The 57,363-nt window shown below is 74.4% G+C and carries 51 protein-coding genes (2 of these 51 cut by a window edge); 32 read left to right on the forward strand and 19 right to left on the reverse strand.

The features are described from left to right. Nucleotides 1-767: the 3' portion of a MarP family serine protease gene (locus AB0H57_RS02430; RefSeq protein ID WP_357501838.1), read on the forward strand. The gene continues 412 nt to the left of window position 1, outside the view; only the last 767 of its 1,179 coding nucleotides appear in the window; the start codon falls outside the window, past its left edge; its stop codon occupies nt 765-767. Nucleotides 768-804: 37 nt separating this feature from the next. Here the strand turns inward: AB0H57_RS02430 and AB0H57_RS02435 are convergent, their stop codons facing one another. From AB0H57_RS02435 to eccCa, 4 genes are all read right to left on the reverse strand, one after another. Further along, nucleotides 805-1,527 (reverse strand): phosphatase PAP2 family protein, encoded by a 723-nt coding sequence (locus AB0H57_RS02435; RefSeq protein ID WP_357501840.1) that lies wholly within the window; start codon nt 1,525-1,527, stop codon nt 805-807. A gap of 30 nt (nt 1,528-1,557) precedes the next feature. Further along, nucleotides 1,558-2,364, reverse strand: a complete 807-nt coding sequence (locus tag AB0H57_RS02440) for a phosphatase PAP2 family protein (RefSeq protein WP_357501842.1) — start codon at nt 2,362-2,364, stop codon at nt 1,558-1,560. 91 nt (nt 2,365-2,455) lie between these two features. Next, nucleotides 2,456-3,835: a type VII secretion-associated serine protease mycosin gene (mycP, locus tag AB0H57_RS02445; RefSeq protein WP_357501844.1), complete on the reverse strand. Its 1,380-nt coding sequence runs from the start codon at nt 3,833-3,835 to the stop codon at nt 2,456-2,458. Nucleotides 3,836-3,911: 76 nt separating this feature from the next. Continuing rightward, a complete protein-coding gene (eccCa, locus tag AB0H57_RS02450) occupies nt 3,912-7,853 on the reverse strand; it encodes a type VII secretion protein EccCa (protein ID WP_357501846.1) in 3,942 nt (1,313 codons plus the stop codon). 100 nt (nt 7,854-7,953) lie between these two features. Between eccCa and eccD the strand changes: the two genes are divergently transcribed. Further along, nucleotides 7,954-9,354 carry a type VII secretion integral membrane protein EccD gene (gene eccD / locus AB0H57_RS02455; RefSeq protein ID WP_357501848.1) on the forward strand — a complete coding sequence of 467 codons (1,401 nt, stop codon included), beginning with the start codon at nt 7,954-7,956 and terminating at the stop codon, nt 9,352-9,354. A gap of 58 nt (nt 9,355-9,412) precedes the next feature. On the opposite strand, the gene AB0H57_RS02460 is transcribed toward eccD, so the two are convergent. Next, a complete protein-coding gene (locus AB0H57_RS02460) occupies nt 9,413-9,919 on the reverse strand; it encodes an inorganic diphosphatase (protein WP_357501850.1) in 507 nt (168 codons plus the stop codon). Between the two features lie 795 nt (nt 9,920-10,714). On the opposite strand from AB0H57_RS02460, the gene dacB reads away from it, so the two are divergent. The 4 genes from dacB to AB0H57_RS02480 all read left to right on the forward strand — a co-directional run bounded on the left by dacB (nt 10,715) and on the right by AB0H57_RS02480 (nt 16,034). Continuing rightward, nucleotides 10,715-12,199, forward strand: coding sequence for a D-alanyl-D-alanine carboxypeptidase/D-alanyl-D-alanine-endopeptidase (gene dacB / locus AB0H57_RS02465; RefSeq protein ID WP_357502297.1), 1,485 nt, complete (start codon nt 10,715-10,717; stop codon nt 12,197-12,199). Between the two features lie 90 nt (nt 12,200-12,289). Next, nucleotides 12,290-13,357 (forward strand): zinc-dependent metalloprotease, encoded by a 1,068-nt coding sequence (locus AB0H57_RS02470; RefSeq protein WP_357501852.1) that lies wholly within the window; start codon nt 12,290-12,292, stop codon nt 13,355-13,357. A gap of 10 nt (nt 13,358-13,367) precedes the next feature. After that, nucleotides 13,368-14,354: a tRNA lysidine(34) synthetase TilS gene (tilS, locus tag AB0H57_RS02475; RefSeq protein ID WP_357501854.1), complete on the forward strand. Its 987-nt coding sequence runs from the start codon at nt 13,368-13,370 to the stop codon at nt 14,352-14,354. 51 nt (nt 14,355-14,405) lie between these two features. Beyond that, the gene (locus AB0H57_RS02480) at nt 14,406-16,034 is read left to right on the forward strand and encodes a gamma-glutamyltransferase family protein (protein WP_357501856.1); all 1,629 of its coding nucleotides are present in this window, start codon (nt 14,406-14,408) and stop codon (nt 16,032-16,034) included. Between the two features lie 25 nt (nt 16,035-16,059). On the opposite strand, the gene AB0H57_RS02485 is transcribed toward AB0H57_RS02480, so the two are convergent. Beyond that, nucleotides 16,060-17,022, reverse strand: coding sequence for a helix-turn-helix domain-containing protein (locus tag AB0H57_RS02485; protein WP_357501858.1), 963 nt, complete (start codon nt 17,020-17,022; stop codon nt 16,060-16,062). Nucleotides 17,023-17,154: 132 nt separating this feature from the next. Between AB0H57_RS02485 and AB0H57_RS02490 the strand changes: the two genes are divergently transcribed. The 4 genes from AB0H57_RS02490 (at nt 17,155) to folE (ending at nt 21,170) form a co-directional block, all read left to right on the forward strand. Beyond that, nucleotides 17,155-17,310, forward strand: a complete 156-nt coding sequence (locus AB0H57_RS02490) for a hypothetical protein (RefSeq protein ID WP_357502320.1) — start codon at nt 17,155-17,157, stop codon at nt 17,308-17,310. Between the two features lie 98 nt (nt 17,311-17,408). Then, nucleotides 17,409-17,981 carry a hypoxanthine phosphoribosyltransferase gene (hpt, locus tag AB0H57_RS02495; protein ID WP_357501860.1) on the forward strand — a complete coding sequence of 191 codons (573 nt, stop codon included), beginning with the start codon at nt 17,409-17,411 and terminating at the stop codon, nt 17,979-17,981. Nucleotides 17,982-18,468: 487 nt separating this feature from the next. Next, entirely contained in the window at nt 18,469-20,472 is a 2,004-nt protein-coding gene (gene ftsH / locus AB0H57_RS02500) for an ATP-dependent zinc metalloprotease FtsH (RefSeq protein WP_357501862.1), read from the forward strand. 35 nt (nt 20,473-20,507) lie between these two features. Beyond that, complete coding sequence (folE, locus tag AB0H57_RS02505; RefSeq protein WP_357502299.1) at nt 20,508-21,170, forward strand: GTP cyclohydrolase I FolE; 663 nt, start codon at nt 20,508-20,510, stop codon at nt 21,168-21,170. 15 nt (nt 21,171-21,185) lie between these two features. On the opposite strand, the gene AB0H57_RS02510 is transcribed toward folE, so the two are convergent. Together AB0H57_RS02510 and AB0H57_RS02515 are read right to left on the reverse strand one after the other, a co-directional pair. Then, entirely contained in the window at nt 21,186-21,929 is a 744-nt protein-coding gene (locus tag AB0H57_RS02510; protein WP_357501864.1) for a hypothetical protein, read from the reverse strand. Further along, entirely contained in the window at nt 21,926-24,616 is a 2,691-nt protein-coding gene (locus tag AB0H57_RS02515) for a cell division protein FtsK (RefSeq protein WP_357501866.1), read from the reverse strand. The genes AB0H57_RS02510 and AB0H57_RS02515 overlap by 4 nt, the downstream gene beginning before the upstream one ends. Nucleotides 24,617-24,829: 213 nt before the next feature. Here AB0H57_RS02515 and AB0H57_RS02520 point away from each other — a divergent pair, with 213 nt between their 5' ends. Beyond that, nucleotides 24,830-25,387, forward strand: a complete 558-nt coding sequence (locus AB0H57_RS02520) for a hypothetical protein (protein ID WP_357502300.1) — start codon at nt 24,830-24,832, stop codon at nt 25,385-25,387. A 6-nt stretch (nt 25,388-25,393) separates the two neighbouring features. Here the strand turns inward: AB0H57_RS02520 and AB0H57_RS02525 are convergent, their stop codons facing one another. Genes AB0H57_RS02525 through AB0H57_RS02555 form a run of 7 tightly spaced genes read right to left on the reverse strand, consistent with a single transcriptional unit; the run spans nt 25,394 to nt 33,664 of the window. Next, nucleotides 25,394-25,996, reverse strand: a complete 603-nt coding sequence (locus AB0H57_RS02525; protein ID WP_357501867.1) for a hypothetical protein — start codon at nt 25,994-25,996, stop codon at nt 25,394-25,396. A 13-nt stretch (nt 25,997-26,009) separates the two neighbouring features. Beyond that, nucleotides 26,010-27,152, reverse strand: coding sequence for a M23 family metallopeptidase (locus AB0H57_RS02530; RefSeq protein WP_357502302.1), 1,143 nt, complete (start codon nt 27,150-27,152; stop codon nt 26,010-26,012). A gap of 5 nt (nt 27,153-27,157) precedes the next feature. Beyond that, nucleotides 27,158-27,712, reverse strand: a complete 555-nt coding sequence (locus AB0H57_RS02535; protein ID WP_357501869.1) for a hypothetical protein — start codon at nt 27,710-27,712, stop codon at nt 27,158-27,160. Then, the gene (locus tag AB0H57_RS02540; RefSeq protein ID WP_357501871.1) at nt 27,709-29,658 is read right to left on the reverse strand and encodes an MFS transporter; all 1,950 of its coding nucleotides are present in this window, start codon (nt 29,656-29,658) and stop codon (nt 27,709-27,711) included. Before AB0H57_RS02540 ends, AB0H57_RS02535 begins: the two co-directional genes overlap by 4 nt. Before the next feature lies 1 nt (nt 29,659). Further along, a complete protein-coding gene (locus tag AB0H57_RS02545; RefSeq protein ID WP_357501873.1) occupies nt 29,660-32,923 on the reverse strand; it encodes an ATP-binding protein in 3,264 nt (1,087 codons plus the stop codon). 49 nt (nt 32,924-32,972) lie between these two features. Continuing rightward, complete coding sequence (locus AB0H57_RS02550) at nt 32,973-33,335, reverse strand: hypothetical protein (protein ID WP_357501875.1); 363 nt, start codon at nt 33,333-33,335, stop codon at nt 32,973-32,975. A gap of 14 nt (nt 33,336-33,349) precedes the next feature. Further along, nucleotides 33,350-33,664 carry a hypothetical protein gene (locus tag AB0H57_RS02555; RefSeq protein ID WP_357501876.1) on the reverse strand — a complete coding sequence of 105 codons (315 nt, stop codon included), beginning with the start codon at nt 33,662-33,664 and terminating at the stop codon, nt 33,350-33,352. 359 nt (nt 33,665-34,023) lie between these two features. On the opposite strand from AB0H57_RS02555, the gene folP reads away from it, so the two are divergent. The 7 genes from folP (at nt 34,024) to AB0H57_RS02590 (ending at nt 38,600) form a co-directional block, all read left to right on the forward strand. Beyond that, complete coding sequence (folP, locus tag AB0H57_RS02560; protein WP_357501878.1) at nt 34,024-34,902, forward strand: dihydropteroate synthase; 879 nt, start codon at nt 34,024-34,026, stop codon at nt 34,900-34,902. Continuing rightward, the gene (gene folB / locus AB0H57_RS02565) at nt 34,899-35,258 is read left to right on the forward strand and encodes a dihydroneopterin aldolase (protein WP_357501880.1); all 360 of its coding nucleotides are present in this window, start codon (nt 34,899-34,901) and stop codon (nt 35,256-35,258) included. The genes folP and folB overlap by 4 nt, the downstream gene beginning before the upstream one ends. After that, entirely contained in the window at nt 35,255-35,782 is a 528-nt protein-coding gene (folK, locus tag AB0H57_RS02570; RefSeq protein WP_357501882.1) for a 2-amino-4-hydroxy-6-hydroxymethyldihydropteridine diphosphokinase, read from the forward strand. The genes folB and folK overlap by 4 nt, the downstream gene beginning before the upstream one ends. Nucleotides 35,783-35,801: 19 nt before the next feature. Further along, nucleotides 35,802-36,338: a DUF3180 domain-containing protein gene (locus AB0H57_RS02575; RefSeq protein ID WP_357501884.1), complete on the forward strand. Its 537-nt coding sequence runs from the start codon at nt 35,802-35,804 to the stop codon at nt 36,336-36,338. Nucleotides 36,339-36,457: 119 nt separating this feature from the next. After that, the gene (locus AB0H57_RS02580; protein WP_357501886.1) at nt 36,458-37,669 is read left to right on the forward strand and encodes an ABC transporter permease; all 1,212 of its coding nucleotides are present in this window, start codon (nt 36,458-36,460) and stop codon (nt 37,667-37,669) included. Between the two features lie 59 nt (nt 37,670-37,728). Further along, nucleotides 37,729-38,037: a hypothetical protein gene (locus AB0H57_RS02585; RefSeq protein ID WP_357501888.1), complete on the forward strand. Its 309-nt coding sequence runs from the start codon at nt 37,729-37,731 to the stop codon at nt 38,035-38,037. A 62-nt stretch (nt 38,038-38,099) separates the two neighbouring features. After that, on the forward strand, nt 38,100-38,600 hold the full coding sequence (locus AB0H57_RS02590; RefSeq protein ID WP_357501890.1) for a hypothetical protein: 501 nt from the start codon (nt 38,100-38,102) through the stop codon (nt 38,598-38,600). 20 nt (nt 38,601-38,620) lie between these two features. On the opposite strand, the gene AB0H57_RS02595 is transcribed toward AB0H57_RS02590, so the two are convergent. Further along, nucleotides 38,621-39,619, reverse strand: coding sequence for an ATP-binding cassette domain-containing protein (locus AB0H57_RS02595; protein WP_357501892.1), 999 nt, complete (start codon nt 39,617-39,619; stop codon nt 38,621-38,623). Nucleotides 39,620-39,621: 2 nt separating this feature from the next. Between AB0H57_RS02595 and AB0H57_RS02600 the strand changes: the two genes are divergently transcribed. From AB0H57_RS02600 to AB0H57_RS02615, 4 genes are all read left to right on the forward strand, one after another. Beyond that, nucleotides 39,622-40,311 carry an ABC transporter permease gene (locus AB0H57_RS02600; RefSeq protein ID WP_357501894.1) on the forward strand — a complete coding sequence of 230 codons (690 nt, stop codon included), beginning with the start codon at nt 39,622-39,624 and terminating at the stop codon, nt 40,309-40,311. A 173-nt stretch (nt 40,312-40,484) separates the two neighbouring features. After that, the gene (locus tag AB0H57_RS02605) at nt 40,485-41,207 is read left to right on the forward strand and encodes an ABC transporter permease (protein WP_357501896.1); all 723 of its coding nucleotides are present in this window, start codon (nt 40,485-40,487) and stop codon (nt 41,205-41,207) included. A 175-nt stretch (nt 41,208-41,382) separates the two neighbouring features. Next, on the forward strand, nt 41,383-42,384 hold the full coding sequence (locus AB0H57_RS02610; protein WP_357501898.1) for a glycine betaine ABC transporter substrate-binding protein: 1,002 nt from the start codon (nt 41,383-41,385) through the stop codon (nt 42,382-42,384). Nucleotides 42,385-42,586: 202 nt separating this feature from the next. Next, the gene (locus AB0H57_RS02615; RefSeq protein ID WP_357501900.1) at nt 42,587-44,305 is read left to right on the forward strand and encodes a hypothetical protein; all 1,719 of its coding nucleotides are present in this window, start codon (nt 42,587-42,589) and stop codon (nt 44,303-44,305) included. 97 nt (nt 44,306-44,402) lie between these two features. Here the strand turns inward: AB0H57_RS02615 and AB0H57_RS02620 are convergent, their stop codons facing one another. Together AB0H57_RS02620 and AB0H57_RS02625 are read right to left on the reverse strand one after the other, a co-directional pair. After that, nucleotides 44,403-45,572, reverse strand: a complete 1,170-nt coding sequence (locus AB0H57_RS02620; RefSeq protein ID WP_357501902.1) for an NADH-quinone oxidoreductase subunit D — start codon at nt 45,570-45,572, stop codon at nt 44,403-44,405. Then, a complete protein-coding gene (locus tag AB0H57_RS02625; protein WP_357502304.1) occupies nt 45,569-46,651 on the reverse strand; it encodes an SAM-dependent methyltransferase in 1,083 nt (360 codons plus the stop codon). The genes AB0H57_RS02620 and AB0H57_RS02625 overlap by 4 nt, the downstream gene beginning before the upstream one ends. Nucleotides 46,652-46,856: 205 nt before the next feature. Between AB0H57_RS02625 and AB0H57_RS02630 the strand changes: the two genes are divergently transcribed. The 7 genes from AB0H57_RS02630 (at nt 46,857) to AB0H57_RS02660 (ending at nt 53,633) form a co-directional block, all read left to right on the forward strand. Then, a complete protein-coding gene (locus AB0H57_RS02630; protein WP_357501904.1) occupies nt 46,857-47,849 on the forward strand; it encodes a Rossmann-like and DUF2520 domain-containing protein in 993 nt (330 codons plus the stop codon). Beyond that, nucleotides 47,824-48,672, forward strand: coding sequence for a pantoate--beta-alanine ligase (panC, locus tag AB0H57_RS02635; RefSeq protein ID WP_357501906.1), 849 nt, complete (start codon nt 47,824-47,826; stop codon nt 48,670-48,672). Before AB0H57_RS02630 ends, panC begins: the two co-directional genes overlap by 26 nt. Nucleotides 48,673-48,702: 30 nt before the next feature. Further along, nucleotides 48,703-49,122 carry an aspartate 1-decarboxylase gene (gene panD / locus AB0H57_RS02640; protein WP_357501908.1) on the forward strand — a complete coding sequence of 140 codons (420 nt, stop codon included), beginning with the start codon at nt 48,703-48,705 and terminating at the stop codon, nt 49,120-49,122. Between the two features lie 155 nt (nt 49,123-49,277). Continuing rightward, on the forward strand, nt 49,278-50,171 hold the full coding sequence (locus AB0H57_RS02645; RefSeq protein WP_357501910.1) for a septum formation family protein: 894 nt from the start codon (nt 49,278-49,280) through the stop codon (nt 50,169-50,171). A 62-nt stretch (nt 50,172-50,233) separates the two neighbouring features. After that, a complete protein-coding gene (locus AB0H57_RS02650) occupies nt 50,234-51,925 on the forward strand; it encodes an L-aspartate oxidase (protein ID WP_357501912.1) in 1,692 nt (563 codons plus the stop codon). Nucleotides 51,926-51,959: 34 nt separating this feature from the next. Next, on the forward strand, nt 51,960-52,865 hold the full coding sequence (gene nadC / locus AB0H57_RS02655; protein WP_357501914.1) for a carboxylating nicotinate-nucleotide diphosphorylase: 906 nt from the start codon (nt 51,960-51,962) through the stop codon (nt 52,863-52,865). A 9-nt stretch (nt 52,866-52,874) separates the two neighbouring features. After that, nucleotides 52,875-53,633, forward strand: a complete 759-nt coding sequence (locus AB0H57_RS02660) for a type III pantothenate kinase (protein ID WP_357501916.1) — start codon at nt 52,875-52,877, stop codon at nt 53,631-53,633. Nucleotides 53,634-53,638: 5 nt separating this feature from the next. Here AB0H57_RS02660 and AB0H57_RS02665 read toward each other — a convergent pair whose 3' ends face one another. After that, nucleotides 53,639-53,788 carry a hypothetical protein gene (locus AB0H57_RS02665; protein ID WP_357501918.1) on the reverse strand — a complete coding sequence of 50 codons (150 nt, stop codon included), beginning with the start codon at nt 53,786-53,788 and terminating at the stop codon, nt 53,639-53,641. Nucleotides 53,789-53,880: 92 nt separating this feature from the next. On the opposite strand from AB0H57_RS02665, the gene lysS reads away from it, so the two are divergent. The 3 genes from lysS to AB0H57_RS02680 form a co-directional block, all read left to right on the forward strand. After that, complete coding sequence (lysS, locus tag AB0H57_RS02670) at nt 53,881-55,389, forward strand: lysine--tRNA ligase (protein WP_357501920.1); 1,509 nt, start codon at nt 53,881-53,883, stop codon at nt 55,387-55,389. A gap of 110 nt (nt 55,390-55,499) precedes the next feature. Then, complete coding sequence (locus AB0H57_RS02675) at nt 55,500-55,850, forward strand: Lsr2 family protein (protein WP_308042562.1); 351 nt, start codon at nt 55,500-55,502, stop codon at nt 55,848-55,850. Nucleotides 55,851-56,396: 546 nt separating this feature from the next. Further along, a protein-coding gene (locus AB0H57_RS02680) for an ATP-dependent Clp protease ATP-binding subunit (RefSeq protein ID WP_357501922.1) crosses the window boundary here: on the forward strand, nt 56,397-57,363 show its 5' end (the start). 1,568 nt of this gene lie beyond the right edge of the window; 967 of the gene's 2,535 nt are visible here — the first part of the coding sequence; it begins with the start codon at nt 56,397-56,399; its stop codon lies beyond the right edge, outside the window.

Raw genomic sequence — 57,363 nt, forward strand, 5'->3', positions numbered from 1 at the left:
TCAACGTGGTCGACCGGGTGCTGCCCGACCAGGTGCAGCAGCTCTCCACCGCGCTGCGCGACACCGTCGACACCAACGGCTTCCCGGAGGTCTTCAAGGGCCTCGGCCGCACCCAGGCCCGGCAGGTCTCCCCGCCGGACCCGACGCTGGCCGGTTCGGAGGTGGTGGCGAACAGCCAGCGCGCGGTGGTCAAGGTGCTCGGCTCCGCGCCCAGTTGCTCACGCCGGATCGAGGGGTCCGGTTTCGTGTACGCCGACGACCGGGTGATGACCAACGCGCACGTGGTGGCGGGCACCCGATCGGTCGCGGTGGAGCTGCGCGGCGAGCGGTACGACGGCGAGGTGGTCGTCTACGACCCGAACCGTGACCTGGCCGTACTGCGCGTGCCGGGGCTGCCCGGGCCGTCGCTGCGGTTCGCCGCCGGCCAGGCCGGCGTCGGGGCGGACGCCATCGTGCTCGGGTTTCCGCTCGACGGCCCGTACGACGCCCGGCCGGCCCGGATCCGGGACGTGGACCGGATCACCGGCCCGGACATCTACGCCTCGGGGGACGTCACGAGGGAGATCTACACCATCCGGGCGCTGGTGCGCAGCGGCAACTCCGGCGGCCCGCTGGTCGCCTCCAACGGGCTGGTGCTCGGGGTGATCTTCGCGGCGGCCGCGGACGACCCGAACACCGGCTTCGCGGTGACCGCCGCCGAGGCCCGCCCGGTGGCGCTGGCCGGCGCGGAGCGTACCCGGGCGGTGGCGACCGGCGACTGCACCTGACCGGCGGGATCCGGGCGAGGGCGCCTGACCGGCGGGATCAGCCGGTGGTGGCGGGGGCCTCGGCCACGTCGCCGTCCGGCCGCCGGATCGTGGGCAGCCGCTCCCGGCCCCACCGCACGCTCCGGTCGAGCACCGCGCGGGCCATGATCGCCACGCAGGTGCCCCCGTTGAGGAACGAGGCGACCACATCGCTGGGGTGATGCATGCCGCGGTACATCCGGGTCAGCGCCACCCCGATCGGCACCAGCAGCAGCGACCAGCAGGCCACCTTTAGCGCGGTGCTTTTCGCCCGCAGCGCCAGCAGCAGCGCGATGCCGACGTAGAGGGCGACCGCGGCCGAGGTGTGCCCGGACGGGAAGCTGGAGGTCGGCGGGGACACGTCCATGTGCGCGACGGCCGGCCGCTTCCGGTCGATGGCGATGGTGGTCAGCAGGAACACCAGCGCCTGGGCGCTGACCGCGGCACACAGGAAGAGCGGCTCCCGCCAGCGGTGCAACACCAGCCGCAGCACCAGCGCCACCAGCACGGTGACCACCACGATCAGCTGGGTGCTGGCCAGCGTGCTGAACACCAGCGACACGTCGTTCCAGCCGCCGGTCCGGTCGCCGGCCAGCTCCCGGTTCACCGCGTCCTCGACGGTGAACGGCCAGCTCCGGGCGAGGACCTTGGCGACCAGCAGCCCCAGCCCCACCATCGTGGACAGCAGCAGGGCCATCGGCAGCAGCACGCGCCGGGCGACGTGGACCGCGACATCGGACATGAGCCGCCCTTTACCCCGTGGGGTGGGCAACTACGCCACGTCCCGGTTGCCGGTGGCGTCCGGAGCGTCGGCAAGTTCCGGTTCGACGCCCTCCCGGGTGGTCCGTACCGGCCGCCGGCCGACCCGCTGCCGCCAGGTGGTGAAGGCCGACGCCGTCGCCACGATCACCGCCACCCCGAGCAGCCAGCCGCCGAGCACGTCGCTGGCCCAGTGCACCCCGAGGGCGATCCGGCTGAAGCCGGTGACCACGGCGATCAGCAGGGCCGCCGTCCAGAGCGCCAGCCTCGCCCCCCACCGGTCGCGGGTGTACGGCAGGAGGACCAGCAGCAGCACCCCGGCGAACAGGGTGGCGTTGAGCGCGTGCCCGGAGGGGAACGACCATCCGGCGGCCCGGGCCACCGGGTCGAGCAGTTCCGGGCGATGCCGGCCGACCAGGAGCTTCAGCACGGCCCCGAGCAGCGCGCCGACGGTCATCGTGGTGACCACCCAGAGGGCGAGCCGGTGGGCGCGCCGCCACAGCAGCCAGAGCACCCCGGCCAGCGCGACGAGCCGCAGCGGCGTCGGCCCGAACACCTCCGTCCACCAGCTCATCGCCCGCACCCAACCGGGGTGGGTCAGGGCGTAGCCGTGCAGGGTGTTGGTGACCGAGCGGTCCAGATCGTGCAGGGGCGGCCAGGCGGTCAGCACCAGCAGCATCAACAGGGCGAACGGCACCAGGACCAGGAACGCGGCGGTCGCGGCCAGAGTGAGGCGCAGGCCGAGCGAGTGCTGCCGGTCGAGCCGGCGGCGCCGCCACGACGGGGCCGGTGCGGTGGTGTGGGTACGGGGCGCGGACATGCCGGAGGTGCTACCCAGCCGAGCGCCGGCTAAGGCCTGCCGCGGCCCGGTGCCGGTCGGCCGGTAACGGCCGGCGGCCGGGTCGGGTCGGTCACCGGCCCCACTGGCGGAACCGACGCACGATCAGCGCGGACCCGGTGACCAGGGCGACGAAGAGGGCCAGGCCGGTCCAGAGCCGCTCCGGATCGGCGCCGTTTCCTCCGCCGCCCGCGTGGACCGTCCATTCGGCCCGCTGTCGCGGCGCGGCGAAGCCGAGCGGGTCGGACCCGGAGCCGGCGGCCCGCACGTCCTGCGCGGAGCCGGGTGCCGCGCCGAAGCCGACCACCGCTGGGGTCTCGTTGTTGTCGAGCGGGTTGCGGCCGATCCTCGGGACCTCGGTGGTCAGCGCCGCGACCGGGTCCACCAGGCCATAGCCGAACCGGTCGTCGCGACCGACCGGCCCGAGGTCCCGGGCGGTGTGCAGCAGCTGGTTGACCACGTCACCGGCGGACATCTCCGGGTAGCGCGCGCGGACCAGGGCGGCGGTGGCGGCCACCAGCGGCGCGGCGAAGCTGGTGCCCTGCACCCGCCAGTAACCGTCTGGGGGCCGCGCGCCGACCAGTTGGGTCGCGGGCGCGGCCAGCACCGTCTCCTGGCCGGTGATCGACCCGGACCAGAGGTTCTCGCTGTCCCGTTCCAGACCGGCCACGGCCAGCACGCCCGGCTCGCGAGCCGGGTACCAGACGTCGGGGGAGGTGGAGGTGGCGACGTTGCCGGTGCAGGCGACCACCACGACGTCCCGGGCGAAGGCGTAGTCGATCGCCGCGGCGAGGGCCGGACTGTTCCCGCTGCCGCCCAGGGACAGGTTGATCACCCGAGCGCCGTTGTCGACCGCCCAGCGGACCCCCTTCGCCACGATCATCGCGTCGTCGTAGCGGTTCTCCTCGTCCAGCACCCGTACCGGGAGGATCTTGGCGTCCGGGGCGAGGCCGACCACACCGCGTTCGTCGTCGCGGCGGCCGGCGATCAGCCCGGCCACGGTGGTGCCGTGGCCGACCGGGTCCGGCTCGGCGCCGCCCGGGGCGACCAGATCGATGCCGGGCAGCACCTGGCCGGCGAGGTCCGGGTGCGATCCGTCCACCCCGGAGTCGACGACGGCGACCGTGACGCCCCTGCCGGTCGAGGTGCGCCAGGCCGTCTGCGCCCGGAGCTCGTCGAGCTGCCACTGCTCGTCGCGGATCTGGTCGAGCCGGCGCGGGTTGTCCACCGGGGCGACTGCGAACGGCGCCGTGACGTCCTGCCGGGGCGCCGTCGCCGCGACCGGCGCGGCCACCCGCCACCCCTCGGGAGCGGACCGGTGCGGCGCCGCCTGCGCCGCGGTGGGCGTGCCGGCCAGCGAGACCACGGCCAGCGCGCCGAGCAGCGTCCGCGCGACGGCACGCCGGGGCGCCGTCTGGCGGCGGTGCCGAAGACTGGTCACATTCTCAGCCATTCATCGCGACGGACACATGCTGCTGGGAGAGATTACCGGGTTTCCCGCCCGGCACGGGGTAATCCCGGGACACCGGTCATCCGGGCGGCAGGTGTGCCAGTTGCACCAGCCGTACGCCGTCGCGGCGGGTGACCAGCCGACCCCGACCGGGCGGCAGCGGCCCGGGGCGGACCGAACCGACCAGCTGGCCCTCCTCGGGGCTGCCGTCCATCACCAGCCCGGCGGTGGCCAGTTCCCGCAGCCGCTGCACGATCGGCTCGTACTGGGCGCGGCCCGCGCCGCCGGCCCGGCGGGCGAGCACCAGGTGCAGGCCGACGTCCCGGGCCTGGGGGAGGTATTCCTCCAGCGCCCGCAGCGGGTTGGCCGGGCCACTGGCGACCAGGTCGTAGTCGTCGACCAGCACGAACAGCTCCGGCCCCGACCACCAGGACCGGTCCCGTAGCTGCGCCGGGGTCACCTCCGGCCCGGCGATCCGGCGCTGGAGGTAACCGGCCGCCGACTCGATCAGGTCGGTGGTGTACGCCGCCGCGCTCCCGTAGCCGATCACGTGCGGCAGCTCCTGCAACTCCATCAGGGCGCGCCGGTAGTCGACCAGGATCACCCGAGCCTGTTCCGGGGTGAACCGGGTGACGATCGAGGTGGCCAGGGCGCGCAGGAAGGAGGACTTGCCGCACTCCGCGTCGCCGAAGACGAGGAAGTGCGGCTCGGCGGCGAAGTCCAGCTCCACCGGGAGTAGGTCCGCCTCCGCGATGCCGACCGGCAGCCGGAGCCCGGCCGACGCCGACAGGTCCAACTCGGCGTAGGGCAGCACCGGCGGCAGCAGCCGCACCGGCGGTGCCACCGGCCCGGACCAGGCGGCGGCCACCGCGTCGACCAGGGCCGCCGTCTGCCTACCGAGCCCGGTCACGCGGGGCAGCGCGGTCAGGAAGTGCAGCTTCTCCGCGGTGACCCCGCGCCCCGACTCGTCCGGGACGTTCGCCGCCGCCTGCCGGTTGGCGACCTGCGAGTCCGACGGGTCGCCGAGGCGCAGCTCGACCCGGGAGCCGAACAGGTCCCGGATGGCCGGCCGGAAATCCGTCCAGCGCACCGCGCTCGCCACCACGTGCACCCCGTACGACAGGCCACGGGTGGCCAGGTCGGTGATCAGCGGCTCCAGGTCGTCGTACTCGCCGCGCAGCGTGCTCCAGCCGTCGACCACGAGGAAGACGTCGCCGTACGGGTCGGCCGCGCCCGGCGCCGCCCGCCGCCGTCGCCAGGCCGCCATCGACTCCACGCCCAGCTCGGCGAAGCGGCGTTCCCGCTCGGTGAGCACGGCCACGACCTCGCCGACCGTCCGGCGCACCGTGGTCGGGTCGCGCCGGCCAGCCACCCCGCCCACATGCGGCAGGCCGCGCAGGGTGCCCAGCCCGCCGCCGCCGAAGTCGAGGCAGTAGACCTGCGCCTCGGCCGGGGTGTGGGTGAGCGCCAGCGCGCAGACCAGCGTGCGCAGCAGGGTGGACTTTCCGCGCTGCGGCGCGCCGACCACGGCCACGTGCCCGGCGGCACCCTCCAGCGCCAGCCAGAACAGGTCCCGTCGCTGTTCGAGCGGCCGGTCCACCAGGGCCACCGGCACCTGGAGGGCGCCGTGCAGCTCAGGGTTGCCCACGGTGAGCCCGCGGACCGGGTCGGCCGCCACCGGGCCGAGCAGGTCGTCCAGGGCAGGTGCCAGGCCCAGCGGGGGCAGCCAGACCTGGTGCGCGGGTGGGCCCTGCCCGGCCAGCCGGTCGACCAGCGTGTCGAGCAGGGTCGCCCCGTCCGCCGGACCGGTGGTGAGCTCGGCCGGGCCGACCGGCTCGGGTGGCGGGACGAAATGGGTGGTGAAGGCGAGCAGTCGGGGCGTACCGGCCGGCCCGGCGCCGCCCCCGACCGGGCGGCGGACCGGCCCGGAGACGTACGCGGCCTTGAACCGGACCAGCGGGTCGGTGCCGAAACGCAGGTAGCCGTGCCCGGGTGAGCGGGGAAGCTCGTGCGCGTCCGGCACGCCGAGCACCGTGCGGGACTCCAGGGCGGAGAACGTCCGCAGGCCGATCCGGTATGACAGATGGGTGTCCAGCCCGCGCAGCCGGCCCTCCTCCAGCCGCTGCGAGGCCAGCAGCAGGTGCATGCCGAGCGACCGGCCAACCCGTCCGATCTGGACGAACAGCTCGATGAAGTCCGGCTTGGCGGCGAGCAGCTCGGAAAACTCGTCACAGATCAGCAGCAGGGACGGCAGCGGGGCGAGCGGGATCCCGGCGGCCCGGGCCCGCTCGTAGTCCCGCAGGCTGGCGTAGTTTCCGGCCCGGCGCAGCAGCTCCTGCCGGCGCAGCACCTCACCGTTGATCGCGTCGACCATCCGGTCCACCAGCGGCAGCGCGTCGGCCAGGTTGGTGATCACCGCGGCGGTGTGCGGCAGCCGGTCGAAGCTGGCGAAGGTGGCGCCGCCCTTGAAGTCGACCAGGACGAAGTTGAGCTGCTCGGAGCTGTGCGTGGCGGCCAGCCCGAGCACCAGCGCGCGCAGCAGCTCCGACTTGCCGGAGCCGGTCGCGCCGATCAGCAGCCCGTGCGGGCCCATCCCGTCCTGGGCGGACTCCTTCAGGTCCAGCTCGACGGCGCCGCCGTCGGCGCCCACCCCGATCGGCACCCGCAGCCGGTCCCGCCCGGACCGGGGGCGCCAGCCCTGCTCGGCGGTGAACCCCTCCGGGTCGCCGAGACCGAGCAGCTCCGGCAGGCCCGGCTCGGCGCCGGGCGGGCCGTCCGCGCCGCGGGCCGCGGCGGCCAGCCGCAGCGGCGCCAGCCGGCGGGCCAACGCCTCCGCCTCGACCAGGTCCAGCCGGTCGGCGACGCCCACCTCGGCGTGGCCGTCCGCGGAGTACGAGTGCAGCCGCCCGCCGCGCAACTCGAGCAGGAGCGCGTACCGGTCGAGCAGCCGGGGCGGCGGGGTGTCCAGGTCGACGACCGTGACGGCGTCGATGCCCCCGTCCCCGCTCAGCTCGGTCGCCCCGGTCAGGTCGCCGCCGTCGAGCACCACCACCACGTGCGGGCCGTCGGTGGCCGGGCCGGCCGGACTGAACCGGGACCGGCTGGCCAGCACGTCGTCGAGCAGCCGCTCCAGCTCGGCGGCGGAGCTGGTGACCAGGCGTACCGGGCCGAGGGCGTCGGTGCGGGTGGGATGGTGGGCGTGCGGCAGCCACTTCACCCACTCCCACCGGGCGCGCCGCTCCGGACCGGCGCAGACCGCGACGAGCAACTCGTCCGGGGCGTGGAAGACGGCGAGCTGGGTGAGCATCGCCCGGGCCAACCCGGGGGCGGACGCGGCGCCGTCGGGCCCGGGCCGGACGGCGCCGTCGCGGACGAAGACCCGGGCGAAGCTGCGCAGCGACAGCGCGACCGGCAGCTCCGGCACCACCGAGTATGCGTCGAGGAACCGGCGCAGCGCGCCCGCGGTCATCGGTTCCAGCTCCTCCAGCGGCCGGGTGACCGGCGGGACCAGCGGGGTGGCCAGGGTCTGCGGACCGACCCCCACCCGGACCACCGCGAAGTCGGGGTCGTCCGGGCGGCGTTCCCACACCCGGTGGCTGTGCACGGTGGACCACAGCCGACCCGGGTCGGGGTGCCGGTAGTAGAGCCCGGCGCGCTGCCGACCGGCGGTCTGCCGGACCCGGCGACGCAGCGCGGTGAGGTGTCGCAGGTATTCCCGGCGGGCGGCCATCATCTCCGACCGGCGCGGCGTGCCGGAGGCGCTGCCCCACGAGGTAACCAGCATCGCCAGCGAGGAGAGGCCGAACATCCCGCCCACCACGTACGAGTAGGCGCCGCCGCCCCGGCCGAACATCATCGCCATGGCCACCGTCCCGCCCAGCATGGGCAGCACCATCAGCGCCTGCTGCCACCGCCCGCCGGCCACCGAGGGGATCTCCGGCGGCGCCTCGACGGGCAGCTCGCCGGCCGGGATCTCCGGCGCCGGCCGACGGGGCGGCCGCTTGATGACGACGGTGGACACCCGACCTCCTGGGTAGCTCTCGGTAACCCGAGCCTGGCTCATGGTAGGTAAAGTTCTGTCGTCCGCGCAGCCACCGTTACCGCGATATGGAGAGAACTGGATGACAACCGGGTTGGCCCGGGTCACCATCAGCGCGCCCCAGCGGCGGGTGGACGTGGCCCTGCCGGAGCAGACACCCCTGGTCGAACTGCTGCCGGAGGTGCTGCGGCACGCCGGTGAGGGGCTCGCCGACGACGGTGAACGGCACGGCGGCTGGGTGCTGCGCCGGGCCGACGGCGCGGTGCTGGCCGGCGCGCAGGCGCTGCTGCCGCAGGGGGTACGCGACGGCGAGGTGCTGCACCTGGTGCCGGCCCGCGCGCAGTGGCCCGAACTGGAGTACGACGACGTGGCCGAGGCGATCGCCGACGGCGCCCGCCGCCGGGGCAGCGCATGGTCGGCCCCGGCCACCCGGGCCGCCACCCTGGTCGGGGCGGCCGTACCGCTCGCCGTCGGGCTGCTCGCCGTGCTCGCCGCCGGGCCGCGGCAGCCCGCCGGGGCGCCCGTCGCGGCGGCGGTGGCGGTGCTGCTCACCCTCGCCGGCACGGCCGCCTCCCGGGCGTACGCGGACGGGCCGGCCGGCGCCACCCTCGGCGGCTACGCGCTGCCGTGGGCGGCGGCGGCCGGCGCCCTCGCGGTCGGCTCCGGCGACCGGGTCGGCCCGTTCGGGCCGCTGCCCTGGCTCGGCGCTCCCGAGCTGCTCGCCGGCTCGGTGACGCTGCTGCTGGTCGCGGTGCTCGGGCTGGTCGGGGTGGCCAGCCGGCTGCGGGTCTTCGTGGCCGGCGCGGCGGTCGGCCTGGTGGGCGCGTTCGCCGGGGCCGGTGGGCTGGCCCTCGACGCGGCCGGCACGGCGGCCGTGCTGCTCTGCCTGCTGGTCTTCGCGCTCGGGGCGATGCCGCTGCTGGCCATCCGGCTGGGCAAGGTGCCGCTGCCGCCGGTCACCCTGCCGTCCGGCGAGCCGGACGACTCGGCCGGGGCGCGGGACCTGCCGGACCGGGGGCGGGTGCACGCGGCGGTGGCCCGGACCGAGGAGATGCTGACCGGGATGCTGCTCGGGCACGCCGTGCTCGCGGTCGCCGCCGTGGCGGTGCTGGCCAGCGCGGGCGGCCCGGCCGGCCGGCTGCTGGCCGGGGTGGTGGCGGCGGTGCTGCTGCTGCGCTCGCGGCTCTTCGTCGCGGTACGGCACCGGGTGCCGCCGGTGACCGCCGGCCTGGCCGGGTTCGCCGTCCTCGGCGGGGCGCTCACGGTCGGGGCCGACCCCACCGGGCGGCTCGTCCTGGCTGTCGGCGGGCTGGCGCTGGCGCTGGCCACGGTGGCGGCCGGCACCACGTACGCCCGACGGCCGGTGTCGCCGTACGTCGGTCGGGTGGCCGACCTGGCCGACACCGCGCTGGTGGTCTCCGTGGTGCCGGTGGCCTGCGCGGTGCTGGACCTCTACGACCGGGCCCGCGGCCTGCTCGGGTGACCACACGGACGACCGGGCCCGGGTCGGCGTGCGACCCGGGCCCGGTGACGTGCGTGACTCAGTGCGTGGTCTCGCCGCGCTCCTCGGCCTCCCGGGCCCGCCGGTACGACGCGACGATCTCGGCCTCGGCCTCGACCCGACCGACCCAGGTGGCGCCCTCGACCGACTTGCCCGGCTCCAGGTCCTTGTACACCTCGAAGAAGTGCTGGATCTCCAGCCGGTCGAACTCGCCGAGGTGGTGGATGTCGCGCAGGTGCTCCTGGCGGGGGTCCTCGTAGGGAACGCAGAGGACCTTGTCGTCGCCGCCCTTCTCGTCCGTCATCCGGAACATGCCGATGGTGCGGCAGCGGATCAGGCAGCCGGGGAAGGTCGGCTCGGGAACCAGCACCAGGGCGTCCAGCGGGTCGCCGTCCTCGCCCAGGGTGCCCTCGATGAAGCCGTAGTCGGCCGGGTACTGCGTGGACGTGAAGAGGGTGCGGTCCAGCCGGATCCGGCCGGTCGCGTGGTCCACCTCGTACTTGTTGCGGTGACCCTTCGGGATCTCAACCGTGACGTCGAAATCCATCTTCCACGCTCCCTCGTTGCCCACGCTGGCTAACGGAAACCAGTGGCGCCGCTCCCGGACGGGTGAATGTGGTCCCGCCGGCTCCGGCCGCCGCATAGTGTTCGGACCGAAGTAGTGTCACCCAAGGCGCTTTCGAGCGGGGAGGAGGGGGTCGTGGGGAGGGAAGATTCACACTACCGCCCGGAGGGGGTTGACGGTCGGCGGTTCGACGGATCCGCGTCCGGCGACCGCGATGTCCGTTTCCCGGACCCGGACGCGCCGCCCCCGGCCGGCCCCCGGCCGGCTCCCGGCGGTCCCGCCCGTGGCGCCGGCACCGTGTACGGCGGTGCTCCGGCCGCCGGTGCGGGCAGCTACGGCCCACCGCCCGGCGGCAGCTACGGCTCGCCTGCCGGTGGCGCCTACGGCGCGCCTACGGCCGGCACCCACGGTTCTTCCCCGGGCGGCACCCACGGCTCCCCGGCCGGCGGCACCCACGGCTCCCCGGCCGGCGGCGCCTACGGCTCCCCGCCTCGCGGCACCTATGGTTCCCCGCCTCGCGGCACCTATGGTTCCCCGCCTCGCGGCACCTATGGTTCCCCGCCCGGCGGCACCTACGGCTCTCCCTCCGGTGGCACCTACGGGCGGTCGGGGGGCGGCTCCGGTGCCACCCCGGTCAGCCCCGCCCCGACCGGCGCGGCGCCGGTCAGCCCCGCTCCGGCCGGCCCGGTCAACGCCGGTCGTCGATCCGACGACCGCTTCCCGCGCCTGGACCCGCCGCTGCCGACGGCGGGCGGTACCCCGGCGGCCGGGACCGCGGTGGTCGCGCCGCCCGGCGCCGCGCCGCCGCCGGCCCGCCGGCGGCGGGCGCTGCCGCTTGTCGTGCTCGCCACCGTGCTGCTGCTCGTCCTCGCCGGGGCGGGTCTCTTCGTGGCCCGTCCCGGCCCGGTCGCCGGCTGGCTGGGCGAGGGCACCCCGGAGCCGACGGCGAGCCCGGCGCCGCCCGAACCGGACCCGCAGGCGGTGCTCGCCGCGTTCGACCCGAACGCCCCGGCGCCGACCCCGGACGGGGTACGCGCCGCGCTCGCCCCGCTGGTCGGCCAGCCCGCGCTCGGCAGCCGGGTGAACGTGTCGGTGGCCGACGTGGCGACCGGCAAGTCGCTCTTCGCCAAGGGGGAGGACGCCCCCACCGTGCCCGCGTCGGTGACCAAGCTGGTGACCGCGGTGACCGTGCTGGAGGCGCGCGGGCCGGCGTACCGGATCCCGACCCGGGCGGTGGCCGGGGCGGCACCGGGCGAGGTGGTGCTCGTCGGCGGCGGCGACCCGACGCTGGCCGTGGACGGCGACGGCTTCTATCCGGGCGCGGCCCGCCTGGACAACCTCGCCAAGCAGGTACGGGAGGCGCTGGGTGGCGCCGCCCCGACGAAGGTCACCGTCGACTCGACGCTCTACCCCGGGCCGGTGCTCGCGGCGGGCTGGGACGACGACATCCCCGTCGAGGGGTTCGGCGCGCGGATCACCGCGCTGATGACCGACGGCGCCCGGGTCGACCCGGTCTACGCCCGCAAGCACCACGAGGAGACCAACCACGCCGCGGAGCGCTCGTCCGAGCCGGACCTGCTCGCCGGCCGGGCCTTCGCCAAGCTGCTCGGGGTGCCCGCGGGAAAGGTCGCCAAGGGCAAGGCGCCGGCCGCCCCGGCCAGCCCCGCCGCCACCGGCACCCCGGCACCCGGCTCGGAGCTGGGCAAGGTCGAGTCACTGCCGGTCATCCGGCTGGTCGACATCATGATCAGCGACAGTGACAACGTGATCGCCGAGGCGCTGGCCCGCCAGGTCGCGCTGGCCCAGGGCAAGCCGGCCTCCTTCGCCGGCGCCGGGGCGGCGATGGACGCGGTGGCCGGCGAGCTGGGCCTGCCCGCCGACGAGCTGGACCTCTCGGACGGCAGCGGCCTGTCCCGGAAGAACCGGATCAGCCCGTCGCTCCTGACCGACCTGCTCGCCCTGGCCGGCAACGGCCGGAACCCGGAGCTGGGCGCGATCTTCGGCGGCCTGCCGGTCGCCGCGTGGTCGGGCACCCTGGACGAGCGGTACCAGGCGGCGGCCACCAGCGCCGGCGCCGGCGTGGTCCGGGCGAAGACCGGCACGCTGACCGGGGTGCACGCGATCGCCGGCCTGGTCACCACGGCCGACGGCCGGCTGCTCACCTTCGCCGTGCTCACCGACCAGACGGTCGGTTCCCTCGACGACTCCCGCCAGGCCCTGGACCGCATCACCTCCACCCTGGCCACCTGCGGCTGCCGCTGACCCGCCCCCGGCCGCCCGGTTTCCCCTGACCGGGCGGAGCTGGGGCGACGGAGGGCGGGTGGGGTGTCGGCGCGCGGGTACCGTGGGGTCATGGCGCAGTTCGTGGACTGGGATCTGGCGGCCGCGACGGCGGGGGCCCTGAGCAAGTCGGGCCCCCGGGTCTCGTACGCCGAGGCCACCGAGGTGGTCGCCGACCTGCGGCGGCTGACCGATGAGGCGGCGGGGCACGTGGCCGACTACACGGGGCTGCGCTCGCAGGTGGCGCATCCACCGGTCCGGGTGGTCGACCGGCGGGACTGGGCGGCGGCCAACATCGCCGGGCTGCGTGAGGTGATCACCCCGCTGGTCAGCCGGCTGTCGAAGGACAAGCTGCCGGGCCCGGTGACCGAGGCGATCGGCTCCCGGCTGACCGGGGTGCAGGCCGGCACCGTGCTGGCGTACCTCTCCGGCCGGGTACTCGGCCAGTACGAGGTCTTCTCCGGCGACCCCGGCCAGTTGCTGCTCGTCGCGCCGAACATCGTCGAGGTGGAGCGGAAGCTCGGCGCCGACCCCCGGGACTTCCGGCTCTGGGTCTGCCTGCACGAGGTCACCCACCGGACCCAGTTCACCTCGGTGCCCTGGATGCGGGCGTACTTCCTGGGCGAGGTGCAGGCCTTCGTCGACGCCTCGCAGAGCAGTGAGCACCTGCTGGAGCGGCTGCGCCGCGGCGTGGCCACCCTCTCCGACGCGGTGAAGGATCCGGAGAGCCGCACCAGCGTGCTGGACATCGTGCAGACCCCGGCGCAGCGGGCCGTGCTGGACCGGCTCACCGCGTTGATGACGCTGCTGGAGGGGCACGCCGAGTTCGTGATGGACGGCGTCGGCCCGCAGGTGATCCCGAGCGTCGAGTCGATCCGGGCGGCGTTCAACCGCCGCCGGGAGTCGGGCAACCCGCTGGAGAAGGCGATCCGCCGGCTGCTCGGCATCGAGGTCAAGATGCGCCAGTACGCCGAGGGCCGCAAGTTCGTGCACGGGGTGGTGGACCGGGTCGGCATGGCCGGCTTCAACAAGGTCTTCGGCTCGCCGCTGACCCTGCCCCGGCTGGAGGAGTTGGGCGACCCGGACGGCTGGGTGGCCCGCGTGCACGGTCCGGCCGGCGGCATCCCGGCCGCCGACTGAGCCGTACGCCGTGGCCGCCCTCGCCCCGCCGGTCGCCGCGGTCCGGGTCGCCGTCCGCCGGTCGCTGGCCGGCCTGCCGGCCGGCGGGACCGTCCTGGTGGCCTGCTCGGGTGGGGCGGATTCGCTGGCGCTCGCCGCCGCCACCGCCTTCGTCGCGCCCCGGCTCGGGCTGCGGCCCGGCCTGGTCACCGTCGACCACGGCCTGCAACCCGGCTCCGCCGAGCGGGCCGCCGAGGTCGCCAAGTGGGCCGCCGACACCGGGCTGGACCCGGTGGCGGCGGTGCCGGTGACCGTCGCCGGCCGGCCGGGCGGCCCCGAGGCGGCCGCCCGCGAGGCCCGGTACCAGGCGCTGGTCGCCACCGCCCGGGAGCACCGGGCGGTCGCCCTGCTCACCGGCCACACCCGGGACGACCAGGCGGAGACGGTGCTGCTGGCGCTGGCCCGGGGCGCCGGCCCGCGCGGCCTGGCCGGGATGCCGGAGCGCCGGGAACTGGCCGGGGTGCCGCTGCTGCGCCCGCTGCTGGCGGTGAGCCGGGAACAGACCCGGGCGGCCTGCGTCGCGCTCGGGCTGGCGCCCTGGGACGACCCGCACAACGCCGACCCGGCGTACGCCCGGGCCCGGGTCCGCCACGACCTGCTGCCGCAGCTGGTCCGGGTGCTCGGGCCGGGAGTGGTGGAGAACCTGGCCCGCACGGCCCGGCTGGTCGCGGCGGACACCGTGGCGCTCGACGAGTTGGCGGCCACCGCGCTGGCGGCCGCCCGGGTCGCGGAGGGCGGGCTGTCGGTGGCGGCGCTCGCCGAGTTGCCGCCGGCGGTACGCACCCGGGTGCTGCACGCCTGGGCCCGCGAGCTGGGCGCGCCCCCGGCCGCGCTGTCGCACCGGCACGTCGGCGCGCTGGACGCCCTGGTGATCGACTGGCACGGCCAGGGCGCGGTGCACCTGCCCGGCGGCCTGGAGGTGGTCCGCCGCGCCGGTCGCCTGGTCGGCGCCGGATGACGTCGTGACCGGCGGTCGACCGGGAGCCGCGGTACGCGGTAGACATGGCGGATGGCGTACCCCCGGATGCCGCTGCACGCCCCGCGCGGTGCGGTGGCGACCAGCCACCCGCTCGCCGCGGCCAGCGGCCTGGCGGTGCTGCGGCGCGGCGGCAACGCCGTCGACGCGGCGCTGGCCACCGCGATCGCGCTGACCGTGCTCCAGCCACCCGCGAACGACCTCGGCGGTGACCTGTTCGCCATGGTCTGGGACGGCGAGCGGCTGCACGGGTTGAACGCCTCCGGCCGGTCGCCGGCCGGGCTGACCCGGGAGGTGGTGGGTGTCGCCACCGAGCGGCGGGAGATCGCCCCGGTGGACGCGCTCGGCGGTGCCCAGGCCGGCGGTCCGGCGTTGCCCGCGCGGGGCTGGCTGCCGGTGACCGTGCCCGGTGCGCCGGCCGGCTGGCGGGACCTGCACCAGCGGTTCGGCTCGCTGCCCTTCGCCGACCTGTTCACCGACGCGATCGGGTACGCCGAGCACGGCCACCCGGTGTCGCCCGGCGTCGCCGCCGCCTGGGCCCGGGCGCTCGCCACGCCCGTTGACCCGGTGGGCGAGGAGTTCGCCGAGTTCGGCCGGGTGTTCACCGTCGACGGCCGGGCGCCCCGGGCGGGTCAGCGCTGGCGCAACCCGGACGCGGCACGCACCCTGCGCCGGATCGCGGCGACCGGTGCGGCGGACTTCTACCACGGCCGGATCGCCGCCGAGCTGGACGCGTTCGCCGCCCGGACGGGCGGGCTGCTCACCGGCGACGACCTGGCCGCGCACACCTCGACCTGGGTGGACCCGGTGGCCGTCGACTACCGCGGCCATCAGGTGTGGGAGCTGCCGCCGAACGGGCAGGGGCTGGCCGCGCTGCTCGCGCTGCGCGTGCTGGACGGGGTGGACCCGGCGGCGCTGTCGCCGGTGGAGTGGCTGCACTGGCAGATCGAGGCGATCAAGCTCGGCTTCGCCGACGCGCACGCGTACGTCGCCGACCCGCAGCGGGTGGCGGTGCCCACCGCGGCGCTGCTCGACCCCGGTTACGTGGCGGCGCGGCGGGCACTGGTGACCGGGCGGGCCGGCACCCCGTCGGCCGGTGACCCGGAGCGGGGCGGGACGGTCTATCTCTGCGCGGCCGACCCGGGCGGAATGATGGTCAGCCTGATCCAGTCGACGTACCTGGCGTTCGGTTCCCGGGTGGTGCTTCCCGGGCACGGCTTCGCCCTGCAGAACCGGGGCCTCGGCTTCCGGCTCGACCCCGGCCACCCGAACGCGGTGGGCCCGGCGAAACGGCCGTTCCACACGATCATCCCGGGCTTCCTGACCCGCGACGGCGTACCGGTCGGGCCGTTCGGGGTGATGGGCGGCCACCTCCAGCCGCAGGGGCACGTGCAGCTCGTCTCGGCGCTGCTCGACGGCGGGCTGGACCCGCAGGCGGCGCTGGACGCGCCGCGCTGGTACTGGCACGCCGGCCGCGCGCTGCTGGTCGAGCCGGAGCTGGGCGGGGAGCTGGTCGCCGGGCTGCGGGCCCGCGGCCACGAGGTCACGGTGGCGGCGGAGCCGGCCGTCTTCGGGTACGGCCAGGCGATCCTGCGGCGGCCCGACGGCGGGTACGTGGCGGGTTCGGAGTCCCGGGTCGACGGCGCGGCGCACGGCTTCTGAGCATCCCGACCCGGGGTCGCCGGGGTCAGTGCGAACCGACCCGGGCCCGGAAGGTGCTGCGGTAGGCCAGCGGGGTGGTGCCGACCCGCCGGGTGAAGTGGTGCCGCAGGCCGGCGGCGTCGCCGAAGCCGGCCAGGCCGGCGACCTCCTCCACGCTCAGCACGGTCTCCTCCAGCAGTCGCCGGGCGAGCAGCAGGCGCTGGTTGGTCAGCCAGTCGTGCGGCGTGGTGCCGGTCTCCGCCCGGAACCGGCGGGCGAAGGTACGCGGGGCCATCCCGGCCCGGCCGGCGAGCTCCTCCACCGTGACGGGCCGGTCCAGGTGCCCCATCAGCCAGGCCAGCACCGGTTCGAGGGTGGCTGCCTCGGGCGCCTTGGGGATCGGGGCCTCGACGTACTGGGCCTGGCCGCCGTCGCGGTGCGGCGGGACGACCATCCGGCGGGCCAGCCGGGTCGCCACCTCGGAGCCGTGTGCCTGCCGGACCAGGTGCAGGCACGCGTCGATGCCGGCGGCGGTGCCGGCGCTGGTGAGCAGCCGGCCGTCCTGGACGTAGAGCGAGTTGCAGCTGACCCGCGCCCGGGGGTGGAGCCGTTGCAGCTCGTCGACGTGCCGCCAGTGGGTGGTGCAGTCCCGGTCGTCGAGCAGCCCGGCCGCGCCGAGAACGAACGCCCCGGAGCAGACACTGAGCAGCCGGGCGCCCCGGTCGGCGGCCCGGCGCAGCGCGGCCAGCACCGGCTCGGGGACCGCGCCGCCCCGGGTGTGCGCGGGTACGGCGACCAGGTCGGCGTCCTCGACGGGGGTCAGGTCGTGGGTGGGCACCAACTGGAAGCCGGACGAGGTGCGGACCGGGCCGCCGTCCGGGCTGCACACCGCGAAACGGTAGCCGGGGAAGCCGTCGGCCGTCCGGTCGGTGCCGAAGACCTCGGCGAGCACCCCCAGCTCGAACGCGGCGACGTTGTCGAGCGCGAGGACGACCACCGAGCTGAGCATGTGACGAGGGTAACCCGGCAGGTGGCAGGAAATCGATGCCCAGTGTCATTCCTGCCGCTGTCGGCTCCGGCGGCGGCGGCGGAAACTGGGTTCAGCCCGGTGCGCACCGGCGGCGAAACCATCCGATAACCCATGAAAGCGAGCGCCGCCATGGCCTTCCTGCTGTTCCTGCTGTTCCTGGTCTTCCTGGCCGCCGCGTCGACCGCCGGACTCACCGTCGACAGCCACGACTCGGCCGACTGGAAGCCCACTCATGACGGCCGCCGCTGGCGGTCGGGCACCTGCTGACGTGATTCGCCCCGTTTGCGGTGAACATCCCCGGCGGGGCCGCGCCGAAGGACCGGCCCCGCCGACGGGATCCCGCGGGCGTACGGCAGGCTAGGAGCATGGCTGACGGCTCCTGGTACGACGCCGACATCGACCACGTGATCATTTCCGAGGCGCAGATCCGCGAGAAGACCGCGGAGCTGGCCAAGCAGATCTCCGCGGACTACGCCGACGTCGACGGGCTGCTGCTCGTCTGCGTGCTCAAGGGCGCGGTCATGTTCATGGCCGACTTCGCCCGCGCGCTCGGCCGGCAGGGTCCCCCCGCCGAGCTGGAGTTCATGGCCGTCTCCTCGTACGGCCAGGGCACCACCTCCTCCGGCGTGGTCCGGATCCTCAAGGACCTCGACCGCGACATCGCCGGCCGGCACGTGGTGGTCGTCGAGGACATCGTCGACTCCGGCCTGACCCTCTCCTGGCTGCTGCGCTACCTGGAGTCACGCTCCGCCGCCAGCGTCGAGGTGGTCGCCCTGTTCCGCAAGCCCGACGCGGTCAAGGTCCAGGTCCCGGTGAAGTACGTCGGCTTCGACATTCCGACCGAGTTCGTCGTCGGCTACGGCCTCGACTTCGGTGAGCGCTACCGCGAGCTGCCCTACGTCGGCGTGCTGAAGCCCGAGGTCTACGCCCGCGCCTGACCGGCCCCCTGAGCGTCACGTCAAGCGGACGTTCAGCGGGCTCTCAGCTGATCGGACTACGGTGTAAGCCGGTGGCGTGGAGGCACCCTCCACGCCCGGCCCCTCGCACCGCCTGACCGTGCGGACGGGTGGCCGGGCGCGGTGTCCGCGCCTCGTCGACCCAAACCCCGGTTCGCCGTACGCGTAAGTGCTGGGCTCGCAGGCTCACTCCTCGCGCGCACTGAGATGTTGAATGTGCGCGACTGCGGGGCTCGCAAGCTCACTCCTCGCGTGCACTGAGATGTTGAATGTGCGCGACTGCGGGGCTCGCAAGCTCACTCCTCGCGTGCACGGTGTACCGTCGAATGACCGCGGCGCGGCAGTTTTGCGCCTCGGGGTCGAGGCCGGCCCGCACGGCGGCCACGACGCCGCCGACGGCGGCGACATCATTGGAGACGGTCAGGACGTCGATCAGGAGGATGCGGGCGTCTCGGCGCCCGACGACAGCATGGAACGTACGCGTTTCTTCCGCCGACCGGTGGTCTGGATCATCCTGGTCATCCTCGGCGCCGTTGTGCTCAGTCAGCTGTTCACCGCTGGACCCAGCTACCACCGGGTGGACACGTCCGTGGCGCTGGACCAGCTCAACAAGGGTGGCATCGAAAAGGTCGTCTTCCAGGACAAGGAGCAGACGCTCCAGATCGACCTGAAGGACAAGGCCAAGTTCGACGACACCAACACCGACCGGATCGAGGCCCAGTTCCCGTACGAGGTGGGCGGCCAGGTCTGGAACGAGGTGCGTGAGGCCAAGGCGGCCAACCGGATCACCGGTCCGATCGACACCAAGGTGTCGTCGGACAGCATCTGGGTGAGCCTGCTGGTCAACCTCCTCCCGATCGCGCTGCTGGTGCTTCTGCTGCTGTTCTTCATGTCGCAGATGCAGGGCGGCGGTTCGCGGGTGCTCAACTTCGGCAAGTCCAAGGCGAAGATGATCACCAAGGACACCCCGAAGACCACCTTCGCGGACGTGGCCGGGGCCGAGGAGGCCGTCGAGGAACTCCACGAGATCAAGGACTTCCTCCAGAACCCGGCTAAGTACCAGGCGCTCGGTGCCAAGATCCCCAAGGGTGTGCTGCTCTTCGGCCCCCCCGGTACCGGTAAAACCCTGCTCGCCCGGGCCGTGGCCGGCGAGGCCGGCGTGCCGTTCTACTCCATCTCCGGCTCCGACTTCGTGGAGATGTTCGTCGGTGTCGGCGCCAGCCGGGTCCGCGACCTCTTCGAGCAGGCCAAGGCGAACGCACCGGCGATCGTCTTCGTCGACGAGATCGACGCCGTCGGCCGGCACCGTGGCGCCGGCATGGGCGGCGGCCACGACGAGCGCGAGCAGACCCTCAACCAGTTGCTGGTCGAGATGGACGGCTTCGACACCAAGGGCGGGGTCATCCTGATCGCCGCCACCAACCGGCCGGACATCCTCGACCCGGCGCTGCTGCGCCCGGGCCGGTTCGACCGGCAGATCCCGGTGGACGCCCCCGACATGGAGGGCCGCAAAGCCATCCTGCGGGTGCACGCCAAGGGCAAGCCGTTCACGCCCGATGTCGACCTCGACGCCGTCGCCCGGCGTACCCCGGGCTTCAGCGGCGCCGACCTGGCGAACGTGATCAACGAGTCCGCCCTGCTCACCGCCCGCAAGGACCAGCGGGCGATCACCAACGACTCGCTGGAGGAGTCGATCGACCGGGTGATCGCCGGTCCGCAGCGCCGGACCCGGGTGATGAGTGACCAGGAAAAGAAGATCACCGCGTACCACGAGGGTGGCCACGCGCTGGTCGCCTGGGCGCTGCCGCACGCCGCGCCGGTGCACAAGGTGACCATCCTGTCCCGGGGTCGTTCGCTGGGTCACACGCTGGTGCTGCCCACCGAGGACAAGTACACCCAGACCCGGGCCGAGATGATCGACACCCTGGCGTACGCGCTGGGCGGCCGGGCCGCCGAGGAGTTGGTCTTCCACGAGCCGACCACCGGCGCGGGCAACGACATCGAGAAGGCCACCCAGCTGGCCCGCGCGATGATCACCCAGTACGGCATGAGCTCCAAGCTCGGTGCGATCAAGTACGGCACCAGCGGCGACGAGCCGTTCCTCGGCCGCAACATGGGCCACGAGCGGGACTACTCCGACGTGGTGGCCGCCGAGATCGACGGCGAGATGCGGGCGCTGATCGAGCTGGCCCACGACGAGGCCTGGGAGATCCTGGTGGAATACCGGGACGTGCTGGACAACATGGTCCTGGAGCTGATGGAGAAGGAGACTCTCTCCACCGCCGACATGGCCCGCATCTGCGCCCGGGTGGTGAAGCGCCCGCCGCTGGCCCCGTACAACGGCTTCGGCAAGCGCCAGCCCTCCACCGAGCCGCCGGTGCTCACCCCGGCCGAGAAGGAGAAGCTCAAGGCGCAGGCCCAGGCCGACGGAGCCACCGTCGGTCCCTCGCACAACTCGGACGGTTCCCACTGAGTACGCAGAACGCGGCCAGCCCCGAGCACTCGGGGCTGGCCGCTTCGTCCACCGAGCCCGACGGCGACGAGCTCGACTTCGTCGCCGCCCGGCTGATCAGCGGCCGGCTCAGCGGCCGACCGGTCGAGGACACCGTCGACCTGGGCCGGATCGAGAAGGCCGTCCGCGAGATCCTCGTCGCGGTCGGGGAGGACCCCGACCGGGACGGACTCGTGCAGACCCCGACCCGGGTGGCCCGCGCGTACGCCGAACTCTTCGCCGGCCTGCGGGTCGACCCGGCGCAGGTGCTCAGCACCACCTTCGAGGCCAACCACGAGGAACTCGTCCTGGTCCGGGACATCGACGTGATGAGCCTCTGCGAGCACCACCTGCTGCCGTTCCGGGGCAGCGCGCACATCGGGTACATCCCCGGTCCCGACGGCCGGATCACCGGCCTGTCCAAGCTGGCCCGGCTGGTCGAGGTCTTCGCCCGCCGGCCGCAGGTCCAGGAGCGGCTCACCGCGCAGATCGCCGACCTGCTGATGAGCAAGCTGGCGCCGCGCGGCGTCATCGTGGTGCTCGAGTGCGAGCACATGTGCATGGCGATGCGCGGCATCCAGAAGTCCGGCGCGCAGACCATCACCTCGGCGGTGCGCGGCATCCTCCAGCAGGACGCCAAGTCCCGCGCCGAGGCGATGTCGCTGATCCTGCACCGCTGAGCGGGTGCGCCCGGCTCAGCCGGCCAGCATCGCCAGCACGATCCCGGCGGTGGTCGTGACCGCCGGCACCAGGCAGACCAGCGCCCCGAACCTGGGGGTACGGTCCATCCGCCCGTCCACGCCCGCCGGGAAGAGCCGGCCGGTGCCGAGCCAGCCCACCATGAAGGCGACCGCCGGCATCGGCAGCCCGCAGACCAGCGCCGCGATGCTCGCCGCGCCGGTGCCGGTGGTCACGAAGAGGATCAGCTGGAGCAGGGGTACGAGCAGCGCCAGCGGCCCGTACACCAGCAGGTTGCGCGGTCGCGCCGGCCACGACGCGGGCCGCAGCGGCCCCCGGGCGGCCAGCGTCTGATCGGCTGCGTCCGCCCAGCCCTCGGCGGTCCGCAGCGCCGCCAGCACCGCCGCCGGGCCGCCGACCATCGACCGGGCCGCCTCGGTCAGCTCCGGCGGCGACGGGGCCAGCGAGATCGCGGGAACGCCCAGCTCACGCAGCCGTGACTGCTGCGCCGCCAACCGGGCGTCCACCTCGGACAGCTCCTCCCGGGCGGCCCGCACCGCCCGGGCCTGCTCGGCGGCGGCGGTCGCCGCGGCACGGCGTACCCCGTCGAGTTGGCGGGCCGCGGCCACGTACTCCGACCAGGCCGCCACCACCGGATCCGCCGCCGGCTCCTCGGCGGCGGCCTGCCCCGGGGCGACCCCGGTCGGCTCCTCGCCGGTACGCTGCCGCCCCGGCCCGGCCTGCCCCCGCAGCACCCTCATGCCGCCCCCTCCTCGGCCGCGAACGGCACCAGGACGACGCCGTGCTCGCCCGGACCGTCCCAGAGCACCGCCCGGTCCGGCCGCGGACGCCAGTCCACCGGACGGCCGAACACGGACGCCAGCTGCGCGCCGGGCGTGCCCACCACCGCGACCGCGGCCAGCTTCTCCACCTCGCCGTCGGCCTCCGACAGGGCCGCGAACGTCGGCACCGTCCGCCACCAGCCCAACAGGTGCGTGCCGGCCGGTGGTCCGTCGCGCAGCACCGCGCGCAGCCGCTCGGCGGGCAACGCCTCGGCGGGCGCCGAGTCCACCCCGAAGACCACCAGGTAGGTCACCCCGGCGGCCGGTTCGCCGTCGACGCCGCTCGGACCGGCCGTCGCCGGTGCACCGGCCGCGTCGGCGGTGGGCGCAGCCCGCCCGTGGTCGTCGGCGGAGTGGCCCGGCTGGTGGTCGGCGGCGGTGAGGAGGTCGGCGACGTCCACCCGGGTCACCGGGTGCCGGTCGGCCAGCTCGGCGACCAGCGCCTCGGCCGGTCCGGCCGCGCCCTCGGCGGCCGCGGCGACCAGGAATCGGGCGGTCCCGGGACGGTGCTGGGCGGCGACGCTACGGACGGCCGTCACGAGCAGCGCCGCCGCGTCCGCGCCCGGTCCGAGCACCGCCAGGTTCCGGCCGGCCACCGGGCCCAGCGGCACCGCCACCGTGCTGCGGCGTACGTCGACCGCCCGGCCCAGCAGCGCCGCCGGGGTGCACGACCGCCCGGCCAGGGCCGCCCGGTGCAGCGGGTCGTTGCGCAGCAGCGGGCGAGCGTACCCGGCGAAGACCACCGGCGGGGACGCGCCCTCGGGCCGGGCCGACCACAGCCGGTGCCGCAGCGTTGCCACCGTCTCCGGATCGTCGTGCGGATCCGGGAACCGGACCATCCGCTCATGCCCGCGGGTCGCGCCCCGCGGGCCGCCCAGGCCGCCGGCGGTGTTGACCACCGCGCTGCCCAGGGGCAGGCCGGCCGCCGCGTCGTTGGCCGGCTCCAACACCGCGCCCCCGCCGGGCAGCGCCACCCGCACCGGGAACTGCCCGAGAACCGAGTCGCGGGTGGTCGGGCCGGCCATCCCCAGGTCACCCTCGCCGGCCAGGACCAGGTGCACCCCGTACGCCCGGGCGGCGCGGGCCAGCGCGTCCAGTTTCGCCGCCGCCTCCGTGGCGATCCGGTCCCGCACCGCGAACAGCCGCGACACGCTGTCGATCATGCAGACCAGCCGGGGCAGGCTCTGGTGCTGGCGCAGCTCGGTGAAGCGCTGGCCGCCGGCCCGCTGGCCCGCCTCCTCCCGGCTGCGCACCTCCGCGCCGAGCAGGTCGAGCAGGTCGAGCACGTACTCCCGGTCCGCGCCCATGGCGGCGGCCCGGACCTGCGGCACCCAGGACCGGTCCCGCTCGGTCTGCAGGAACTCCACGAACGACTCGTCCTCGTCGAGGTCGACCAGGTACAGCTCCAGCTCGGCGGGGGAGTAACGCGCGGCCAGACCGAGCAGCGCGTTGGTCAGGAAGGCGGCGCGGACGGCGGTCGAGCGGCCGCTGACCAGCCAGTGCGGGGTCAGCTCGGTGAAGCCGAGGCGCACCGGCCGCCCCCCGGCGTCGCCCACCGTGGTCGACGCGCCCTCCGCCGAACTCGACTCCCACAGCTCGCCGTCGGGATCGGGCAGCAGGTCGGCCAGACCGAGCCGGGAGCCCGCCTCGACCTGGTCGGCGAGTCGCCGACAGACCGCCGCGACGAGTTCGGGCGGCGGCTCGTTGTCGAGGAAGACCGGCGAGTTCAACCCGCCCGGCGCCGCCCCGCCGGGCCCGGCGAGGGAGCCACCCGGCGGATCACCGAGCAGCGCGTACGCGTTGCGCAGATACAGCGCGGTGGACTGCGGCAGCGGCTCCCGGGTGGCGTACGGGCCGGGCGGTGGCCAGCCGGCCACGATCAGGTGCAGGCCCGCCTGGCGGCCCTGCGCGGCGAGCGTCTCGATCCGCGCCAGGTCGTCCGGGCCGGCCGAGTCCGGCAGCCGGGCGACCACCAGCAGCAGGATCCGGTCGTGCCGGCGTTCCCGGCCGCCGCCCGGCGCCACCCACTGCTCGGCCTCCGTCAACACGGCACGCAGCCCGGCCACGTCGACCGCCGGGGGTGGCATCAGGCCGGCGTCCACCAGATCGGCGAAACCGGCGAAGGTGGCCACGGTGATCGGCTCAGCTCCACCCGCCGCGCCGCCGGCTCCCGCGTCCACCACGCGGACCAGCAGGCAGCCGGCCGGCGTGGCGGCCAGCAGGCGCAGCAGCACACTGCGGAGCAGCCCGGCGACCCGATGATCCCCGGCGTCGGCGTCGACGGTCAGATGACCGGTGCCGAGCAGCGGAACCAGGGCCGGAAAGCGGGCGTCGTCCAGCGGGGCCGCCGTACCGACCCGGACGACGGCCGGTGGGCCGTCGCCGGCCGCGACCCCCGGGTCGAGGGTGTCGAGCGGTGCGCCCGACCAGCCGGGGGCCACCAGCGCCGCCACCGTACGCAGCCGGTCGGCGATCTCGTACTGCCGGCGCTGGTCGGCCGGGGCGGGGCGGGTCTCGTCCAGGGCGGTGGCCGCGGCCGCCGCGGTGGCGGCTGCCCGCCGGTGCAGTGCGGCGGCGCGGTTGACGCGAACCTTCGGACCGGCCACCGCTCCACCCCCTCATCCCGAGGCTGGCAACCCTCCCCGAGCAGAGACCGTAACCCAGGGCGGCCCCCTCCTCCGGGATGCGCGTCGGCGCTGCGCCGATCCTGTCGCAAATCGGGGTGAACTCTCACCTGCCGGGGTTGTCCAGTCACGATCCGCAGCATCTGGGGCATTGGGTACGAGGCGCCCAGCCGATAGCCTCAGAGGGTGGAATCAGTGCAGCCCCCCGCCGGTTCCCAGGTCTCCCGCGTACCGGCACAGCGGACCCCGCCGGAGCAGTTGGCTCCGCCTCCGGCGGCACCGACGCCGGCCCGGCCGCCGCGCCGGACGCGTACCGTCCTGACGGTGGTCGCCGGGGTGCTCGCGCTGCTCTGCGCCGGTGGCGCGGTGGCGGGGTTCGTGCTGTACCACCGCGCGACAACACCGGACCGCAGCGCCCCAGATGTGGTGGTGGACAACTATCTGCGGGCGTTCCTCGTCGACCGCAACGACACGAGGGCGCAGCAATTTGTCTGTGACGGACGGGCTGAGCTGGATGGTCTACGTGAGCTTCGGGATGACCTCGTCACGCGGGAGAAGAGGTTCAGCACGACGATCTCGGTGAGCTGGGGGCCGCTGAACGCCCAGCAGTCGGGGGACGCCGCCGTGGTCGAGGTCGACCTCATCATTTCCGCCATCGTCGACGGCGTCTCGCAGAGCGATCGGCAGAGCTGGCAGTTTGAGACGAGGCACCAGGACGGCTGGGCCGTCTGTGGCGCACAGCGAGCCGGGTGACGGCGGCTACTCCAGCCAGAGCAGGTGTACCGGCACCTCCAGGGTGCTCGGTGGCTGGCCGCGCCAGGCCCAGCGGTACCACTCCAGCTCCGGCGTGACCCGGACGCAGATGTCGCCCTCCGCGCCGGAGTAGGTCTCGGTGACCGCCCGCAGGTCGCGGTGCTCGACCGAGTCGACCACGTGTACCACACGGCGCCCGGTGACCGCGTCGGCCTCGAACACCGGTGTCGGCACGCGGTGGGACGGGCCGTCGAGCGAAACGAGCCGAGGCCCGGCGGCGGACGGACCTCCGGCGCTCGGTGGCCGCTGGCCGATCGTCTCCACCCAGACCCGTTCGACGGGCACCAGGGGTGCGAACACCTCCACCTGCTCGGCCTCGGCGCGGTACCACTCGTGCTCCGGGATGATCGGCACGTAGGTGCGGCTGCCCTGGACCACCCGGTCGTCGGCCCGCAGGTCACCCCGCCAGCCCAGCCCGGGCAGACCGACCAGCACCCGCTGCCCGCGCAGCTCGACGCGGGCGGTGGCCGGCACGATCTCGACGGGGCGGGGCGGCAGCGGCGCCCAGTCCGGCTGGCCGGCGAAGGGATCGGGGAGAGGGCCGGTCATCCTGCGGAAACCCTCACGCCTTGCCGGACAGCGGGGCGCCCCGTTCCCGCATGAACGGCACCGGATTGACGGCCCCGCGCTTGGAGCGATCGGCACCCACGTGCACCTCGAAGTGCAGGTGTGGGCCGGACGAGTTGCCGCTGCTCCCGCTGCGACCGATCTCCTCGCCGGCCGCCACCATCTGTCCCGGCTTCACCAGCGGGCGCCGGATCATGTGGCAGTAGCGGGTGATGTAGCCACCCGCGTGCAGGATGTCGACGAACCACCCGCAGCCGCCCTTGCCCGGGTAACCGTCCACGTTGCAGTCCCACCGTCCCCGGCGGTCCGGGTCGCACCGGGCCACCAGCACCCGGCCGCTCGTCGCGGCGTGGATCGGAGTCTCCTTGTCGGCCGCGAGGTCGACCCCGTTGTGCGCCGGCCGGGCCGCGGTACGGAAGCCCGACACCACCCCGCCGGGCAGCGGGGCCGTCCAGCCGGAGGCGGCGATCCTGGCCCCGGCCGCGGCGTCGCAGAAGGTCTGCTCCGCGACCCGCACCGTACGGGCCGCCCCGCCGGCCAGCGCGTTGACGATCCGGCCGGCGAGGTCCTCGTGCTTGGCGTACGCGTCGGGGAACGCGCTGACCTGCACCGTCTGGGCGACGTCCGTCAACGGCCGGTGCTCCCAGCGCGGCACCCGCAGCATCTTGGCGTAGAACTTGCGGGACGCGTAGACCGGGTCCCGCAGTTGGGTGGCGGTGCCCCAGCCCTGGCTGGGGCGCTGCTGGAACAGTCCGACCGAGTCGTGGTCGTTGCGTCGGCCCAGGTGGCCCAGGTTGCGCAGCGCGGACTCCTGCATCGCGGTCGCGATCGCGATCACCCAACCCCGGGCCGGCACGTCCATCTCCTGGCCGACCTTGATGATCACGGCGGCGTTGCGGAGCTGCTCCTCGCCGTACTCCGCGAACCGGGGCATCCGGCCGGTGACGTTCACGCCGTGCGCCTGGGTGCAGCCGAAGGTGGCCGCCACCGGCTCGTCCTGCTTCTCGTCGCCGAGCTCGGTGAGCAGGAACGCCCCGGCGCCGCCGACGCAGCAGAGCAGCGCGAGCAGAGCGGTCAGCGCTCCGGCGACGACGCCGCGTCGCAGGGTGCGTCGGGTCGGGCCACCGGTCCCGGTCAGGTCGCTCATTCCCGCTCCCAGTCCACCTCGTCCACCAGCCAACGCCCGTCCGGACCCACCAGGGTGAGCCGGAGCCGTCCGAGATCGAGGGGAACTGTCACCTCGACGGTGGTCTCGGTCCGGGGCAGCAGCGTGGGCGCGCCGGTGACCCGTTCCGCCGGGACGCCGGCGGGATCGGCCCCGCGCAGCTTCTCGGTGAGCGCGGGCGTCGAGAGCGGGCGCATCGCCGCCTGCCACTCGTCCGCGTCCCGTCCGCCACCCAGCCAGGCGGTGGCGAACCGCTCCGCCGTGCGCTCCGGGGTCAACGCGCCGGGACTGGTGCGTGGCGGCGGTGGCTCGGCTACGGCCGTCGCGCCGTCGTCACCGGCCTCCGGATCGACCGTGCTGATCGGGTGCCGGGGTCCGCCGGTCACCCCGGCAGGCGAGTCGGTGGGTCCGGAGACGAGGCGGGCTGCGCCGATGATGCCGAAGACCACCACCGCGAGGGCGAGCGCGACGCCGATCCTCGACCGCAACGCCCGCGTGAACAGAAACTCCAGCGCCCGCCGCATCGCCGTCACCGCGCCTCGGAACGGATCCGGGGGGTGGGCGGCGCGGGCGTGCGGTCCGTCGAGCCGGGTCGGTAGATGGCGAACGAGGGTGCCTTCTCCGGCACATCCGGCTCGGTCCAGGTGGCCGGCTGCCGGCGGCGCGGCTGCGGGGGAGCCGGTCGATCCGCACCCCGTCGCCGCTCGGCCTCGGGCATCTCGTCGACGCGCTCCCGACCGTCCGGCCGCCGCTGCTCCGGCGGGCTGGTCGCGCTGTGCACCGGATCCTCCCGGCGGGCCTCCGGGCGCAGGGAGGTCGGCTCCGATGCCGCCCTGCGCTGCCGGCCGACCGCCGGCTCCGATGTGCCGCCCGGCTCCACCACGTCGAGGCGGGCGGCGACCCGTACGTCCCGGAAGAACCTCCGGTGCCAGGAACCGGCCGAACTCACCGCCTCGCTGCTGTCCTTGCCGCCGAGCTGCGTGATGCGCCGGTACGGGCGCAGCAGCAGCCACCCCACCACGCCGCAGAGCCAGACCAGCACCACCTGGAGCCAGCCGGCCAGGGTCGGCGTGCTCATGATGAGGTCGACCGAGAACAGGTAGATGGCGGCGCCGGTGCCGAAGATGGCGATGTTGAACACGGCGGCGACCACCGCGTTGCCCAGCCGGCGGAGCCCGGCGCTCGCCGGTCGCAGCAGACCGATCGTGCCGAGGATCGGCGCGGCGATCACCGCCCACCGGAAGATCAGGAAGCCCAGCAGCACCAGCAGCGACGCGGTCAGGTCGAACATCGCGAAGAGCAGCGAGGCGAGCACCGCGATGAAGCCGGCCCCCACCCGGTCCATGTCCCGGACGCCCTGGAGATACTCGTACGCCTCCGGATCCTCGGACTTGATCTGCTCGGCGACCCTGGCCCACTGTTGCTGCTTGGCCTTGATCGTGGCGGTGCGGGTGGCCGGGTTCTGGCGAAGCTTCTGCGCCTCCTCCCAGGTGAGCGACTTGGCGTCGTAGAGTGCCGGCCCGTACTTCTTGGCGGTCTCGCTGTCCGCGGAGCCGAGCACCCCGCGCAGCCAGTTCCGGTAGAGCATCGTCTCGGTGGCGGTGTCGCTGGCCCGAACCGCCGGCGGGCGCTTGTCGATGCAAGCGTTCGGGTTCGGTAGCGCGCACTTGTCCGGCGGGACGTCCTTCGACGTCGGCCCCACCGCATCGTGCACCACGCCGAGGGTGGTGATCAGGGTCCCGTCGGCGATGTTCGCCGACTTGACCGGCCAGGCGGCCAGGGCGGTCACCGCCACCATCACCAGGATCGCCCAACCGGCGGTGGTCATCGCGTTGCTCATGTCCGACTGGCGGGAGCGCCAGAGCAGGTAGAGCCCGACCACGCAGATGGTGATGATGCCGAAGACGCTGAACACCTTCTTGTAGACGGCCTTGGTGGCCTTTTCCACCAGTGGGTCGGCCCAACCCCACATCGTCCGCGGGTCCCAGGCGCGCTCGCGCAGCGCGTTGGACGCTCCGATGATCGCGTTGGCGAACATGAACTCGCCGTTGGCCATCATGGTGGTGAAGCGGTAGTCGGGGTGCAGGACGGAGGAGGCGCAGCCGCCCTCGATGTCGTACGTGATGTAGCTGTACCCGGCGTACCCGTAGTCGCTGTACAGCCCCTTCGGGCCGGGCAGCTTGGACGAGTCCGGCCGGGAGGCGAACCAGCCGGCGAGCCCGGAGTCCGGCGCACCCGGCACGGGCGCGTTGCGACACTTCACCTCGTCGTCGCCGACCGCCTTGAGCTTCGCCACACAGGCGCGGAAGTCGGTCTGCCACTCCTTGGTGGTGCACAGCTCCGCCGCTGCGGCGGCCCGGGCGGTGGTCGGCGCGGCGGACGCGGGTGTCTCGCCGAACACCGGCCACCCGACGGTGGCCACGGCGAGTACGCCGAGCGCGAGGAGGAGCGCCGCGATCCGTGCCCGGGCCCTCGCCATGTCACGCCTCCAGGTCAGGCAGGAGAGTCGGCAGTGCGCCGGCGGCCTGGGCCACCGCCGCGGGGGTGGTGTCGAGGTGTTCGAGCAGGCCCTCGACGTACGAGACGTCGACCCGGACCTTCTGCACCCGGGCGTCGACGTCGCGCATCACGAACTCGCGGAAGCCGAGCCGGGCGGAGGAGCCGGCGTCGGCCGCGGAGAGCGAGGCGAGGGTGGCCTCGTAGCCGTCGTTGACCGGCACCCGCAGCAGCCGCAGCGCCTCGGAGGCGATCTCGCTGTCCTCCGCGATCCGGCCGACGAAGACGGTGGAGACGAGGTTCTGCACGTCGAGGCCGAGGATGTCGCGGGGGTTCTGCGAGGCGACCAGGGCGGCCAGGTTCCACTTGCGGGAGTCACGGGCGAGGCGGACCAGGAAGGACCGGCCGGACCGCCAGCCCTCCATGAAGTGCGCCTCGTCCAGGCCGACCAGCTTTCGGGAGGACATGGAGCCGCCGTAGCAGCGACGCACGGCCAGCCGGTGGGCGGTGTGCAGCATCGGCAGGGCGAGTGCCTCCTCGGCCGACCAGTACTCGCGTTCGATCTTGAGGTCGGGCAGCCGCAGGCCGGCCATGGTGATCACGGTCAGCGCCGCGTCCGCGCCCAGCAGGCCCTCCGGCGGCCGGCCGAAGAAGAGCATGGCCAGCGGCATCTCGGCGGTGTCGAGCAGCAGGTTCGCCAGCTCCTTGCCGGCGTCGTCGTCCAGCCCCTGCAGGCAGCTGACCACGTCGTCCAGGGTGGACGCCTCCTCGGCGGGCACCTGGCGTACGGCGTGCCGGAACAGGGTGGCGGTGGACGCCTCCCGGGCCACCTGCGGCGGCACCAGCATCATGCAGATGTCCTGTACCAGCATCCGCCGCTCGGCGCGGGCGTTGGAGACCGCGATCTCGAACTCCCGGTCGCCGGTGGCGCCGCTGCCGAACTCGCTGCGCAGCGGCGTCGGGATGAGCGAGTACGGCGCCAGGGTGCCGTGCTCGGAACCGGTCAGGTTGAGCACGCGGGAGTACGGACGCAGCTCGGGCATCGCGCACAGCCGGGCCAGCGGGCCGGACGGGTCCAGCAGGGTCACCTGGACGCCGCGCCGGGCGGCCAGGTAGCCGAGCGCGCCGAGCAGGGTGGACTTGCCGCCGCCCGGCTCGGCGACGAAGACCGCGAGCCCGGAGCGCTCGCGTACCTCCATCGGGAAGTGCAGGTCGAGGAAGACCGGTCGCCGGCAGGTGCCCGCCGTCCGGCCGATCAGGTCGCCGCGCCGGTCGCCCACGGTCGAGGCAGCCTGTGGCAGCGCCGCCGCGAGCAGCGGCACCGGCATGCGGCGGACGTACCCGGTGTTGGCGATCGGCTCGCCGGGGATGAACTCGCGGGCCAGCCAGTCCTGGTTCTTCGGGTGCTGCAACGAGATGCGCAGCTCCCGCGAGTAGAGCTGGACCAGCCGGCGGGCCCGCTCCAGGCACTCCTCCCTGGTCCGGCCGCCGACCGCGATCCGGTGCCAGCCGTGCGCCCGGGCCGAGTCCACCGGCAGGCCGGTGGTCATCTCGTCCCCGATGACCAGGGCCCGCTTGGCGAGGCGCTCCAGCTCCGGTGGCGCGTCGATGCCGTGCTCGGCGTAGTCGAGCTGCTGGGAGCGGATCATCCGGAGCCGGTGTTCGAGGTTGCGGAAGGAGTCGCCGGAGCCGAGGATGTCGACCCGCGTGGAGATCTCCATCGGCCACGGCAGCCGCTCGTGGAAGTGCAGCCACGGCTCGTGCCGCTCGGGAATCTCCAGCGGCTCCATCCGGCCCACGGCCAGCACGGCGAGGTGCCGTTCCTCGCCGGTCATCCGGTTGACCAGCTTGACCGTGGAGCCGTACGGGGTGCGGTAGCGCTCGATCTGCTCGGTGAGGGCGAGCAGGTCACCGCGTTCCCACCGGCCGTCGGTCACCGGGGAGAGGGTGCCGGGCGGCGCCATGCAGAGCGCCACCGAGCGGTAGAGCAGCCACTCCAGCTCCTGTGCGGTGACCCGCCGGCCGCGCATGCCGAACGCGCCCAGCACCTCGTCGAACTGCTCGACGGTGCGTCCCAGCCGCCGCCGTTCGCCCTCGGCGGTGCCCCGGCCGAAGGTGCGCAGCAGCCGCTCGGTGAGCGAGTCGCCGAGCGACCGGCGGGCGAAGGTCACCCCCAGGTACGTCTGGCCTTCGGCGTGGTTGACCGCCATCAGGTGCCGCTGCGCGGCAACCAGGTGGTCGGCCCAGCCGGCGGTGCCCGGCACGTCGGGCAGCGGCGAGGCGGTGTGCGCGTCGACGGTGCGGGCCCACTCGTCGGCCGGGAACGGCCGGGTGGTGCGGCGCAGGTGCAGCCGGAAGCCGGCGAGCCCGGCGTACTGCTCGGAGATGGCGGAGAGCAGCGCCTCCCGCTCGGCGTCCGGGCGGAACGCCCAGCGCACCTCCGGCAGCCAGTACCAGGCGGTGACGGTGTTGGGGGTGAAGGTGAGGTGGCCGGCGATCTCGGTGATGGCCAGCTCGACGGAGGGGTCGCGGTCCCCGAACTTGATCTTCGGGGCCTTGACCCGGACCGGGCGTATCGGCTTGTCGTCCCGGGTGGCGGGGGTCCGTTGGCGCGGGGGCGTCACCGCGCGGCCGGCCGGCGCCGCGACCTCCCGGCCGGCCGGCGCGGTCACCTCGCGGGTCGGGGGTCCCGCCGGCCGGCGCGGGACGGCCCGCTCCGGCTCCGGGGCCGGTCGGTCGGCGGCGAACTCCGGCTCGGCCGCCGGGCGCACCACCGGCAGCCGCTCGCCGGGCTGGTGGGGCACCCGGTTGGGGGCCGGCGGAAGCTCGGGTGCCGGCGGGCGCGCGGCGAGCGGTGGCGGCTCGGCGGGCGGCGGCGGGAGCTGGTGCGGGATGGGCGGTGCCTCGCGCTCGACGCCGGGCTGGGGTGCCGCCGGCGCGGGGCGGCGCGCGGCGGGTGGCGGGGGCAACGCCGGACGGCTCGGCCGGGTGCCGCCGAACAGGTCGAGGAAGGGGGAGTCGATGTCCGTGCCGTCGCCGGCCAGGGGCGGCGGCGCGGCGGGCTCGACCGGCCGCTGCGGGCTGGGCCGGGGGGCCTGGAAGACGCCGACCCGCCCGTGGCCGGGCCCCGGCACCAGGGCGGTCTCGTCGACCTGCTCTTCCTCTGTGTAGTCGATCGACCGCGCACGGTTAACGCGCGGGCCGGCGTGCCGCCCGGCCGGGGAGCCCGGCGTGGAGGAGCGGTTCATGCCACCGCCTCACCCGTGTCGTGGGGTCGTGCCGTCGGCGCGTACCCGGTCATGCCAGCTCCTCCCGGATCCTGATCCGGCTCGCCACCAGGCGCGGGTCGCGCTGCTCGGCGGCCGGTTCCCGGGTACGGCGCCAGTCCGTCAGCGCGGTGCGGATCACCATCCGCGCCGGCCGGTCCGGGTCGACGTACCGGAAGATGAACGAGGTGGTCACGATGGCGAGCGCGATCTCCCACGCCGGGAAGAGGTCGACGTTCATCGTGAACAGCCAGTGGATGAACACGTAGAGGGGTACGAGCAGCATGAACAGGCCGTACTGGGCGTACGGCAGGTGGACGGGCAGGGTGTAGCCGGGCGGGCCCAGGTAGACCAGGCGAGCCCGGTAGATGTCGTCGTCGGTGCGCAGCCGCATCTGTCGCCCTGCGCCTACTCGAAGATCAGGTCGATCAGGTAGTCGCCGACGAAGAAGAGCGTGGCCGCGCCGGCGATGAAGGCGAGCCCGACGATGGCGATGGCGGAGCTGGTCAGCACCTTGGAGATCTCACCGCGGCTGGCCCGCCCGATGAAGATGACCCCGAGCACGGCCAGCAGGATCGGCGCGATCTTGCTGGCGAAGAAGGAGACCACGCCGTTGGTGTCGATGCCCTTGGGGGCCGGCGCGGCGAGTGGGGTCGACGTCAGGGTGTGGAACAGCTGGGTGACACCGGACGTCGCCGTCTCCACGAGCTCGATGGCGATCACTGGAAACCTCCCCATGTCGCGACCCGGGGGGAGCCGCGGTGGTGCAGTCGGGCGAACCTGGCGGGACGCGCTCTGGGTGACATGGCGTCCCTGACACTGTGTCTGTCACCTCGCCACGGACGGTGGCGAGATCTGGGGGATTTGCCCCGCTTGGACCCTCCCTCCGGTCTTCGCCCGCCCGTTGCTGGGCCATTCCAAAGCGTACGGGCCGCCCCCCTTTGCGACAAGCCGCGAAGACTCGGCCCGATACGCCCCGGACGACCGATCGTACACCTGTTCTAACGCGCATGTCAGGACCGCTCTCCTGGGCGCCCACCCGGGCCGCCGGGCGCCCAGCTCACGACCGGTACCGTGCAGTCGTGACCGATCTGGTACGGGCGACGGACCCGGTGGTGATGGGCGTCCTCAACGTCACGCCCGACTCCTTCTCCGACGGCGGCCGGTACGGCGACCTCGACGCCGCCGTCGCACACGGCGTGCGGCTCCGGGCGGAGGGTGCCGGGCTGGTCGACGTGGGCGGCGAGTCCACCCGGCCGGGGGCCGACCGGGTGGACGCCGAGACCGAGATCGCCCGGATCCTCCCGGTGGTCCGGGAGCTCTCCGCCGCCGGCATCCCGGTCAGCATCGACACCAGCCGAGCCCGGGTGGCCGAGGCGGCCCTGACCGCCGGCGCGGACGTGGTCAACGACGTCTCCGGCGGCCTCGCCGACCCGGACATGGCCCGGGTGGTCCGCGACGCCGGCTGCCCCTGGGTGCTGATGCACTGGCGCGGGCACTCCCGCGAGATGCGCGCCCTGGCCAGCTACACCGACGTGGTCGCCGACGTCCGGGCCGAGCTGGCGCAGCGGGTCGACGAGGCCCTCGCCGCCGGCGTCGCCGCGGACCGGATCGTCATCGATCCCGGGCTCGGCTTCGCGAAGACCGCCGCGCACAACTGGGAGCTCAGTGCCCGCCTCCCCGAGCTGATCGACCTCGGGTTCCCGCTGCTCTTCGGGGCCAGCCGCAAGTCGTACCTGGGCCGCCTGCTGGCCGACGCCGACGGGCAGCCCCGGCCCACCGCGGGCCGGGAGGCGGCCACCGCCGCCACCAGCGTGCTCGCGGTGGCGGCGGGGGCGTGGGGGGTCCGGGTGCACGACGTGCGGGGCACCGCCGACGCGCTCGCCGTCTGGCGGGCCACCGGCCGCCCCCGCCTGGTCGCGCCGGCCCGGGCCGGCACCGGACACGAAGGGGACCGATGACCGACCGGATCGAGCTGACCGGCCTGCGCGCGCACGGCCGGCACGGGGTGTACGACTTCGAGCGCGCCGCCGGGCAGGAGTTCGTGGTCGACGCGGTGCTCGAAGTCGACCTCGGCCCGGCCGCCCGCTCCGACCGGGTGGCCGACACGGTGCACTACGGCGAACTGGCCGAGAAGCTGGTGGCCGTGGTCACCGGGGAGCCGGTCGACCTGATCGAGACCCTCGCCGACCGGTTGCTCGCGGTCTGCCTCGCCGAGCCGCTGGTGGCCGCCGCCACGATCACCGTGCACAAGCCGGAGGCCCCGATCCCGCACACCTTCGCCGACGTGGCCGTGACGATGCGGCGTACCCGGTGAGCCGGGCCGTGCTGTCGATCGGCAGCAACCTCGGCGACCGCCTGGCCCACCTGCGCTCGGCGGTGGCCTCGCTCGGCGACGCCGTCCGGGTCGTCTCCGGCGTGTACGAGACTCCACCGTGGGGGGACGCCGAGCAGCCCGCGTACCTCAACGCGGCGGTGCTGGTCGCGGACCCGGCGGCCGGCCCGGGCGACTGGCTGGACCGGGCCCGGGCCGCCGAGGCGGCGGCCGGCCGCACCCGCGACCCGGAGCGTCGGTACGGGCCGCGCACCCTCGACGTGGACGTCGTCGCGGTCTGGGACGACGCGGGCGAGCCGGTGCTCAGCGACGACCCCGCGCTGACCCTGCCGCATCCCCGCGCCCACCTGCGGGCGTTCGTGCTGCGACCGTGGATCGACATCGAGCCGCACGGCCGGCTGCCCGGGCACGGCTGGCTCACCGACCTGCTCAACGTCGAGCCGCTCGCCTCCGACGCCCTGGAACTCGGTCCGCGGCCCGATCTGGCGATAGAGTCGGACACATGACCCAGTGGAGCCGGCTGGCATGACCCAGGCGCAGTCCCCACGCGGGGGCGATCCCGACCGTTTCCGGTTGGGCCCCACCCGCGTCTCGACGCTCGTGGTCGCGGCCCTGGCCGCCGCCGCGCTGGCCTGGCTGCTGGTCAGCGCCTTCTACTACGACGTGGTGCCGGGCCTGCCCTGGCTGCCGGTGATCACGCTGGCCGGGCTGACGGTGCTGGAGGCGTACGCCGCGATCAACACCCGCAGCCGGATCGAGCGCCGGCCCGGCCGGGACCCGGTCAACCCGCTGCTGGTCGCCCGGTTCGTGGTGCTGGCGAAGGCGTCCGCGCTCGCCGGCGCCATCTTCCTCGGCTTCTACGCCGGCATCACCGGCTGGCTGTTCATCGAGGACACCAACGCGGCCATCGAGGACCGGCCGGCTGCCATCACCGGGCTGGTCGCCTCGCTCGCCCTGGTCGCCGCCGCCCTGTGGCTGGAGCGCTCCTGCCGGGTGCCGGAGCAGGAGGACGACGAGGACCGGGAGGGCACCGACCGGAAGAACCGCCCCGGTCACCGCTGATCAAGGGGGGTTACGCGTCGCCCCGGGCGCAGGTACCGTGCCTGGCGACCGAGAGCAACGGCCGCCCCGGTCCCTGCGGGCGACAGCGGGACGGCCGCCCACCGCGGGAGGCGCGCGTCATGGGGTACGACGAACCTGGCCGGAGCACGACGGCGGAGCCGTCCTCCGGGGTTCCCGCGACCGGGCCGGAGCACCCCCTCGACGACCGGGCGGCCGAGGAGCACGGCCGGGACCGGATCGCCGTGCACGTGTGCTGGGAGCTGGTCCTCCTCGTCGCGCTGGTGGTGGTGACGCTCCTGCTCTGGCAGCGGGACGCCGACGCCCTGCGCGGCGCTGCGCTGCGCGCCCTGGCCGTGGCCGTGGTGGCGTACGGCCTGCTCACCCTCGCCGCCGGGGTCAGCCTGCGCACCGCCGCGGTGAACCTCGCGGTCGGGCCGGTCGCCGTCGCCGCGGCGCTGCACTTCGCCGAGCAGGGCGACCGGGGGGTGGTCGGGGCGGCTGTCCCGGCGCTGGCCGTCGCCGCGCTGGGCGGGCTGGCGGTGGGGCTCGTGGTGGTGGTGTTCCACGTGCCCGGCTGGGCGGCCACCCTCGCCGGCGCGGCCGGCGTGATCGTGTACATCGAGCGCCGCACCGCGCCGGTGCTGGTCCAGGGGGAGTACGACCCGCGCCACAGCGCCTGGTACCTGCTCGCCGGCTTCGCCGCGGCGGCCGTCCTCGGCGGGCTGTTCGGCGCGATCCGGTCGATCCGCCGACTGGTCGGCCGGTTCCGGCCGGTCGCCGACCCGGCCCGGCGGCGCGGGGTGGGGGCCGCGGTGATTGCCGTCGGCGGGCTGGTCGGCTCGACCGTGCTGGCCACCCTCGCCGGGATCCTGCTCGCCGCGAACGGCGCCGGCCCGGTGGCGCCCGGCTCCGGCCTGGACTGGACGGTGCTGGCCGTCGGGATCGCGACGCTTGCCGGCACCAGCGTGTACGGCCGCCGCGGCGGCGTCTTCGGCACCCTGCTCGCGGTCGGGCTGACCGTGGTCTTCCTGGCCTGGGCTGACGCCCGGGGCTGGACGTTCAGCCGCTGGGCGGTCGGCGGGGTCGTCCTCGGGCTGGGCCTGGTGGTCACCCGGCTGATCGAGTCGGCCGGCCGGCCGGCGACCGGCGATGTGACCGAGCTGGCCCCACCGCATGACGGCTCCCTCAGCGGCGGTTGGTCGCTGCCCCAGCCCGCCCCGGTGGAGAACTGGCCGCCGGCGATGCCCACTCAGGCGGTGGAGCCGCCGGCGCAGTGGGAGGGGCCACGCTGGGAGTCCGGTCCGGGCCGCTGGGACACCACCGACCGGTAGGCCGGCCGTCCGCCGCGTCCGGCGGGCCGAAGGTGATCTCGCCGGTTAGGCTCGGCGGCATGACCGACACACCTGCCACCGGCACCGAGGGGCGCTCCTTCGCGGAGCTCGACACGCTCTCCACGGAGGAACTGCGGGAGCGGGCGTTCGCGCTGGCCCGGGAGCGGCGCGACGTCGGGTTCTTCTGGTCGGTGCTGCGGCATCTGCCGAACGCGGACGAGGCCGCTGCGCTGGACGGCGCACCCAACTCGGTCGGCCCGACCATCGACGAGGCGGCGGCGCTGTGGCGCGAGCTGACCGGGCACGGCTACGAGGAGTCGGCGCCGCTGCTGCGGGCCGCCTTCATCGACTACCTGCTGAAGCACTGACCCGGCGGGTCCGCCTGGTGCGCAGGTTTGCCCGAGCCGAGCGGGCGGGAACTGAGCGCGGCATGGCCCTGACCAACCGCCCCCGGACCGTCAGCGGGTACGGCACCGCCGCGGGCACCGGCACCCTGGCCGTGCTCATCCTGGTCGCCGTCTGCGGCAGCCCGTGGTACGTCGGCTGGGCCGCGACGCACACCGACCCCGACGGGGCCGGCGGCTGGTTCCTGCGCCTGCTCGCCTGGCCCGCCTGGCGGTTCGGGATGGGCGACTCGGGCGAGCGGATCTCCGGCGGCGACCTGCGGGCCGTCCTGCTGGTGCTGCTCGCCGCCGGGCTGCTCTATCTGATGCCCGCCGCCCAGGCCGCCCGGGTGCCCGGATCGCTGAGCCAGTTCTGCACCGGCTGGGCGGCGTACGTGCTGGCCGCCGGCCTGGCCGCGCTGCTCGCCGCGTTCCTCGGCACCGACGCGTCCCTGCTGGTCAGCTTCCAAACGGCGGGCACCGGCGCCACGTACGGGTTCTTCGCCGGCTGGATCGTCGGCACGGCCAGCCTGGGCGGTCGCGCCTGACCCGGCGCTCCGGGGGCGGCTCACGCCTCCGGGTGGCCGAGGGCGAGCACCCGTTCCCGGCTGAGCACGCCGACCGGGCGGCCGTCCTCGGTGACCAGGGCGCGGTCCACCGTCGCGGTGAGCATCACCGCCAGCGCGTCGTACGCGGAGCCGCCCAGCGCCACCGTCGGCAGGCCGCTCGTGCCGGCCGGCACCGGCTCCAACCGGTCCCGGCTGACCGGGGTGACCGCGAGCCGCCGGATGCCCCGGTCGGCGCCGACGAACTCGCGGACGAACTCCGAGGCGGGTGACCCGAGCAGCGCGGCCGGCCGGTCGTACTGTTCGAGCCGGCCGCCCTCGGAGAGCACCGCGATCCGGTCGCCCAGCCGGACCGCCTCGTCCAGGTCGTGGGTGACCAGCACGATGGTCTTGCGGACCTCGGCCTGTAGCCGCAGGAACTCCTCCTGGAGGCGGGTCCGCACGATCGGGTCGACGGCCGAGAACGGCTCGTCCATCAACAGCACCACCGGATCGGCGGCGAGCGCGCGGGCCACCCCGACCCGCTGCCGCTGGCCGCCGGAGAGTTCGTGCGGGTAGCGGCGACCGAACTGCGCCGGGTCCAGGCCGACCAGCTCCAGCAGCTCGGCGACCCGCTTGCGGACGCGCTCCTTCGGCCAGCCGAGCAGCCCGGGCACGGTGGCCACGTTGGCGCTGACCGTCTGGTGTGGAAAGAGGCCGACGTTCTGGATGACGTACCCGATCCGGCGGCGTAGCCGCACCGGGTCGGCCCGGGTGACGTCGTCGTCGCCGAGCAGGATCCGCCCGCCGGTCGGCTCGATCAACCGGTTGACCATCCGCAGCACGGTGGACTTGCCGCAGCCCGAGGGCCCGATCAGCACCACCAGCTCGCCGGCCTTGACCTCCAGGCTCAGCTCGCGTACGGCCTCGGTGCCGTCCGGGTAGCGCTTGCTGATGCCCTCGAGGGTGATCGAGGCCGCGCTGTGCCCCGCGTGGTCCGTGGTGCCCGGGGTAACGTCCACGTGTGTCCTTCCAGCTGAGCTACCGGGCGGCCCCCGGTAACCCGTGGTTCTCCTGGCAGTACGTGCGGGACAACTCTGACACGATCCTCGCCGCGCTGCGCGAGCACGCCTCGCTGACCGCCCGCGCGGTGCTGATCGCCGCGCTCGTCGCGCTGCCGCTGGCGGTGGCAGCGTACTGGTTCCGCTCGCTCGCCGGGCCGATCGTGGCGCTGACCGGGGTGCTGTACACCGTCCCGTCGCTCGCGTTGTTCGCCTTCCTCGCGCCGTACCTGGGCATCGGCGCGATCACCGTGCTCAGCGTGGTGGTGCTGTACGCGCTGCTGGTGATCGTGCGGAACGCGCTGGCCGGGCTCGCCCAGGTGCCGCCGGAGATCCGCGAGGCGGCCGAGGGCATGGGGTACGGCCGCTGGGGCCGGCTGCTCCGGGTCGAGCTGCCGCTGGCGCTGCCGGGCATCCTGACCGGCGTACGGCTCGCCACCGTCTCGACCGTCGCCCTGGTCACCGTCGGGGTGGTGGTCGGCCGGGGCGGGCTGGGGCAGCTCATCTTCGCCGGCTTCCAGAACAACTTCTACAAGGCACAGATCATGACCGGCACGGTGCTCTGCGTGCTGCTGGCGCTCGTGCTGGACCTGATCCTGCTGGCCGCCGGCCGGCTGCTCACGCCGTGGCTGCGGGGGAGGAGTTCAGGGTGAGCGCGAGGAGTGCAGCGCAGCGGAGCCCCGCAGTCGCGAACGGAAGGCCAGCCCGGTGAGCGCGAGGAGTGCAGCGCAGCGGAGCCCCGCAGTCGCGAACGAAAGGCAGGTCCCGTGAGCGCGAGGAGTGCAGCGCAGCGGAGCCCCGCAGTCGCGAACGAAGGGCAGGAACGGTGAACCCGGTGGGGCAGGCGGTGGTCTGGCTCAACGACCCGTTGAACTGGACCAACCCGGGTGGCGTCCTGGACCGGCTCGGCGAGCACCTGACCATGTCGGCCGCCGCCGTCCTGCTCGGCTGCCTGGTGGCCTGGCCGCTCGGCCTCTGGCTCGGGCACAGCGGCCGGGGCGGCGGGCTCGTCGTGCTGGTCTCCAACGTCACGCTGGCCGTGCCCACGCTCGCCCTGCTGACCATCCTGCCGTTGACCTTCCTCGGTTTCGGCCGGCCGGCGGTGGTGGTCGCGCTGGCGGTGTTCGCGGTGCCGCCGCTGCTGGCCAACGCGTACACCGGGGTGCGCCAGGTGGACCCGGAGGCCCGGGACGCGGCACGTGGCATGGGGCTCTCGGGCGGCCAGGTGCTGCGCCGGGTGGAGCTGCCGCTCGCGGTGCCCTACCTGGCCGCCGGGTTCCGGACCGCGGCCGTGCAGGTGATCGCCACGGCCGCGCTGGCGTCGTTCGTCGACGGCGGTGGGCTGGGGCAGATCATCCGGGCCGGTTTCGGGCTGGACATCGCGGCCGGTGGGGGCCAGATCATCGCGGGCGGCGTGCTGGTGGCGGGGCTGGCTCTGCTGGCGGAGGGGGTGCTGGCCCTCGTCGAGCGGGCGGTCACCCCGCGGTCGCTGCGCCCGGCGGTACGCCCGGCGCAGCGGCGGGCGGCCGACGCAACGGCGGGAAACTGAGCTAAATCGGTCATCGGCGCCGACTCGGGTGACGATCCGATGACAAAGGACGGCTCAAGTTGTCGGTCCCCTGCGGAGGATGTTGGGTGTTAGTCGCGGGCGCCGCAACGGGCGGGCCCGTCGGACACGCGGCCGGCCCGGCAGGGGTCGCGCCGGGACACGGAAGGCGGGCATGATGCGCGCACGTACTCGACTGGCCATCGGCGCCGTCGGGGTCCTCACCGCCGGTCTGCTCAGCGGTTGCGGCGGTGCCGGCTCGTCCGGCACCAAGGCCCCCGAGCAGGGCGCCTCCGGTGCGGGCTGCGAACCGGTGGCGGGCGAGCAACTCGTCGCCCTCGACGACGACAAGAAGCTCCAGAACGCCGACAACGTCATCCCGGCGGTCAACGCCGACGTGGCGAACCCGCAGCTGATCGCCGCCTTGGACAAGGTCTCCGCGGCGCTGGACACGCCGAAGCTGATCGAGCTGAACAAGGCCACCGACCAGGACCGTAAGAGCCCGCAGGTCGCGGCGGAGGAGTTCGCCAAGGCCAACGACCTCGCCGCGGGCATCGGCAAGGGCCCGGGCGGCCAGATCGTGGTCGGCGCCGCCAACTTCAGCGAGAGCCAGACCCTCGCCGAGCTTTACAAGATCGCTCTCAGCGCCGCCGGTTACCAGGTCAAGGTGCAGACGGTCGGCAACCGCGAGCTCTACGAGCCCGCCCTGGAGAAGGGCGAGATCCAGGTCGTCCCGGAGTACGCGGCGACGATGGCCGAGTTCCTCAACACCAAGGCCAACGGTCAGAACCCGCCGCCGGTCTCCTCGCCCGACCTGGACAAGACGGTCACCGCGCTGAAGGCGGAGGGCGACAAGGTCGGCATCGTCTTCGGCACCGCGTCCGCCGCGCAGGACCAGAACGCCTTCGCGGTCACCAAGGCGTTCGCCGACAAGTACGGCGTGCAGACCCTCTCCGACCTGGCTGGCAAGTGCTCCGGGCAGGCGACGGTACTCGCCGGCCCGCCGGAGTGCCCGCAGCGGCCGAAGTGCCAGGCGGGCCTGGTCGAGGTCTACGACTTCAAGGCCGGCTCGTTCAGCTCGCTGGACGCCGGCGGTCCGCAGACCAAGACCGCGCTGCGGCAGGGCAGGGCGAGCGTGGGCCTGGTCCTCTCGTCCGACGCGGCGCTCGCCGGCAGCTGATCCCGTCCGGCCGGCCGTCGGTGGTTCCGGCGGCCGGCCGTCGCGACCGGGCTGGGTCCGGTCCGATCTCCGCCCGCCCTGCCTGACCGGCCGCCGGGGACGATCAGCCCCGGTCGCCGGCCGGCCCGTCAGGCGCAGTTGACCCGGTTCCGGGCAACTGGCCCGTTCCGTGCCGGGATGACTCTCGGTAGGCTGCATTGCCGTGTCCACCCCGGTTGCCCCCGCAGACAGGCGCGCCTCCTCGCTGCTGACCGTTCTCTTCTGGATCGGTGTGGCGTTCGCGCCCGTCGCGGCCCTCATCCTGCTCTTCGCCGACGGCAACGGCCTGCTGCGCTTCGGCGCGGTTCTCGCCGTACTGGCCGTGGTGCTGATTGGCCTGTCCATCGCGCTCCGCGGCGACGGGGGTGCCGGCCAGGCCGGGAACGAGGAGGTGTGGGAGGAGATCGAGCAGGTGCGCCGCGAGCTGCGGGCGGAGATCGTGGCCGCCGCCCAGCGTGGCAACCAGGCGCTCGACCAGGCCCAGCGGGCCCAGGACACGGTGGACGCGCTGCGCGCGCGGATGGACGCCGTCGCGGCGGCGGTGGCCGGCGGGACCCCCGCACCGGCGGGCGAGCCGGCCGGCGCGGGCCGGGCCCGGGTGTCCGGGTACGACGAAGGGGCGTCCGCCCGGGCCCGCCAGCCGGTCCGGGACGACGCGCGGGGCGGCTGGGGCCGGGCCGCGGTGACCTCGGACGACGACGCCGAGCCGGCCCACCGGGCGGCCGGTGACGACATCGAGCGACCCGCCCGACCCATCGGCTCGGGGCAGTACGGCGCCGGGGAGTCGACTGGCCGGTCCGCCCCGCACGCGGCGAGCGCAAGGGTGCCGGAGCCCGAGCCCCGGGCGGCCGCGCCCGAGCAGCCGGCCCGGCCGGCCGGCGTCTACCGGCACACCGAGACCGTGCACGTCACCCGGCACACCGTCGTCGACGGCGGCGACGTCCCCGGTGGCCGGCACGGCGGTTACGCCGGCACCTGGTCCGCGCCGAGCGAGGAGGACCGCCCGTGGTCCCGCTCCGCGGCCGGACACCCCGAGCCGGACGCCCGCCCCCGCGCCGACCGGCCCAGGACCGGACCGGTGAGCCCGCCCGCCGACCGCGGCTGGTCCAGCCCGGCCGACGGTCCCGCCGACCGGGGCTGGGCTGGACCGGCCGATCCGCCCGGCGACCGGGGTTGGGCCGGCCCGGCGGCCGGACGCGACGACCAGGGCTGGTCCGCCCGGCGTGACGACTCCGGGTGGCCGGGAGCGTCCGCGGACCGGCGGGGCCCGGACCGCGGCTGGCCGGGAACCCACGCCGACGGCGGGTGGTCACCGGGCGAGGGTCGGACACCCGGCCGGTACGAGGAGCGCGGTCACCGCGCCGCCGAGGCGACGTGGGGCACGCCGGCCGACGGGCCGGAGGCGGCGTGGCGTCCCACCGCCGAGCCTCCTGAGCGGGACCGGCCCGCCCCGCCGGCCGGCGCCCCCGAGGGCGAGTACTGGTCGGCGCTGCGGACCGGGGACCGGTGGGCCGAGGTGCGCGACGACGAGCACGGGCGCGAGGTACGGGTCGGCGAGCGCCGGGCCGAGGTGCACGCCGACGGCAGCGGCTACCGGATGCGGGACCGGTGGGCGGCCGTCCGCCGCGAGCACGACCGGGACGAGCCACCCCACGGGCACGGCTGGCCGGGGCCGCCCGCCCCGCCCGCCCTGCCGGCCGGCGGGGTGCCGGTGCCGGGTGAGTGGCGCGCACCGGCGCAGCGCGGCGGCCCCGAGCAGCCCGGCCAGTGGGTGGCCGGCGAGCCGGAACCGGAGCGGTCCGGCCGGCGCCGCGCCGACGGCGAGCCCTACGGTCACCCACCCCGGGACGACGTGCCCCGTGCCGGCGACCGCTGGCGCTGACCGTTCCGCCCGCGCGAGAACGCGCCGCGCGAGAACGGGCCGGCCCGCCCGCGCGAGGCGCGACGGCTGGCCGGCGAAGCGCGACCGCCGGGCCGGGTCACTTGTCGATGTCGCCGACCACGAAGAACATCGAGCCGAGGATGGCGATCAGGTCCGGCACCAGGCAGCCGGGGAGCAGCGTCGCCAGCGCCTGCACGTTGGCGTACGACGCGGTGCGCAGCTTGAGCCGCCAGGGCGTCTTCTCCCCTCGGGAGACCAGGTAGTAGCCGTTGATGCCGAGCGGGTTCTCGGTCCAGGCGTAGGTGTGTCCCTCGGGGGCCTTGAGCACCTTGGGCAGCCGGGTGTTCACCGGCCCGGTGAGCCGGTCGACCCGCTCCAGGCACTGCTCGGCGAGGTCGAGCGAGGCGTACACCTGGTCGAGCAGCACCTCGAAGCGGGCGTGGCAGTCCCCGGCGGTCTTGGTCACCACCGGGACGTCCAGCTCTCCGTACGCCAGGTAGGGCTCGTCCCGGCGCAGGTCCAGGTCCAGCCCGGAGGCCCGGGCGACCGGCCCGGAGGCGCCGAACGCGGCGGCGTCGGCCGCCGGGAGGACGCCCACCCCGACGGTGCGGGCCAGGAAGATGTCGTTGCGGCGGATCAGGTTGTCCAGGTCCGGCATCCGCCGGCGCACCTCGCCGATGGCGGCCCGGGCCCGCCCGGTCCAGCCCGCCGGCACCTCCTCCTTCAGGCCGCCGACCCGGTTGAACATGTAGTGGATCCGGCCGCCGGAGACCTCCTCCATCACCGCCTGGATGGTCTCCCGCTCCCGGAAGGCGTAGAACATCGGCGTGATCGCGCCGATCTCCAGCGGGTACGAGCCGAGGAACATCAGGTGGTTGAGCACCCGGTTCAGCTCGGCCAGCGCGGTGCGCAGCCAGACCGCCCGCTCGGGCACCTCCATGCCCATCAGCCGCTCGACCGCGAGCACCACGCCCAGCTCATTGGAGAACGCGGACAGCCAGTCGTGCCGGTTGGCCAGCACGATGATCTGCCGGTAGTCGCGGACCTCGAAGAGCTTCTCCGCCCCTCGGTGCATGTAGCCGATGATCGGTTCGGCGGAGACCACCCGCTCGCCGTCGAGCACCAGCTTCAGCCGGAGCACGCCGTGCGTGGACGGGTGCTGCGGGCCGATGTTGAGCACCATGTCGGCGCCGAGCTGCTCGCCGCCGGCGCCGGTGCCGACGGTCAGCTCGCGGAGGTCGGCGGCGTCCGTGGTCATGCCCGTCATCGTGCCATGGGCGTCGGCAGCGCGACGCCGACCGGTTGCAGCAGCCATCGGTGCCCGCCGAGGCCGGCCGGGTCGGTCAGCTCGGCCACCGCCGACGCGGCGGCCAGCGCCCGCAGGTAGCCGGCGGGGTCGCGGGAGGCCAGCGCCAGCGGCGGTCGGCCGCCGTCGGCTCCGAGCGCCCGCAGCGCCTCCCGCTGGAAGACCAGGTTGTACGCACACCGGGCGACCCGCTCACCGGCGGAGGCGACCGAGTCCAGGGCGACGTGCGCGGTGACGTCGCAGGACCCGTCCGGCACCGGCGGCACCTGCCGCCCGTCCCGGTACCCGGTCAACGTCCCACCCACCGGCCGATCCCCCCGCAGATGCCCGTAGTCAACGGCCAGAGCCACCCCCCGCGCCACCTTCCCCACCGCCCCCGCCCAGGCCTCGTCCCGCGCCCGCCCGATCTCCGCCCGCCCCACCGTGGCGTTGACCGTCGCGTCGATCAAGGAGTTTGCGTCGGAATGGGGCCCGGAACCGGACCCAAACTCCTTGATCAACGGGGCTGGTGGGGGTGGGGTTGGGGTGGGCCACCAGTGGTGGAGCCAGGCCGCGTCCTGGGGGGCCAGTTGGGGGCCTTGGCGTTCTTTGCCGGTGCTGGGGTCTACGAGGAGGTAGTGCCAGCCGGTGTGGGTGTGAACGGCGAGGTCGAGGGGGACGTTGTCGAGCCATTCGGTGGCGAGGAGGAGACCGGTGATGTTGGCGGGAATGTCGGTGCGCCAGTCGATCTCGGGGGGCAGGTCGGCGGGGCGGGGGGCCTGCTCGACGGCGGTGAGACGTACCCGCTGGGCGAGCGGGACCGGCGCGGTGGGTGACTGCCCGGCGGCGGCCGACAGCGCCCGCAACAGTTCGCCCTGACCGGCGCCCACATCGACCACCTCGAAGCGGGCGGGGTGGCCGAGCGCGCGGTCCACCGACTCGACCAGCCGCAGCAGGCAGGAGACGAAGACCGGCGACGCGTGGACGCTGGTGCGGAAGTGGGCGGCCGGCCCTCGGCCGGCGACGAAGAAGCCCCCGGGCCCGTAGAGCGCCCGGTCCATCGCCACCCGCCAGGGCAGCCACTCGGTGGAGGTCACCCGCCGACGGTACGGCCCCCGGCCAGCCCCGGGACGGACACCCGAAGCGACGGCTGAAACCCCTTTGGTACGGCCGGTGAAGGTTTTCACACATCCTTGTCTTCGTTCCGTAACCCCGGCGCATACTTGCCATCGACCGGTACCCCCTTCGAGGACTGGATCGATTGCCATGAGCGCACCGTCGCGCCCGCGCCCGGCCGCCCCGCGCGGGGCCGCCGCGGCACCGGGCGGCGCCCCCTCCGGCGCCCCGTTCGTCCCTCCCCGCACCCTCACCGTCGGCGTGCTCGGCGCCGGCCGGGTCGGTGCCGTGCTGGGCGCGGCCCTCGCCGCCGCCGGGCACCGGGTGGTGGCCGCCTCCGGCGTCTCTGGCGCCGCGAAGGCCAGGATCGCGCTGCTGCTCCCCGAGGCCCGCAACCGCTCCGCCACCTCGGTCGCCCGTGCCGCCACCGACCTGCTGGTCGTCGCCGTCCCGGACGACGCGCTGGCCGCCGTGGTCGCCGGCCTGGCCCGGACCGGCGCGCTCCGGCCCGGCCAGGTGATCGCGCACACCTCGGGCGCGCACGGGCTGGCCGTGCTCGACCCGGCCGTCGCCGTCGGCGCCCGGCCGCTGGCCCTGCACCCCGCGATGACCTTCACCGGTACGCCGGAGGACCTGGGCCGGCTGGCCGGCATCTCGTACGGGGTGACCGCCCCGGCCGAACTGCGCCCGTTCGCCGCCCGGCTCGTCGCCGACCTCGGCGGGGTGCCCGAGTGGGTGGGCGAGGCGGACCGCCCGCTCTACCACGCGGCGCTGGCGCACGGCGCGAACCACCTGGTCACCCTGGTCAACGAGGCGGCCGACCGGCTGCGCGACGCCGGGGTGGACCGGCCGGAGAAGGTGCTCGCCCCACTGCTGCGGGCGGCGCTGGAAAACGCTCTGCGGCTGGGGGACGACGCGCTGACCGGGCCGGTGTCGCGGGGCGACGCGGGCACCGTACGCCGGCACCTGGAGCGGCTGGCCGCGACCGCGCCGGAATCCCTGGCCCCCTACCTGGCGTTGGCCCGACGGACGGCGGACCGGGCGATCGCCGCCGGCCGGCTGCGCCCGGCGGACGCGGAACCGCTGCTGGACGTGCTGAGCGGAAAGGGGGCACCACATGATGGAGCTCGTGCACACGCGTGACGAACTGGCCAAGGCGCGGGCGGGGCTGACCGGCACCGTCGGCGTGGTGATGACCATGGGCGCGCTGCACGCCGGGCACGAGACGCTGCTGCGGGCCGCCCGCGAGCAGGCCGACCACGTCCTCGTCACGATCTTCGTCAACCCGCTGCAGTTCGGCCCGAACGAGGACTTCGACCGCTACCCGCGCACCCTGGACGCGGACCTGGAGATCTGCCGGCGGGCCGGCGCGGACCTGGTCTTCGCCCCGTCGGTGGCCGACATGTACCCAGACGGCCAGCCGCGGGTCCGGGTGAATCCGGGCCAGCTCGGCGAGGACCTGGAGGGGCAGAGCCGGCTCGGTTTCTTCCACGGCGTGCTCACCGTGGTCCTGAAGCTGCTCCAGCTCACCCGTCCCGACCTGGCCTTCTTCGGCGAGAAGGACTACCAGCAGCTCACCCTGGTCCGGCGGATGGTGCGCGACCTCGACGTGCCGGTGGAGATCGTCGGCGTGCCGACCGTACGGGAGCCGGACGGGTTGGCCCGGTCCAGCCGCAACCGCTACCTCTCCGCCCCGGAGCGGCAGGCGGCGCTGAGCCTCTCCGCCGCGCTGCGGGCCGGCGTCGAGGCGGCCGAGCGGGGCGGGGACGCGGCCGCGGTGCTGACCGCCGCCCACCGTGCCTTCGATGCCGGTCCGCCCGGCGCCCGGCTGGACTACCTGGTGCTCACCGACGCCGACCTGGAGCCGGGTCCGGTCGCCGGACCGGCCCGGCTGCTGGTCGCGGCCTGGGCCGGCGCGACCCGGCTGATCGACAACGCGGGCCTCGAACTCGCCCCGCGCCCCTGACCGCCCACCACCGCCGCTGAGAGGCAGCCGATGTTCCGCACCATGCTCAAGTCGAAGATCCACCGGGCCACGGTGACCCAGGCCGACCTGCACTACGTCGGTTCGGTGACGGTGGACCAGGACCTGCTCGACGCCGCCGACCTGCTGCCGGGGGAGCAGGTGGCGATCGTGGACATCACCAACGGGGCGCGGCTGGAGACGTACGTGATCCCGGGCGAGCGGGGCAGCGGCGTGATCGGCATCAACGGCGCCGCCGCCCACCTGGTGCACCCCGGTGACCTGGTCATCCTCATCTCGTACGGGCAGTTTGACGACGCCGAGGCGCGCACGTACCAGCCCCGGGTGGTGCACGTGGACGCCGCCAACAAGGTGGTCGAGCTGAACGCCGACCCGGCCACCGCCGCCCCCGGCACCGCCGGCGCCCCCATCCCCAACCCACTTGCGGTGTAAGGAGGGGGTCCCGGTCAACGCATTCTGTAATGGCGGGGGTCCCGCCTAACACCTCGGGCCATCTCGCGCGCCGAATCCGGTCTGTCACGGGAAGGTCATTTCCGGTTACCCTGAGGGCGCCGTCGGGTGACGGTCGCCGGCTGGGGGAGGCCGCGGTGCGCAGGGTGCTGACGTCACTGGCCGCGGCGATCACCGTGGCCGTGCTGGTCGCCTGCGCCACCCCGACCGGCCTCGACGGCGACCTGACCGACGACTGGGCCGCGCTGCCGGCGGCCGCCCCGTTCACCCCGGCCGCCGGGGAGTGCCAGCTGGCCGACTTCGCCGACCCGGTCACCCTGGCCGACTACCAACCGGTCGGCTGCGCGGTGCCGCACCGGGTGGAGACCGTCCACGTCGGCACCTTCCCGGCCGGGCGGGCCGTCCCGCCCGCCGGCGGCTCGACGGAGCTGCGGGGCGCGTTCGCCGAGTGCGACACCCGGGCCACCGGGTACGTCGGCGACGACTGGCGGGCCGGGCGGCTCCGGCTGGCGGTGGCGCTGCCCTCCCGGCCCGGCTGGACGGCGGGCTCCCGCTGGTACCGCTGTGACCTCAGCGAGGTGAACACGGTGGAGGCGGCGGGGACGGTGGTGATCCGTACCGGCAGCCTGCGCGACGCGCTGAAGGGCGCCTCCGTGCTGCGGCTGGGCTGCCAGCAGACCCGGGCCGGCGGCGGCCGGCAGGTGCACCGGCTGCTCCCGGTGCCCTGCGGCACCCGGCACGACGCCGAGTTCGTCGGCGTGTGGCGGGCGCCGGACCGCCCGTACCCGGTGGCGCAGGCCGACTGGGCGCCGCTCTACGCCGGCTGCAACACGGTGCTCAGCCGGTACGTCGGGGTGCCGAACGACCGGGTCCTGCCGATCCGCAGCGCGGTCGTGGTCCGGCCGCCGGGGGCGGGTCGCTGGGGCGTCGGCGACCGCGGGGTCCGCTGCTACCTCTGGCTCAGCCACCGTACGGTGACCGGCTCGCTGAAGGGTGCCGGGCCGGCCGCGCTGCCGCCCAGGACGAGGTAGCCGAAACCACTCGTCCCGCCCCCGCCGCCCGTGGTGAGGGGCCTTCGGGTTGACTGTCAGGCATGGACCTGTCGAGCGTCGAGCTGCCCGAACTGCCGAGGCTGCTGGCCGCGCCCGCACCCGGCTGGGTGGAGACCACCGACGTGATCGTGGTGGGCTCCGGCGTCGCCGGGCTCACCGCCGCGCTGCACCTGCGCGAGGCGGGTCTGCACGTCACCGTGGTCACCAAGGTCGACATGGACGAGGGCTCGACCCGCTGGGCGCAGGGCGGTATCGCCGCGGTGCTCGACCCGGCGGACACCCCCGCCGCGCACGCGTACGACACCGAGCTGGCCGGCGTCGGGCTCTGCGACCCGTCGGCGGTGCGGGTGCTGGTGGAGGAGGGGCCGACCCGGCTGCGCGAGCTGATGCGGATCGGCGCGGCGTTCGACCGCAACTCGGACGGCTCGCTGATGCTCACCCGCGAGGGCGGCCACCGGGCCGACCGGATCGTGCACGCCGGCGGCGACGCCACCGGCGCGGAGGTGCAGCGGGCGCTGCACGCCGCGGTCGGCCGCGACCCGTGGATCCGGCTGGTCGAGCACGCGCTGGTGCTGGACCTGCTCCGCGCGCCCGGTGACGGGCCGGACGGGCTCGGCCCCGCCTGCGGGATCACCCTGCACGTGCTCGGCGAGGGCAGCGAGGACGGCGTCGGCGCGATTCTGGCCCGGGCGGTGGTGCTGGCGACCGGCGGCATGGGCCAGGTCTTCGCGGCCACCACCAATCCGGCGGTTTCCACCGGCGACGGGGTGGCGCTGGCGATGCGGGCCGGCGCGGCGGTGACCGACGTGGAGTTCGTCCAGTTCCACCCGACCGCGCTGATCGTTCCCGAGCCCGCCCGGGTGCCCGGTGCCGGCCTGGCCCAGCAGCCGCTGGTCTCCGAGGCGCTGCGCGGCGAGGGCGCGTACCTGGTGGACGCCGACGGCAAGCGGTTCATGGTGGGGCGGCACGAGCTGGCCGAGCTGGCTCCCCGGGACGTGGTGGCCAAGGGCATCCACCGGGTGCTGCTGGCCACCGGGGCGGATCACGTGTTCCTGGACGCCCGCCACCTCGGCGCGGATTTCCTGGCCGGGCGGTTCCCGACCATCGTCGCCTCCTGCCTGGCGATCGGCGTGGATCCGGCCGTCGACCTGATTCCGGTCGCCCCGGCCGCCCACTACGCCTCCGGTGGGGTCCGCACCGACCTGCGGGGCCGCACCTCCATCCCCGGCCTGTACGCCTGCGGCGAGGTCGCCTGCACCGGCGTGCACGGCGCCAACCGGTTGGCCAGCAACTCGTTGCTGGAGGGGCTGGTGTTCTCCCGCCGGATCGCCGACGACATCGCGGCCGGGCTGCCCGAGCAGGCGAAGCCGGCGGAGACGGGCGCCTGGGTGGGCGGCGGCGGCTGGGCGGTGCCGGCGGCCGGTACGGCGCCCCTGCAACGGGCGATGACCCGGGGCGCGGGGGTGCTCCGCTCGGCGGATTCCCTCGCCGCGACCGCCGCCACGCTGACCGGGCTGGGCGAGGAACGGGGTGTCCCGCGGACCGCCGACTGGGAGGCGACGAACCTGATCACCGTGGCCTCGACGCTGGTCGCCGCGGCGTACGCCCGGCGGGAGACGCGGGGTTGCCACTGGCGGGAGGACTTCCCGGCGGCCGACGACCGGTGGCGGGGCCACCTGGTCGGCGGGATCGGGCCGGCGGGCCGGTTGACCGAGCGCTGGCAGGAGAAGTGAGCCGGGGCAGGCGCGGAGGAGAGGGGAAGCGGTCGTGAGGGTGTCCACGCAGCGGGAGCTGACGGCCGCCGGGCTGGACCCGGCGCAGGTACGGCGGGTGATCGAGGGCGCGCTGGTCGAGGACCTGGGGCCGGGTTTCCTCGATGTCACCAGCGTCGCCACCATCCCGGCCGGGCAGGCCGACACCGCGGATCTGGTGGCCCGCGCGGACGGGGTGGTGGCCGGGCTGGCCGTGGCGGCGGCCGTGTTCGAGCTGGTCGGCGAGGTGACCGGGGCGGAGCGTACGGTCGAGGTGTCGTTGGTGGCCCACGACGGGCAGCGGGTGGCGCGCGGCGACGTGCTGGCCACGGTGGCCGGCCCGACCCGGCTGCTGCTGACCGCCGAGCGCACCGCGCTGAACCTGCTCTGCCGGATGTCCGGGGTGGCGACGCACACCCGGGCCTGGGCGGACGCCCTGGCCGGCACGAAGGCGATGGTGTTGGACACCCGCAAGACCACGCCCGGGCTGCGGGCCCTGGAGAAGTACGCGGTCCGGACCGGCGGCGGCACCAACAAACGGATGGGCCTGCACGACGTCGCCATGATCAAGGACAACCACAAGCTGGCCGCCGGGGGCGTGGGCCCGGCCTACCGGCGGGTGTTGGAGGCGTTCCCCGACGTGCCGGTGCAGGTCGAGGTGGACACCCTGGCCGAGGCGGTGGAGGCGGTCGAGGCGGGCGCGGACTTCCTGCTGCTGGACAACATGACCCCGGCGCAGCTGCGCGAGGTGGTCGCGGCGGTGGGCGACCGGGCCGAGCTGGAGGCGACCGGCGGGTTGACCCTGCCGGTGGCCGCCGAGTACGGGGCGACCGGGGTGGACTTCCTGTCGGTGGGCGCGCTGACCCACTCCTCGCCGATCCTGGACATCGCCCTGGATCTGCGGGCCGCGAGCGGGGTCTAGGCTGCCAGCGTGCTGCTCTGCATCGACATCGGGAACACCAACACCGTGCTGGCGACCTTCGACGGCGACAAGCTGGTGCACTCGTGGCGGATCAAGACCGACGCCCGTTCGACGGCGGACGAGCTGGGTCTGATGTTCCGCGGGCTGCTGGCCGGTGACGCCGTGGAGATCACCGGGGTGGCCGCCTGCTCGACGGTGCCCGCCGCGCTCCGCTCGCTGCGCGCGATGCTGTCCCGCTACTACACCGACCTGCCCAGCGTGATCGTCGAGCCGGGCGTCCGCACCGGAGTGCAGCTCGCCATCGACAACCCGAAGGAGGTCGGCTCCGACCGGGTGGTGAACACGCTGGCCGCGTACACCCTCTACGGCGGGCCGTCGATCGTGGTGGACTTCGGCACCACCACCAACTTCGACGTGATCAGTGCCCGGGGCGAGTTCCTCGGCGGGGCGTTCGCGCCCGGCATCGAGATCTCCTTCGACGCGCTGGCCGCCCGCGCCGCGCAGCTGCGCAAGGTGGAGGCGACGAAACCCCGCTCGGTGATCGGCAAGAACACCGTGGAGTGCCTCCAGTCGGGTCTCTACTTCGGCTTCGCCGGGCAGGTCGACCGGATCGTCGAGCGGATGTCCGAGGAGTTGGGCGGGGTGACGGCGGTGATCGCCACCGGCGGGCTGGCCGCCCTCGTGCTGAGCGAGTGCACGACGATCACCCATCACGAGCCGATGATCACCCTGATCGGCCTGCGGATGGTGTACGACCGCAACACCTGAGGCGGTCAGCGGCGGCGGGCGCCAGGACCACGGTCCGGTACGGCAGCTCGATGCTCTCCCGCCCAGCGCAGCGCGGCCTGCGGGTAGCGGGGCCGGTGTCGGTCGTACTCCGCGGCGGCGGCACCGAACGACAGCGCCTGAGTGGGGTCCGTCATGGCCGGGAGGTTATCCGGTAACACCCGGCAGAGCGCTTGAGTACGCTCATGGGCTGACCCGCCGATGTTCCCCAGGCCTGAGGAAGCGTGCCGTGACCGAGCAGAACGCTGTGCCAGTCGACCCCGCCGACGACCTTCCCGAGCAGATGAAGGTCCGCCGGGAGAAGCGGGACCGGATGCTCGCCGACGGCGTGCAGCCGTACCCGGTCGGCTTCCCCCGCACCGCCACCCTGGCCGAGGTCCGCGCCAGGTACGCCGAGCTGCCCACCGACACCGCCACCGGGGACAAGGTCTCGGTCACCGGCCGGGTGATCTTCGTCCGGAACACCGGCAAGCTCTGCTTCGCCACCCTGCGGGACGGCGACGGCACCGAACTCCAGGCGATGCTCTCCCTGGACCGGGTCGGCGCCGAGCGGCTCGACGACTGGAAGCGCCTGGTCGACCTGGGCGACCACGTCGGCGTCACCGGCGAGGTGATCACCAGCCGCCGGGGCGAGCTCTCGGTGCTGGCCGACGAGTGGGCGGTCACCGCGAAGGCGCTGCGCCCGCTGCCGGTGGCGCACAAGCCGTTGAGCGAGGAGGCCCGGGTCCGCCAGCGGTACGTGGACCTGATCGTCCGGCCGCAGGCCCGGCAGATGGTCCGTACCCGGGCGGCGACGGTGCGCAGTCTGCGCGACTCGCTGCACGGCGAGGGATTCATCGAGGTCGAGACGCCGATGCTCCAGTTGCTGCACGGTGGTGCGGCGGCCCGCCCATTCGTGACCCACAGCAATGCGCTGGACACCGATCTGTATCTGCGAATCGCACCGGAGCTTTATCTCAAGCGGGCGGTGGTCGGCGGCGTCGACCGGGTCTTCGAGATCAACCGCAACTTCCGTAATGAGGGTGTCGACTCTTCGCACTCGCCGGAGTTCGCGATGCTCGAGACCTACCAGGCGTACGGCGACTACGACACGATGGCCGAGTTGACCCGCAATCTGGTGCAGCGTGCGGCGATCGCGGTCAGCGGCTCGACGGTGGTCACCCACGCCGACGGCCGCGAGTTCGACCTGGGCGGCGAGTGGCGTTCGGTGACCCTGTTCGGTGTTCTTTCCGAGGCGCTCGGCGAAGAGGTCAACGTGCACACCGAGCACGCCAAGCTGGTGGAGTACGCGGACAAGGTGGGCCTGGCCGTCGATCCCAAGTGGGGGTCGGGCAAGCTCGCCGAGGAACTCTTCGAGGAATTGGTCGTGCCGGGGTTGCAGGCGCCGACCTTCGTCCGGGACTACCCGGAGGAGACCAGCCCGCTCACCCGCGCGCACCGCAGCGAGCCGGGGCTGGCCGAGAAGTGGGACCTGTACGTCCTCGGGTTCGAGCTGGGTACCGCGTACTCGGAGCTGGTCGACCCGGTGGTGCAGCGGGAGCGGCTGGTGGCGCAGGCGCAGCTCGCCGCCCGCGGTGACGACGAGGCGATGCGGCTCGACGAGGACTTTCTCCGGGCGATGGAGTACGGAATGCCGCCGGCCGGTGGCATGGGAATGGGAATCGACCGACTCCTGATGGCGCTGACCGGCCTCGGTATTCGGGAAACGATCCTCTTCCCGTTGGTCCGCCCCGAGTAGCGCCGGACGCTTCTTCTCCGGCTCGTTACCGCATCCTATTGACGCGGCAACCATCGGGCGGGTTATTGTGCTCCCATTGCAGGACACCCTGCTCGAAAGGAATGTGGGACGTGGCCAAGCAGATCATTCACAAGCTGGTCGATGACCTGGACGGCGGGGACGCTGACGAGACCGTCAAGTTCGCGCTCGACGGAGTTCAGTACGAGATCGACCTCTCGGCCGCCAACGCCGAGAAATTGCGTGACGTATTCGCGCCGTACGTCGGGGCCGGCACGAAGGTGGGACGCGGCGGTGTCGTGGTCGGCGGCCGGGCCGCGCGCGGCCGGGGTGGCGCCACCGCCGACCGCGAGCAGAACAAGGCGATCCGCACGTGGGCCAAGAAGGCCGGCAAGGATATTTCCGACCGGGGCCGCATCCCCCAGGAGATCGTCGACGAGTACCACTCGAAGGCGGGCCACTGACCGGGGAGCATTTCACGGGCGACACCGACGCCGGGCCGGACCTTGTCTCCGGGCCGGCGTCGCCTGTTCTCAGCGCGCCGAAGTATCCGCCGCCGGCATCCTCATCACTTATGTCATGCCAAGTCCGTTTCGACCGTCGAGTCCCCGCGGGTCGCCACCCGGGCCGACCTCTCGGGAACAGGGCGGGGGTGGCGGGCGTTGTCCACAGCCGGTGGGGATTCCGTCCACAGCCTGTGGACGACCGCAGGCCGGCAGTGTCGCCGGTCGGACCGGTGCCCGGTCGCCGCCGTGGGGCGTCCACCGGTCCCGGCGGCCGGGGCAGCGAATTTCGCTCTGCGCGTACAGGTAGGGGCCCCGGAACACCTCCTGAGCGCGGATGGTTGACAGAAACGACGCGTACGCGGCTTTTGGCGGGGACACACGACCTCAGCGGAGTCGGTCCGCGGCGATAGAGTAATGAGGCACGGACGCCCGTCCCGGACGTCCGCGCACCGGCCCCGCCGAGATCCGACATCAAGGCGCACGGCACGTGAGGAGCACGAGGGCATGTTCGAGCGGTTCACCGACCGAGCGCGACGGGTTGTCGTCCTGGCCCAAGAAGAGGCCCGGATGCTCAACCACAACTACATCGGTACGGAGCACATCCTGCTGGGCCTGATCCACGAGGGTGAGGGCGTCGCGGCAAAGGCCCTGGAGAGCCTCGGCATCTCCCTTGAGGGCGTCCGCCAGCAGGTCGAGGAGATCATCGGCCAGGGCCAGCAGGCGCCGAGCGGGCACATCCCGTTCACGCCGCGGGCCAAGAAGGTGCTGGAGCTGTCGCTGCGCGAGGCGCTGCAGCTCGGCCACAACTACATCGGCACCGAGCACATCCTGCTCGGCCTGATCCGTGAGGGCGAGGGCGTGGCCGCCCAGGTGCTGGTCAAGCTCGGCGCCGACCTCAACCGGGTGCGCCAGCAGGTGATCCAGCTGCTCTCCGGCTATCAGGGCAAGGAGCCGGCCGCCGCGGGCGCCGCGCCGGGCGAGGCCGCGCCGTCGACCAGCCTGGTGCTGGACCAGTTCGGCCGGAACCTGACCCAGGCCGCCCGCGAGGGCAAGCTCGACCCGGTGATCGGGCGCGAGAAGGAGATCGAGCGGGTCATGCAGGTGCTGTCCCGCCGCACCAAGAACAACCCGGTCCTGATCGGTGAGCCCGGCGTGGGCAAGACCGCCGTGGTGGAGGGGTTGTCCCAAAAGATCATCAAGGGCGAGGTGCCCGAGACGCTGAAGGACAAGCAGCTCTACACCCTCGACCTCGGCGCGCTGGTCGCCGGCTCCCGCTACCGCGGTGACTTCGAGGAGCGCCTCAAGAAGGTGCTCAAGGAGATCCGCACCCGGGGCGACATCATCCTCTTCATCGACGAGATCCACACCCTGGTGGGTGCGGGTGCCGCCGAGGGCGCGATCGACGCCGCCAGCATCCTCAAGCCGATGCTGGCCCGTGGCGAGCTGCAGACCATCGGCGCCACCACGCTCG

Source organism: Micromonospora sp. NPDC050686 (assembly GCF_040654475.1).
In the GTDB taxonomy this organism is placed as follows: domain Bacteria; phylum Actinomycetota; class Actinomycetes; order Mycobacteriales; family Micromonosporaceae; genus Micromonospora.

Coding starts and splice junctions, on each gene's coding strand:
- AB0H57_RS02435 (WP_357501840.1), bottom strand. CDS start 1,527: ATGTCCGATGTCGCGGTCCACGTCGCCCGGCGCGTGCTGCTGCCGATG.
- AB0H57_RS02440 (WP_357501842.1), bottom strand. CDS start 2,364: ATGTCCGCGCCCCGTACCCACACCACCGCACCGGCCCCGTCGTGGCGG.
- mycP (WP_357501844.1), bottom strand. CDS start 3,835: ATGGCTGAGAATGTGACCAGTCTTCGGCACCGCCGCCAGACGGCGCCC.
- eccD (WP_357501848.1), top strand. CDS start 7,954: ATGACAACCGGGTTGGCCCGGGTCACCATCAGCGCGCCCCAGCGGCGG.
- AB0H57_RS02460 (WP_357501850.1), bottom strand. CDS start 9,919: ATGGATTTCGACGTCACGGTTGAGATCCCGAAGGGTCACCGCAACAAG.
- AB0H57_RS02470 (WP_357501852.1), top strand. CDS start 12,290: ATGGCGCAGTTCGTGGACTGGGATCTGGCGGCCGCGACGGCGGGGGCC.
- AB0H57_RS02480 (WP_357501856.1), top strand. CDS start 14,406: ATGGCGTACCCCCGGATGCCGCTGCACGCCCCGCGCGGTGCGGTGGCG.
- AB0H57_RS02485 (WP_357501858.1), bottom strand. CDS start 17,022: ATGCTCAGCTCGGTGGTCGTCCTCGCGCTCGACAACGTCGCCGCGTTC.
- AB0H57_RS02490 (WP_357502320.1), top strand. CDS start 17,155: ATGAAAGCGAGCGCCGCCATGGCCTTCCTGCTGTTCCTGCTGTTCCTG.
- hpt (WP_357501860.1), top strand. CDS start 17,409: ATGGCTGACGGCTCCTGGTACGACGCCGACATCGACCACGTGATCATT.
- ftsH (WP_357501862.1), top strand. CDS start 18,469: ATGGAACGTACGCGTTTCTTCCGCCGACCGGTGGTCTGGATCATCCTG.
- AB0H57_RS02510 (WP_357501864.1), bottom strand. CDS start 21,929: ATGAGGGTGCTGCGGGGGCAGGCCGGGCCGGGGCGGCAGCGTACCGGC.
- AB0H57_RS02525 (WP_357501867.1), bottom strand. CDS start 25,996: ATGACCGGCCCTCTCCCCGATCCCTTCGCCGGCCAGCCGGACTGGGCG.
- AB0H57_RS02540 (WP_357501871.1), bottom strand. CDS start 29,658: ATGGCGAGGGCCCGGGCACGGATCGCGGCGCTCCTCCTCGCGCTCGGC.
- AB0H57_RS02545 (WP_357501873.1), bottom strand. CDS start 32,923: ATGAACCGCTCCTCCACGCCGGGCTCCCCGGCCGGGCGGCACGCCGGC.
- AB0H57_RS02550 (WP_357501875.1), bottom strand. CDS start 33,335: ATGCGGCTGCGCACCGACGACGACATCTACCGGGCTCGCCTGGTCTAC.
- folB (WP_357501880.1), top strand. CDS start 34,899: ATGACCGACCGGATCGAGCTGACCGGCCTGCGCGCGCACGGCCGGCAC.
- AB0H57_RS02575 (WP_357501884.1), top strand. CDS start 35,802: ATGACCCAGGCGCAGTCCCCACGCGGGGGCGATCCCGACCGTTTCCGG.
- AB0H57_RS02580 (WP_357501886.1), top strand. CDS start 36,458: ATGGGGTACGACGAACCTGGCCGGAGCACGACGGCGGAGCCGTCCTCC.
- AB0H57_RS02585 (WP_357501888.1), top strand. CDS start 37,729: ATGACCGACACACCTGCCACCGGCACCGAGGGGCGCTCCTTCGCGGAG.
- AB0H57_RS02590 (WP_357501890.1), top strand. CDS start 38,100: ATGGCCCTGACCAACCGCCCCCGGACCGTCAGCGGGTACGGCACCGCC.
- AB0H57_RS02610 (WP_357501898.1), top strand. CDS start 41,383: ATGCGCGCACGTACTCGACTGGCCATCGGCGCCGTCGGGGTCCTCACC.
- AB0H57_RS02620 (WP_357501902.1), bottom strand. CDS start 45,572: ATGACGGGCATGACCACGGACGCCGCCGACCTCCGCGAGCTGACCGTC.
- AB0H57_RS02625 (WP_357502304.1), bottom strand. CDS start 46,651: ATGGACCGGGCGCTCTACGGGCCCGGGGGCTTCTTCGTCGCCGGCCGA.
- AB0H57_RS02630 (WP_357501904.1), top strand. CDS start 46,857: ATGAGCGCACCGTCGCGCCCGCGCCCGGCCGCCCCGCGCGGGGCCGCC.
- panC (WP_357501906.1), top strand. CDS start 47,824: ATGATGGAGCTCGTGCACACGCGTGACGAACTGGCCAAGGCGCGGGCG.
- panD (WP_357501908.1), top strand. CDS start 48,703: ATGTTCCGCACCATGCTCAAGTCGAAGATCCACCGGGCCACGGTGACC.
- AB0H57_RS02650 (WP_357501912.1), top strand. CDS start 50,234: ATGGACCTGTCGAGCGTCGAGCTGCCCGAACTGCCGAGGCTGCTGGCC.
- AB0H57_RS02665 (WP_357501918.1), bottom strand. CDS start 53,788: ATGACGGACCCCACTCAGGCGCTGTCGTTCGGTGCCGCCGCCGCGGAG.